Annotated in this window: 55 protein-coding genes and 1 pseudogene (2 of these 56 only partly in view); 22 read left to right on the top strand and 34 right to left on the bottom strand. The window is 67.9% G+C overall.

Annotation, left to right across the window (positions count from 1 at the left end; all coding sequences use genetic code 11):
- Positions 1-1,059, top strand: the 3' portion of a protein-coding gene (locus tag ABIC50_RS32340) for a peptide MFS transporter (RefSeq protein WP_011659810.1). The gene continues 465 nt to the left of window position 1, outside the view; 1,059 of the gene's 1,524 nt are visible here — the last part of the coding sequence; its start codon lies beyond the left edge, outside the window; it ends in the stop codon at positions 1,057-1,059.
- A gap of 120 nt (positions 1,060-1,179) precedes the next feature.
- Complete coding sequence (locus tag ABIC50_RS32335) at positions 1,180-1,386, top strand: hypothetical protein (RefSeq protein ID WP_006753628.1); 207 nt, start codon at positions 1,180-1,182, stop codon at positions 1,384-1,386.
- Positions 1,387-1,441: 55 nt separating this feature from the next.
- Here ABIC50_RS32335 and ABIC50_RS32330 read toward each other — a convergent pair whose 3' ends face one another.
- The 3 genes from ABIC50_RS32330 to ABIC50_RS32320 all read right to left on the bottom strand — a co-directional run bounded on the left by ABIC50_RS32330 (position 1,442) and on the right by ABIC50_RS32320 (position 4,162).
- Positions 1,442-2,566 (bottom strand): OpgC domain-containing protein, encoded by a 1,125-nt coding sequence (locus tag ABIC50_RS32330; RefSeq protein ID WP_354168819.1) that lies wholly within the window; start codon positions 2,564-2,566, stop codon positions 1,442-1,444.
- A gap of 387 nt (positions 2,567-2,953) precedes the next feature.
- Complete coding sequence (gene rarD / locus ABIC50_RS32325; RefSeq protein WP_354168817.1) at positions 2,954-3,853, bottom strand: EamA family transporter RarD; 900 nt, start codon at positions 3,851-3,853, stop codon at positions 2,954-2,956.
- 12 nt (positions 3,854-3,865) lie between these two features.
- Positions 3,866-4,162 carry an acylphosphatase gene (locus ABIC50_RS32320; protein ID WP_041491699.1) on the bottom strand — a complete coding sequence of 99 codons (297 nt, stop codon included), beginning with the start codon at positions 4,160-4,162 and terminating at the stop codon, positions 3,866-3,868.
- A gap of 210 nt (positions 4,163-4,372) precedes the next feature.
- Between ABIC50_RS32320 and hpnA the strand changes: the two genes are divergently transcribed.
- Positions 4,373-5,380 carry a hopanoid-associated sugar epimerase gene (hpnA, locus tag ABIC50_RS32315; RefSeq protein WP_165753999.1) on the top strand — a complete coding sequence of 336 codons (1,008 nt, stop codon included), beginning with the start codon at positions 4,373-4,375 and terminating at the stop codon, positions 5,378-5,380.
- A 108-nt stretch (positions 5,381-5,488) separates the two neighbouring features.
- A complete protein-coding gene (locus ABIC50_RS32310; RefSeq protein WP_354168815.1) occupies positions 5,489-6,874 on the top strand; it encodes a phage tail protein in 1,386 nt (461 codons plus the stop codon).
- A gap of 108 nt (positions 6,875-6,982) precedes the next feature.
- Here the strand turns inward: ABIC50_RS32310 and ABIC50_RS32305 are convergent, their stop codons facing one another.
- Positions 6,983-8,170: a glycosyltransferase gene (locus tag ABIC50_RS32305; RefSeq protein ID WP_175656776.1), complete on the bottom strand. Its 1,188-nt coding sequence runs from the start codon at positions 8,168-8,170 to the stop codon at positions 6,983-6,985.
- Positions 8,171-8,602: 432 nt separating this feature from the next.
- Here ABIC50_RS32305 and ispH point away from each other — a divergent pair, with 432 nt between their 5' ends.
- Complete coding sequence (gene ispH, locus ABIC50_RS32300) at positions 8,603-9,544, top strand: 4-hydroxy-3-methylbut-2-enyl diphosphate reductase (RefSeq protein WP_011659818.1); 942 nt, start codon at positions 8,603-8,605, stop codon at positions 9,542-9,544.
- 12 nt (positions 9,545-9,556) lie between these two features.
- Positions 9,557-10,717 (top strand): adenosyl-hopene transferase HpnH, encoded by a 1,161-nt coding sequence (gene hpnH / locus ABIC50_RS32295; protein WP_006750235.1) that lies wholly within the window; start codon positions 9,557-9,559, stop codon positions 10,715-10,717.
- A 157-nt stretch (positions 10,718-10,874) separates the two neighbouring features.
- Here hpnH and ABIC50_RS32290 read toward each other — a convergent pair whose 3' ends face one another.
- From ABIC50_RS32290 to ABIC50_RS32275, 4 genes are all read right to left on the bottom strand, one after another.
- Entirely contained in the window at positions 10,875-11,135 is a 261-nt protein-coding gene (locus ABIC50_RS32290; protein WP_006750234.1) for a hypothetical protein, read from the bottom strand.
- Positions 11,136-11,316: 181 nt separating this feature from the next.
- Positions 11,317-11,796 (bottom strand): hypothetical protein, encoded by a 480-nt coding sequence (locus ABIC50_RS32285; RefSeq protein WP_354168813.1) that lies wholly within the window; start codon positions 11,794-11,796, stop codon positions 11,317-11,319.
- Positions 11,793-12,005, bottom strand: a complete 213-nt coding sequence (locus tag ABIC50_RS32280; protein ID WP_175708417.1) for a hypothetical protein — start codon at positions 12,003-12,005, stop codon at positions 11,793-11,795. Before ABIC50_RS32280 ends, ABIC50_RS32285 begins: the two co-directional genes overlap by 4 nt.
- A gap of 14 nt (positions 12,006-12,019) precedes the next feature.
- Positions 12,020-12,394: a hypothetical protein gene (locus ABIC50_RS32275; protein ID WP_354168811.1), complete on the bottom strand. Its 375-nt coding sequence runs from the start codon at positions 12,392-12,394 to the stop codon at positions 12,020-12,022.
- Positions 12,395-12,887: 493 nt separating this feature from the next.
- Between ABIC50_RS32275 and ABIC50_RS32270 the strand changes: the two are divergent.
- Together ABIC50_RS32270 and ABIC50_RS32265 are read left to right on the top strand one after the other, a co-directional pair.
- Positions 12,888-13,232, top strand: a pseudogene (locus ABIC50_RS32270) (DOPA 4,5-dioxygenase family protein); the annotation flags it as partial.
- A 117-nt stretch (positions 13,233-13,349) separates the two neighbouring features.
- The gene (locus tag ABIC50_RS32265) at positions 13,350-13,781 is read left to right on the top strand and encodes a nuclear transport factor 2 family protein (RefSeq protein WP_354168847.1); all 432 of its coding nucleotides are present in this window, start codon (positions 13,350-13,352) and stop codon (positions 13,779-13,781) included.
- 21 nt (positions 13,782-13,802) lie between these two features.
- On the opposite strand, the gene trhA is transcribed toward ABIC50_RS32265, so the two are convergent.
- The 5 genes from trhA to ABIC50_RS32240 form a co-directional block, all read right to left on the bottom strand.
- The gene (trhA, locus tag ABIC50_RS32260; protein WP_006761278.1) at positions 13,803-14,423 is read right to left on the bottom strand and encodes a PAQR family membrane homeostasis protein TrhA; all 621 of its coding nucleotides are present in this window, start codon (positions 14,421-14,423) and stop codon (positions 13,803-13,805) included.
- Between the two features lie 214 nt (positions 14,424-14,637).
- The gene (locus ABIC50_RS32255; RefSeq protein WP_006761279.1) at positions 14,638-14,844 is read right to left on the bottom strand and encodes a YbdD/YjiX family protein; all 207 of its coding nucleotides are present in this window, start codon (positions 14,842-14,844) and stop codon (positions 14,638-14,640) included.
- A 12-nt stretch (positions 14,845-14,856) separates the two neighbouring features.
- On the bottom strand, positions 14,857-16,935 hold the full coding sequence (locus ABIC50_RS32250) for a carbon starvation CstA family protein (RefSeq protein ID WP_354168809.1): 2,079 nt from the start codon (positions 16,933-16,935) through the stop codon (positions 14,857-14,859).
- A 299-nt stretch (positions 16,936-17,234) separates the two neighbouring features.
- Positions 17,235-17,663 (bottom strand): PRC-barrel domain-containing protein, encoded by a 429-nt coding sequence (locus ABIC50_RS32245; protein ID WP_126226242.1) that lies wholly within the window; start codon positions 17,661-17,663, stop codon positions 17,235-17,237.
- Between the two features lie 432 nt (positions 17,664-18,095).
- On the bottom strand, positions 18,096-19,226 hold the full coding sequence (locus ABIC50_RS32240) for a 3-deoxy-7-phosphoheptulonate synthase (protein WP_012367089.1): 1,131 nt from the start codon (positions 19,224-19,226) through the stop codon (positions 18,096-18,098).
- 262 nt (positions 19,227-19,488) lie between these two features.
- Between ABIC50_RS32240 and ABIC50_RS32235 the strand changes: the two genes are divergently transcribed.
- Positions 19,489-20,043, top strand: coding sequence for a hypothetical protein (locus tag ABIC50_RS32235; protein WP_354168807.1), 555 nt, complete (start codon positions 19,489-19,491; stop codon positions 20,041-20,043).
- A gap of 28 nt (positions 20,044-20,071) precedes the next feature.
- A complete protein-coding gene (locus tag ABIC50_RS32230; protein WP_354168805.1) occupies positions 20,072-20,494 on the top strand; it encodes a hypothetical protein in 423 nt (140 codons plus the stop codon).
- An 84-nt stretch (positions 20,495-20,578) separates the two neighbouring features.
- Here ABIC50_RS32230 and ABIC50_RS32225 read toward each other — a convergent pair whose 3' ends face one another.
- Positions 20,579-21,289, bottom strand: a complete 711-nt coding sequence (locus ABIC50_RS32225; protein WP_354168803.1) for a YceH family protein — start codon at positions 21,287-21,289, stop codon at positions 20,579-20,581.
- A 429-nt stretch (positions 21,290-21,718) separates the two neighbouring features.
- Here ABIC50_RS32225 and ABIC50_RS32220 point away from each other — a divergent pair, with 429 nt between their 5' ends.
- The gene (locus ABIC50_RS32220; RefSeq protein ID WP_354168801.1) at positions 21,719-22,483 is read left to right on the top strand and encodes an SDR family oxidoreductase; all 765 of its coding nucleotides are present in this window, start codon (positions 21,719-21,721) and stop codon (positions 22,481-22,483) included.
- Between the two features lie 17 nt (positions 22,484-22,500).
- Here the strand turns inward: ABIC50_RS32220 and ABIC50_RS32215 are convergent, their stop codons facing one another.
- From ABIC50_RS32215 to ABIC50_RS32205, 3 genes are read right to left on the bottom strand one after another with little or no spacing between them, the layout of a single operon-like run.
- Positions 22,501-23,205: an MOSC domain-containing protein gene (locus ABIC50_RS32215; protein ID WP_354168799.1), complete on the bottom strand. Its 705-nt coding sequence runs from the start codon at positions 23,203-23,205 to the stop codon at positions 22,501-22,503.
- Positions 23,202-24,098, bottom strand: coding sequence for a dihydrodipicolinate synthase family protein (locus ABIC50_RS32210; protein WP_354168797.1), 897 nt, complete (start codon positions 24,096-24,098; stop codon positions 23,202-23,204). The genes ABIC50_RS32215 and ABIC50_RS32210 overlap by 4 nt, the downstream gene beginning before the upstream one ends.
- Positions 24,099-24,148: 50 nt before the next feature.
- Positions 24,149-24,931, bottom strand: a complete 783-nt coding sequence (locus ABIC50_RS32205; RefSeq protein WP_105832573.1) for an aldolase — start codon at positions 24,929-24,931, stop codon at positions 24,149-24,151.
- A 134-nt stretch (positions 24,932-25,065) separates the two neighbouring features.
- Here ABIC50_RS32205 and ABIC50_RS32200 point away from each other — a divergent pair, with 134 nt between their 5' ends.
- Both ABIC50_RS32200 and hutC read left to right on the top strand, forming a co-directional pair.
- Positions 25,066-25,608, top strand: a complete 543-nt coding sequence (locus tag ABIC50_RS32200; protein ID WP_006750216.1) for a helix-turn-helix domain-containing protein — start codon at positions 25,066-25,068, stop codon at positions 25,606-25,608.
- Between the two features lie 31 nt (positions 25,609-25,639).
- Positions 25,640-26,377 carry a histidine utilization transcriptional repressor HutC gene (gene hutC, locus ABIC50_RS32195; RefSeq protein WP_011659835.1) on the top strand — a complete coding sequence of 246 codons (738 nt, stop codon included), beginning with the start codon at positions 25,640-25,642 and terminating at the stop codon, positions 26,375-26,377.
- Positions 26,378-26,468: 91 nt separating this feature from the next.
- On the opposite strand, the gene ABIC50_RS32190 is transcribed toward hutC, so the two are convergent.
- Together ABIC50_RS32190 and ABIC50_RS32185 are read right to left on the bottom strand one after the other, a co-directional pair.
- Complete coding sequence (locus tag ABIC50_RS32190) at positions 26,469-27,317, bottom strand: phytanoyl-CoA dioxygenase family protein (protein WP_354168796.1); 849 nt, start codon at positions 27,315-27,317, stop codon at positions 26,469-26,471.
- 57 nt (positions 27,318-27,374) lie between these two features.
- Entirely contained in the window at positions 27,375-28,178 is an 804-nt protein-coding gene (locus ABIC50_RS32185; RefSeq protein WP_105832570.1) for an ABC transporter substrate-binding protein, read from the bottom strand.
- A 465-nt stretch (positions 28,179-28,643) separates the two neighbouring features.
- On the opposite strand from ABIC50_RS32185, the gene ABIC50_RS32180 reads away from it, so the two are divergent.
- From ABIC50_RS32180 to ABIC50_RS32170, 3 genes are all read left to right on the top strand, one after another.
- The gene (locus ABIC50_RS32180) at positions 28,644-29,123 is read left to right on the top strand and encodes a helix-turn-helix domain-containing protein (RefSeq protein ID WP_354168794.1); all 480 of its coding nucleotides are present in this window, start codon (positions 28,644-28,646) and stop codon (positions 29,121-29,123) included.
- The gene (locus ABIC50_RS32175; RefSeq protein ID WP_354168792.1) at positions 29,120-29,809 is read left to right on the top strand and encodes a nucleotidyl transferase AbiEii/AbiGii toxin family protein; all 690 of its coding nucleotides are present in this window, start codon (positions 29,120-29,122) and stop codon (positions 29,807-29,809) included. The genes ABIC50_RS32180 and ABIC50_RS32175 overlap by 4 nt, the downstream gene beginning before the upstream one ends.
- A gap of 117 nt (positions 29,810-29,926) precedes the next feature.
- Positions 29,927-30,793, top strand: coding sequence for a LysR family transcriptional regulator (locus ABIC50_RS32170; RefSeq protein ID WP_012367100.1), 867 nt, complete (start codon positions 29,927-29,929; stop codon positions 30,791-30,793).
- 66 nt (positions 30,794-30,859) lie between these two features.
- Here the strand turns inward: ABIC50_RS32170 and ABIC50_RS32165 are convergent, their stop codons facing one another.
- Together ABIC50_RS32165 and ABIC50_RS32160 are read right to left on the bottom strand one after the other, a co-directional pair.
- A complete protein-coding gene (locus tag ABIC50_RS32165; RefSeq protein ID WP_175733867.1) occupies positions 30,860-31,348 on the bottom strand; it encodes a nuclear transport factor 2 family protein in 489 nt (162 codons plus the stop codon).
- Positions 31,349-31,412: 64 nt separating this feature from the next.
- Positions 31,413-32,597 (bottom strand): amidohydrolase family protein, encoded by a 1,185-nt coding sequence (locus ABIC50_RS32160; protein ID WP_354168790.1) that lies wholly within the window; start codon positions 32,595-32,597, stop codon positions 31,413-31,415.
- A 267-nt stretch (positions 32,598-32,864) separates the two neighbouring features.
- Between ABIC50_RS32160 and ABIC50_RS32155 the strand changes: the two genes are divergently transcribed.
- From ABIC50_RS32155 to ABIC50_RS32145, 3 genes are all read left to right on the top strand, one after another.
- Complete coding sequence (locus ABIC50_RS32155; protein ID WP_354168788.1) at positions 32,865-33,101, top strand: hypothetical protein; 237 nt, start codon at positions 32,865-32,867, stop codon at positions 33,099-33,101.
- A 205-nt stretch (positions 33,102-33,306) separates the two neighbouring features.
- Complete coding sequence (locus tag ABIC50_RS32150; protein WP_354168787.1) at positions 33,307-33,933, top strand: outer membrane lipoprotein; 627 nt, start codon at positions 33,307-33,309, stop codon at positions 33,931-33,933.
- A 292-nt stretch (positions 33,934-34,225) separates the two neighbouring features.
- Positions 34,226-34,732: a GNAT family N-acetyltransferase gene (locus ABIC50_RS32145; protein WP_354168785.1), complete on the top strand. Its 507-nt coding sequence runs from the start codon at positions 34,226-34,228 to the stop codon at positions 34,730-34,732.
- 52 nt (positions 34,733-34,784) lie between these two features.
- Here the strand turns inward: ABIC50_RS32145 and ABIC50_RS32140 are convergent, their stop codons facing one another.
- Entirely contained in the window at positions 34,785-36,782 is a 1,998-nt protein-coding gene (locus ABIC50_RS32140) for a glycoside hydrolase family 28 protein (RefSeq protein WP_354168783.1), read from the bottom strand.
- Positions 36,783-37,046: 264 nt separating this feature from the next.
- The gene (locus ABIC50_RS32135) at positions 37,047-37,628 is read right to left on the bottom strand and encodes a hypothetical protein (protein WP_354168782.1); all 582 of its coding nucleotides are present in this window, start codon (positions 37,626-37,628) and stop codon (positions 37,047-37,049) included.
- A 469-nt stretch (positions 37,629-38,097) separates the two neighbouring features.
- Here ABIC50_RS32135 and ABIC50_RS32130 point away from each other — a divergent pair, with 469 nt between their 5' ends.
- On the top strand, positions 38,098-39,456 hold the full coding sequence (locus ABIC50_RS32130; protein WP_354168780.1) for an aspartate aminotransferase family protein: 1,359 nt from the start codon (positions 38,098-38,100) through the stop codon (positions 39,454-39,456).
- Between the two features lie 107 nt (positions 39,457-39,563).
- Here the strand turns inward: ABIC50_RS32130 and hydA are convergent, their stop codons facing one another.
- The 3 genes from hydA to ABIC50_RS32115 all read right to left on the bottom strand — a co-directional run bounded on the left by hydA (position 39,564) and on the right by ABIC50_RS32115 (position 43,089).
- On the bottom strand, positions 39,564-40,988 hold the full coding sequence (gene hydA / locus ABIC50_RS32125; protein WP_354168778.1) for a dihydropyrimidinase: 1,425 nt from the start codon (positions 40,986-40,988) through the stop codon (positions 39,564-39,566).
- A gap of 10 nt (positions 40,989-40,998) precedes the next feature.
- Entirely contained in the window at positions 40,999-41,727 is a 729-nt protein-coding gene (locus ABIC50_RS32120) for a maleate cis-trans isomerase family protein (RefSeq protein ID WP_126226260.1), read from the bottom strand.
- A gap of 63 nt (positions 41,728-41,790) precedes the next feature.
- Positions 41,791-43,089, bottom strand: a complete 1,299-nt coding sequence (locus ABIC50_RS32115; protein ID WP_166723259.1) for an MFS transporter — start codon at positions 43,087-43,089, stop codon at positions 41,791-41,793.
- 173 nt (positions 43,090-43,262) lie between these two features.
- Between ABIC50_RS32115 and ABIC50_RS32110 the strand changes: the two genes are divergently transcribed.
- The gene (locus ABIC50_RS32110) at positions 43,263-43,976 is read left to right on the top strand and encodes a GntR family transcriptional regulator (protein ID WP_354168777.1); all 714 of its coding nucleotides are present in this window, start codon (positions 43,263-43,265) and stop codon (positions 43,974-43,976) included.
- A gap of 66 nt (positions 43,977-44,042) precedes the next feature.
- On the opposite strand, the gene ABIC50_RS32105 is transcribed toward ABIC50_RS32110, so the two are convergent.
- The gene (locus ABIC50_RS32105) at positions 44,043-45,227 is read right to left on the bottom strand and encodes a M20 aminoacylase family protein (RefSeq protein ID WP_354168775.1); all 1,185 of its coding nucleotides are present in this window, start codon (positions 45,225-45,227) and stop codon (positions 44,043-44,045) included.
- Positions 45,228-45,265: 38 nt separating this feature from the next.
- Entirely contained in the window at positions 45,266-46,510 is a 1,245-nt protein-coding gene (locus ABIC50_RS32100; protein ID WP_354168773.1) for a diaminopropionate ammonia-lyase, read from the bottom strand.
- 181 nt (positions 46,511-46,691) lie between these two features.
- On the opposite strand from ABIC50_RS32100, the gene ABIC50_RS32095 reads away from it, so the two are divergent.
- Positions 46,692-47,168 (top strand): Lrp/AsnC family transcriptional regulator, encoded by a 477-nt coding sequence (locus ABIC50_RS32095; RefSeq protein ID WP_354168771.1) that lies wholly within the window; start codon positions 46,692-46,694, stop codon positions 47,166-47,168.
- A gap of 2 nt (positions 47,169-47,170) precedes the next feature.
- Here the strand turns inward: ABIC50_RS32095 and ABIC50_RS32090 are convergent, their stop codons facing one another.
- The 6 genes from ABIC50_RS32090 to ABIC50_RS32065 all read right to left on the bottom strand — a co-directional run.
- A complete protein-coding gene (locus tag ABIC50_RS32090; RefSeq protein WP_354168844.1) occupies positions 47,171-47,788 on the bottom strand; it encodes a 3'-5' exonuclease in 618 nt (205 codons plus the stop codon).
- A gap of 233 nt (positions 47,789-48,021) precedes the next feature.
- On the bottom strand, positions 48,022-49,743 hold the full coding sequence (locus ABIC50_RS32085; protein WP_354168769.1) for a tannase/feruloyl esterase family alpha/beta hydrolase: 1,722 nt from the start codon (positions 49,741-49,743) through the stop codon (positions 48,022-48,024).
- 28 nt (positions 49,744-49,771) lie between these two features.
- Entirely contained in the window at positions 49,772-50,920 is a 1,149-nt protein-coding gene (locus tag ABIC50_RS32080) for a porin (RefSeq protein WP_354168767.1), read from the bottom strand.
- A 63-nt stretch (positions 50,921-50,983) separates the two neighbouring features.
- Entirely contained in the window at positions 50,984-52,189 is a 1,206-nt protein-coding gene (mhpT, locus tag ABIC50_RS32075) for a 3-(3-hydroxy-phenyl)propionate transporter MhpT (protein WP_011659853.1), read from the bottom strand.
- Positions 52,190-52,409: 220 nt separating this feature from the next.
- The gene (locus ABIC50_RS32070) at positions 52,410-54,317 is read right to left on the bottom strand and encodes a feruloyl-CoA synthase (RefSeq protein ID WP_354168766.1); all 1,908 of its coding nucleotides are present in this window, start codon (positions 54,315-54,317) and stop codon (positions 52,410-52,412) included.
- Positions 54,314-55,311: the 3' portion of an aldehyde dehydrogenase gene (locus ABIC50_RS32065; RefSeq protein ID WP_354168764.1), read on the bottom strand. 451 nt of this gene lie beyond the right edge of the window; the window shows 998 of its 1,449 coding nt (coding positions 452-1,449); its start codon lies off the right edge, out of view — the gene reads right to left on this strand; it ends in the stop codon at positions 54,314-54,316. The genes ABIC50_RS32070 and ABIC50_RS32065 overlap by 4 nt, the downstream gene beginning before the upstream one ends.

The following is a 55,311-nucleotide window of genomic DNA, read 5'->3' as shown; positions in this document are numbered from 1 at the left end:
ATGCTCGCGACGCCGTGGATCAAGGATCACTGGGGCTGGCACACCGCGTTCGCGGTCTGCTGCGGCGGCATGCTGCTCGCGATCCTGAACTTCATGCTGATGCACCGCACGCTCGCGCACATCGGCTCGCAGCCCGACGACGAACCGATCCGCTGGAAGCGCCTCGGCGGCGTGGCGGCAGGCGGCGTCGCGCTCGCGCTGATCACGCTGTACGTGCTGCAGCACAAGCAGCTCGCGGTCGCGAGCGTGTGGACGGCCGCGTTCGCGATCCTGGCGATCTTCGCGTACATGATCGCGAAGTCGGAGCGTTCGGAGCGCGCGGGCCTGATCGCGGCGCTGGTGCTGATCGGCCAGGTGATCCTGTTCTTCATCTTCTACGTGCAGATGTCGACGTCGCTGACGCTGTTCGCGCTGCGCAACGTCGATCCGCGCTTCATCCTGTTCGGCACGACGCTGTTCACGTGGAGCGCCGCGCAGTTCCAGGCACTGAACCCGATCTGGATCATGATGCTGAGCCCGCTGCTCGTGTGGATCTACAACGCGTTCTCGAAGAGCGGCCGTGACCTGCCGGTCGCGGCGAAGTACGCATTCGGCTTCGGCGCGGTGGCGGCCGGCTACCTGGTGTTCACGATCAGCGGCCGCTACGCGGTCGATGGTCGCGTGTCGTCGTGGTTCATGGTGTGGGGCTACGGCCTCTACTCGCTCGGCGAACTGCTGGTGAGCGGCCTCGGCCTCGCGATGATCGCCCGCTACGTGCCGGCGCGCATGAGCGGCTTCATGATGGGCGCGTATTTCGTCGCGACGGGTGTGTCGCAGTATCTGGGCAGCGTCGTCGCGAACTTCGCGCAGATGCCGTCGCACGACCTGCCGGCCACCGAATCGCTGCCGCTCTATCTTTCGCTGTTCGAGAAGCTCGGCTGGCTCGCCGCGATCGGCATGCTGCTGGCGCTGCTGCTGCTGCCGATGATGAACCGCCTGTCGCGCCAGCATCAGCGCTGCGCGGACGAGCGCCGCGAGGAAGAAGCGGTGCAGGCGCAGGCGATGGCCTCGGCTCAGTAAGTACTATCCCTCGGCGTGCGGCATGCACGCCACATTCTCCCGCCAGCACGGCCAGCACGTCCTACACTGGTTGCAACGGCGCAACCGTTCCATCGCGGTGCGCACTGGCGGGAGAACATCATGAAAAGCAAAACGACTCGGCTCTTGAGGATACTGTCGGACATCCGGCACGCGCAGCGCTGCACCGCATTGCGCGCCGCCCGGGCCGCGGCCGAAGCCGACGCGGTGCTCGCGCAGGAGGACGATCCGAAGTCCGACGAACGCGACGACGCCGAATCCGACGACGCGACGGCGGTCCCCCGCTCCCGCATCGGCTCACCTCACTGAGCGCACCGACGCCGCGCGGCCCCTTGCGTGCCGCCTGCGCACGCTCCCGCGCCGCTCATGCGGCCGCGCCGCGCCAGCGCGCGAACCACGATCCCGATCCGGCCACGGCCATCATCAGCCCCACCGCGCACGCGTCGGCCGCGAGGCCCACGCCGATATGCCGCAGCTCGGCGCCGTTCGCGACCGGATGCAGCAGCGAATCGATGACGAGCGAGATCGCCGCGCCCGCGACGAAGCAGATCAGGCCGCGCCGGCCGACCGCGACGACGGGCTGCACGGCGTGCGCAATGCGCGCGATCCATCCGTAGCGCACGCAGTCGCCCATCAGCCACGCGAGCGCCGCGAAGCTCACGATGCGCGGCAGCGCGAGATCGCGCTTGAGCACGCCTTCCGGCACCGGCAGCCCCGAGAACAGCTTGTAGCTCGCGCAGCCGAGCACGATCGCACACGCGACGCCGGTCGCCGCGGCGCTCCAGCGCCCGAGCGCGACGTGCCGGTAGAACGGCTGGCTGCGCGCGAGCACGCCGCCGACGAACATCAGCTGCCACGCGAACGGGTTGAAGCTCCAGCGGAACGCATCGGTGTCCAGCAGTTCGGGGCCGAGCCAGCCGGCCGCGAGCCACGACGCCGCGCTGAACGCGACGAGCAGCCACGGGTGGCGGCGCGCGAACGGCACGACGACCGGCGACGCGAGCGCGAACAACACGTACATCGGCAGCACCGACGCGAGATACGGCTGGCGCTGGAACGTGAGCAGCTCGGCCGCGCCGGTGAGCGGCGACGCGAGCACCACGCTGACGTCGTCGAGCGCGAGGTTCGGCGCGTCGATCCCGTAATGGTCGAGCACGGCGGACACGACGAGCATCAGCGTCGACGTCGCGAGAAACGCGCGATAGATCTGCATCGCGCGGTGCACGAACCGCCGCTGCGCGGCGCGCGCGCCGTGCCGGTCGGCGATCGCGCCGTAGGCGCTCGCGGTCGCGAAGCCGCCGAGGAACACGAACACCTCGGCCGCGTCGCACAGCGCGAACGCGTGGAGCGTCACGCGCGACAGCACGCTCGCACTGATGTGATCGACGACGATCATCAGCAGCACGATCCCGCGGAAGAAATCGACTTCGATCAGGCGGCCGCCGCGCGCCGGCGCAGCCGCGGCGGCGGGCGGCATGCTCAGCGACATGGCCGCACCCGCGCGAGCACGGCGCGGGATGCGCCGGTGGAGGAGTCGAAAGGAAGAAGGCGCAGCCGATCAGCGGCGATACGCGTATGCTCGCATCGCGCCAGCCCGGCCGGTCCGGCACGGAGATGACCGTTCATGGAAAAGCCGCATACGAAGAGAAGACGGTCAGATCAGTCTAGTGGCCGATCGGGGGATACCCTAAGTAACAAAATGCAACGGAATCTTCTGTTCGATTACACGCGTGACAGCGACGAGTCGAAGCTGGCGACGCGGTCAGCGTGACGTCAGTGCGTCGCCAGTTCGACGCCAGCATCGCGGCATTCGACGCGACGAACCCGCAACGCGTAGCCCGTTTCCGCGCGGCCGTCGTGCCGCGAAAGACAACGCTCAGCGACGCGCGGGCAGGCGCCGCATCAGCATCGCGCTGTGCCATGCGGTCAGCGCGACGGCGACCCAGATCGGCGCGTACGTCGCTAGCTGCGCGACGCTCAGCGTCTCGCCGAGCAGCAGCAGCGACACCGCGACGAGCAGCACGGGCTCGACGTAGCCGAGGATGCCGAACAGCGCCATCGGCAGCATCCGGCTCGCCTTCAGGTAGCTCGCGAGCGCGAGCGTGCTGAGCACGCCGAGCCCGGGCAGCAGCGCGGCCCACAACAGCGGATGGCCGGCGACCGGCGTCGCGCTCGTCGACACCATCGCGAGCGCGAACGGACACAGCAGCACGATCTCGACCGCGAACGCGGCCAGCGAATCGGCGTTGATCCGGCGGCGCAGCACGAAATACGGCGGATAGCCGAGTGCGACGACGAGCGTCGGCCACGCGAACGCGCGCGTCGCCCACACCTCGTGCGCGACGCCGAGCGCCGCGAAGGCGACCGCCGCCCATTGCAGCGGATCGAGTCGTTCGTGATAGTAGAAGCGGCCGACGAGCACCATCGTCAGCGGCAGCAGGAAATAGCCGAGCGACACTTCGAGCATGCGCCCGTGCAGCGGCGCCCACAGGAACAGCCACAGCTGCAGGCCGAGCAGCGCCGCGCTCACCGGCAGCGCGATCAGCAGGCGCCAGTCGCGCACGCTGCGTCGGACCAGCTCGACGAGCGCGGGCCAGCGGCCGCGCAGCGCGATCAGCGCGAGCGCGCCCGGTGCGGTCCACACGATGCGCCACGCGAAGATGTCGAGCCCCGTAAGCGGCGCGAGCAGTTTCGCGTAAGCGGACATCAGCGCGAACAGCGTCGACGCGAGCACCGACAGCATGATGCCGCGCCCGGCCTCCGGATACCCCGTCATGTTGTTTTCGCCTTACTGCTGCTGGAAGCGATCGAAGCGCCTTTCGATCAGACGTTCCTCGAACGTGACCTCGGTCACGCGTGCGGCCGGCGGCCCGTGGCGCAGCCACGCGAGCATCCGGTCGATCTGCGCGCCGGGGCCCTGGATCATCGCCTCGACGCTGCCATCCTCGAGATTCGCGACCCAACCACGCAGCTTCAGCGCATGCGCCTCGCGCACCGTCGCGTGCCGGAAGCCGACGCCCTGCACGACGCCGCGCACCCGCACGTAGTAGGTCTCGATCCGTTCGTCCAGTTCATTACGGCTCATCGCGTCGCCCTCCTGTTGCATTCAAGCCCGGCATTGTAGTCGCGTCGGCCGCTTCCTACACGCGCCCGGCAGGCCGGCCATCTGCCGCCGCCCGGTGTGGCCGCGCAGTGCGGCCGCCCGCGCGGCGCTCGCGTCGCCGGGCGCGCCGACCACGTACAATCTCGCCGACGCACAACCGCCGCGCCGCCCGCGCGGCCCTGAAGGAAACGCATGACTGATACCACCCGCGATCTCGTTCTCGTCACCGGCGCGTCCGGTTTCGTCGGCTCGGCCGTCGCGCGCATCGCGCAGCAGAAAGGCTATGCGGTGCGCGTGCTGGTGCGCCCGACCAGCCCGCGCACGAACGTCGCGGATCTCGACGCCGAGATCGTCACCGGCGACATGCGCGACGAGGCTTCGATGCGCGCCGCGCTGCGCGGCGTGCGCTACCTGCTGCACGTCGCGGCCGACTATCGGCTGTGGGCGCCGGATCCGGACGAGATCGAGCGTGCGAACCTCGAAGGCGCGGTCGCGACGATGCGCGCGGCGCGTGCCGAAGGCGTCGAGCGGATCGTCTACACGAGCAGCGTCGCGACGCTGAAGGTCACGAGCGCCGGCGATCCGTCCGACGAAAACCGGCCGCTGACCGCCGAGCAGGCGATCGGCGTATACAAGCGCAGCAAGGTGCTGGCCGAGCGCGCGGTCGAGCGGATGATCGCCGACGAAGGGCTGCCGGCCGTGATCGTCAATCCGTCGACGCCGATCGGCCCGCGCGACGTGAAGCCGACGCCGACCGGCCGCATCATCGTCGAGGCCGCGCTCGGCAAGATTCCGGCGTTCGTCGATACCGGCCTGAACCTCGTGCATGTCGACGACGTCGCGCACGGCCACTTCCTCGCGCTCGAGCGCGGCCGGATCGGCGAGCGCTACATCCTCGGCGGCGAGAACCTGCCGCTGCAGCAGATGCTGGCCGACATCGCGCAGATGACGGGCCGCAAGGCGCCGACGATCGCGCTGCCGCGCTGGCCGCTCTACCCGCTCGCGCTCGGCGCGGAGGCCGTCGCGAAGTTCACGAAGAAGGAGCCGTTCGTGACCGTCGACGGGCTGCGGATGTCGAAGAACAAGATGTATTTCACGTCCGCGAAGGCCGAGCGCGAGCTTGGCTACCGCGCGCGTCCGTACCGCGAAGGGCTGCGCGACGCGCTCGACTGGTTCGGCTCGGCGGGCTACCTGAAATAGCACAACGCGGCGTGCTTCACGCCGCTTTGCGCACTTTGTTACACGTCGCTGACGGACCGGCACCGGCGCAGCGGTTAAAATCGCGGGTCTTACGCAGAGAAGACACGCATGAACCTGAACGATCAGATCGATTCGCTCAACGCGGGCGTCGATCAGCTGCTCCACGATCACCACGCCGCGCAGCAGGCGGCACGCAGCGCGGAAGCGTTCGCGCGCGCCGCCGCGGCGGAAGCCCAGGCCGCCGCCGAGCGTCACGCCGCGGCGGAGACCGAAGCGCTGGCCGCCGCGCAGCGCCACACGGCCGCCGCCGCCGACGCCACCGCCGCGCAGCAGCGCCACGCCGATGCCACCGCCGCGGCCGAAGCCGCCGCCCAACGCCACAACGAAGCCGCCGCGCAGGCCGAAGCCGCCGTCCAGCGACACACCGAAGCGACCGCGCTGACCGAAGCGCTCGCCCAGCGTCACGCGGATGCGGAAGCGGCGTCGCAGCGCCATGCGGCCGCGATCGCCGAAGCCGAGGCCGCCGCGCAACGTCATCACGCCGCCGCGACCGAAGCGGAAGCCGCCGCGCAGCGTCATGCCGCCGCTACCGCGGAGGCCGCGGCCGCCGCGAAACGCCACGCGGATGCGACCGCCGAAGCCGAGGCCGCGACGCAACGTCACGCGGCCGCGATCGCCGAGGCCGAAGCGCTCGCGCAGCGTCATCTGCAGGCGATCGCAGAAGCGGAAGCCGCCGCGCAGCGCCACGCCGATGCGACCGCCGAAGCGCAAGCCATCACGCAGCGCCATACCGAAGCCATCGCACAAGCCGACGCGGCCGCGCAACGCCACGCGCAGGCAACTGCCGAGGCCGAGGCCGTCACGCAACGCCACAGCGAAGCGATCGCCGAGCGTCACGCGAAGGCGATCGCCGACGCGGAAGCGCTCGTCGAAGCCGTCGTGAAGGACGCGGCGACGAACCCGGCGGCGTCCGACACCGCGATGGCCGTTGCAGCCGAAGTCGTCACGGCCGAAGTCGTCGAACCGATTGTCGAACCCGCTGCCGCGCCAGTTGCCGCCGATGAAGGCGCTGCGGCGCCGGCCGATGCGAGCACCGCCGTCGTCGCGACGAACGGCGCCGCCGGCGCGATCGAAGTCGCCCCTATCGAAGCCGCGGACACGCCCGCGGACAAGCCGACGCTGCACGTCGCTCGCCCGTCGCAGAACGAACTGACGCTGACCGTCAACGGCCAGTCGATCACGCTGCACCCGGAGCAGCTGGGCCAGCTGATCGAGGAACTCGCGCATGCGCGCGCGTCGATGCAGCCGGAACCGCCGCCCGGCATCCCGGCCGGCTGGCGCTTCGTGACGACGAAGAACCCGATGATGGCCGTGCAGAAGCAGTCGAACGGCGACCGCCTGCTGGTCGCGCGCCACACCGGCTACGGCTGGGTGCCGTTCACGTTCTCGCCGGACGTCGTGATCCAGATGTACATGATGCTGACGCAGCGGTAAGCGGGCGCAGCACCGCCGCAAAAGAAACAGCCCGATCGGTTCGCACCGATCGGGCTGTCCGCTTTCCAAAGTCCGGACGTCAGCCGGCACACGCCGGCATCATTCAGTTCAACGCTCCACCGGCGCCTGCACCCGTGCCTTCCACTGGCCGCCCTTGCCGCGCCAGTAGCGCCACGCGGACGCGAACGTCGCGCCGACGTAGAACAGCGCGACGAGCGGCAACGCGGGCGCCCACAGCGGCGAGCGCCGGTAGTAGCGCAGCATCGGCGCATACGCGGTGCACATCGACGCCCACGCGAGCCACGCCGGCCACGCGCGCGCGCCGTACGCCAGCGCGGCGACGGGCGGCACCAGGTAGATGATCGTCATCCCGAGCAGCGTGCCGGCGAGCAGCAGCGGCGAATAATGGAGCTGCGTGAACGCGGTGCGCGCGATCATGTTCCAGATGTCGCGCCAGCTGTCGTACGGACGCAGCGACACGCTACGCTCGGCCAGATCGAGCCGGATCGGATGCCGGCCGCTGCCGCGATGCTTGATCTGCGCGGCGAGGCTGCAGTCGTCGATCAGCGCGCCGCGGATCGATTCGATGCCGCCCGCCTCCTCGAGCGCGCTGCGCTTGACCAGCATGCAGCCGCCCGCGGCGCCGGCCGTCCGGTTGCGCGGATTGTTGATCCACGAGAACGGATAGAGCTTCGCGAAGAAGAACACGAACGCCGGAATCAGCGCCTTCTCCCAGAACGAATCGCAGCGCAGCCGCACCATCAGCGACACGAGATCGCGCTGCTCGGCCTGCGCGCGCGTGACGAGCTGGGCGACGGCGTCGGGCGGATGGCCGATGTCGGCATCCGTCAGCAGCAGGTAGTCGGCCGGCAGCCCGAGCGTGCGCACCGCCGCGATGCCCTGCGACTGCGCCCATACCTTGCCCGACCAGCCGGACGGCAGCGGCTTCGCGGCCAGCACCGTCAGGCGCTCGGCGCGGTTGATCGCGAGCGCGGCCGCACGGGCCGCGTCGGCGGTGCCGTCGTCGCTGTGGTCGTCGACGATGATCAAATGAAAATCACCCGGATAGTCCTGCTCGAGCAACGACGTCGCCGCCTCGGCGATCACGTCGACCTCGTTGCGCGCCGGCACGACCGCGACGACGGCCGGCCAGCCGGCCTCGGCCGCCGCGCCGCGTGCCTGCGGCGGCAGCGCCCGCGCGGGCCGCGCGCGCCAGAAACCGCCGCGCGCGACGAGCAGCACGATCCAGATCAGCAGCGACAGGCCGGACACCAGGAAGGTAATCGCCAGCATCATCGGCAAACCTCCTGCCGGACACCGGCGCGAGCAACCCGGCCGCCCGCGGCGCACGATCGGTCGAGCATATTGAGGGTCGGAGTCAAAACGCCCATGACCGCACGGGCGGCAGGGCAATACGCGTAAGAATCGACGGTCATCGAATGGCCTTGAAATGAGCGCGACGCCGGGCAGCCGAACCGGCTGCCCGCGAAAGCGCGCAGTTTACCGGGTTCCGCGCGCGCCAGCGCCGACGCGGCTCTGCTGTGGATGCAACACGCTAGATACAGCACCAGAGCACGGACGGCCCGATAGGGTTAAAATGCGCGATTAATTCGGGGTTCCGGGGCCTGGCCTGGCCGGTTCGTTCCTGCCTTCATAACATCAAGCCGGGGCGAGCGAGCCGTGCCAGCTCCTCGAACCCCGGCGTCTGTCGTCGGAGTTCGCTCATATATGCGAGTCATCCTTGCCCAGCCCCGCGGCTTCTGTGCGGGGGTTGTCCGCGCAATCGAGATCGTCGATCGCGCGCTGCAACAGCACGGCGCGCCGGTCTATGTGCGTCATGAGATCGTGCATAACCGGCATGTCGTCGAAAATCTGCGTAATAAAGGGGCACGATTCGTTGAGGAGCTCGACGAGGTGCCGCACGGCGCCGTGGCGATCTTCAGCGCGCACGGTGTCGCCCAGACGGTCGAACGCGACGCCGAAACGCGCGGGCTCGACGTGCTGGACGCCACCTGCCCGCTCGTCACGAAGGTGCACGTGCAGGGCCGCCAGTACGTCGCGGCGGGCCGTCGGCTGATCCTGATCGGCCACGCAGGCCATCCGGAAGTCGAAGGCACGATCGGCCAGATTCCGGCCGAGGTGATCCTCGTGCAGAGCGAGGCAGAAGTCGATACGCTGACGCTGCCGGTCGATACGCCGGTCGCGTACGTGACGCAGACCACACTGTCGGTCGACGACACGCGCGGCATCATCGAAGCGCTGCAGCGCCGGTTCACCGACATCGTCGGCCCGGACACGCGCGACATCTGCTACGCGACGCAGAACCGCCAGGCCGCCGTGCGCGAGCTGAGCGGCCAGGTCGACGTGCTGCTGGTCGTCGGTGCGACGAACAGCTCGAACTCGAACCGCCTGCGCGAGATCGGCACCGAAAGCGGCGTGCCGAGCTATCTCGTCGCCGACGGCTCGGAAGTGAAGCCCGAATGGTTCGCGGGCGTGCAGACGGTCGGCCTGACCGCCGGCGCGTCGGCACCCGAGGAAATGGTTGAGGATGTAATCGGCGCGCTGCGCGCGCTGGGGCCCGTCGATGTCACGACGATGGCGGGCCGTGAAGAAAAAGTCGAATTCAAGTTGCCGGCGAAGCTTACGCAAGCTGTCGCCCGCGAAGTTTAAGGAGGACATCTCTTGTCTATTCCGCTGCTCCAGCAAGTCCGCGTCGGCGCATACATCATGCGCCAACACCTGTCCGGCAACAAACGCTATCCGCTCGCGCTGATGCTCGAGCCGCTGTTCCGCTGCAACCTCGCGTGCAACGGCTGCGGCAAGATCGACTATCCGGACCCGATCCTGAACCAGCGCCTGTCCGTCGAGGAATGCCTGGGCGCCGTCGACGAGTGCGGCGCGCCCATCGTGTCGATCGCCGGCGGCGAGCCGCTGCTCCACAAGGAGATGCCGGAGATCGTCAAGGGCATCATGAAGCGCAAGAAATTCGTGTACCTGTGCACGAACGCGCTCCTGATGGAAAAGAAGATGGACGACTACGAGCCGAATCCGTACTTCGTCTGGTCGGTCCACCTCGACGGCGACAAGGAGATGCACGACCATTCCGTGTCGCAGGAAGGCGTGTACGACAAGGCGGTCGCGGCCATCAAGGAAGCGAAGCGCCGCGGCTTCCGCGTGAACATCAACTGCACGCTGTTCAACGATGCGATCCCCGAGCGCGTCGCGAAGTTCTTCGACACGCTGGGGCCGATCGGCGTCGACGGCATCACCGTGTCGCCGGGCTACGCCTACGAACGCGCGCCGGATCAGCAGCACTTCCTGAACCGCGACAAGACGAAGAACCTGTTCCGCGAGATCCTGAAGCGCGGCGAAGGCGGCAAGCGCTGGTCGTTCAGCCAGTCGTCGCTGTTCCTCGACTTCCTGGCCGGCAACCAGACGTACAAGTGCACGCCGTGGGGCAACCCCGCGCGCACCGTGTTCGGCTGGCAGAAGCCGTGCTATCTGGTCGGCGAAGGTTACGTGAAGACCTTCAAGGAACTGATGGAAGACACGAACTGGGACAACTACGGCGTCGGCAACTACGAGAAGTGCGCGGACTGCATGGTCCACTGCGGCTTCGAAGCCACCGCCGTGATGGACACGATCTCGCATCCGCTGAAAGCGCTGCGCGTGAGCAAGAAGGGCATCAAGACCGACGGCCCGTTCGCACCGGACATCTCGATCGCGAAGCAGCGTCCGGCCGAGTACGTGTTCTCGCGCCACGTCGAGATCAAGCTCGACGAAATCCAGCGCGCCGGCAAGGGCAAGCTGCAGAAGCCGGCGAAGTCGGCAACGGCGGCTTAAGCGCGTGTCGCCACGTGGAGGCTCGCGCCTCCGCGCAGGCAGGCGGCAAGAAAGCGCCACGGAGTTCGCTCCGTGGCGCTTTTGTTTTGTCGGGCCTCGTCAATAGGACGGCCGCACATCGGCGCACGCACCGGAATGCGCACGCCGCTCGCCCAGGCTAGTGTCGCGACTCCGCCGCCGCGATCAGCTGCCAGGCGGTCGGGCCGGGATCGAGCAGCGGATCGGACGGCGGATCGAGATCGTGCTGATGGGTTTCCTCGGACGGCAGCGTCTGCCACTTCGCAATGCCGATCTCGTCGCCGCACACGGTGCATCGATAGATGCCCGCGATCTTCACTTCGCTGCCCGGCGGCAGGTTCTCGCTGAATGCGCGGCCGATTCCGCACGTGAAATAGCCGCCGATCCTGTATAGCGCCATCGCTCCTCCTGACTGAAACGAATGCGTTCGCGCCGACACGCACGATCGTCGCAAACGCGAGGATGGATCGTCATCGACCGAACCCGTTCGGCTCCTGTCGTGACATTAGACGGCGAGAGTCAGCCCCCGTGAATGGGACTCGTACGAAACACGGCCCGGGCGTCGGTCGCGTGGCCGCCGCTCAATGCAGAACGGCCGGCTCCCGCATCTTCGCCGCCGCGTGCGCGACCAGCGCCGGCTGTTCGGCCGACGCAAACGTGCAGACGTGATTCCACAGCTCGGCGAGCCGATGTCGCGTGAGCGTCGCGACACACGCGTCGTTCGCGGCGAGCACGCGCTCGAGCACCGCGCATTCGTCGTCGTGCAGCGTCCATGCGCCGCTTTGCGCGGCGCGCGCCACGCTCGCGTCGAGCACGCGCTCCGCCTCGACGCAAAGGTCGATGCTCGCGTCGGGGGATACCACATCGTCGAGCGCGAGGAACACCAGATAGACGCTCGTGCGCAGCCGCATCAGCAATGCCTCGTTGCCGTGCTCGCCGCGTAGCGCGACGAGCGCCATGTGGCATTTCAGCGAAATGTCGCGCACATGCGCGGGCGGCAGCGGCAGCAGCCACTCGCGCGTCAACGGCGGGCGGCGACGGCCCTTCCGGACGGCCTTCATGATTCGTCCTCGCTTGCGGCAACGTCGTCCGCATCGAATGCCGGCCACGCGGTGCGGCACGCGACGCCACCGCGGCTTGCGTCGCGATTGCCGTTCGCGCGGCGCCGCGCGCCGTACACGTCGTCCCGCCGCCGCGTCGCGCACGCCGCCGGCAGACGGCGGATCAGCGACGCGCGCAACGCGGCGGGGAGTCGGTTCGCGCATGCCATGCTCGTCTCCCGCATCAGAACGTGTTCTCGCCCTTCAGGTAGTACGCGGTCTTCACGAAGAACGCCTTCACCGGATGGCCGGTCTGCGCGTCGCGCGCCGCACGCTGTTCCATCGCCGCCTTCTCTTCGTGCGAGCGGTCGGGCAACGGGTTGTGCACGCGCTCGAGCGCACGCTGCATCGCGAGCGGATAGTTCTGGTTGCCGGCTGCCGTCGCACGATAGCCGGCGCGCGTCATCTGCATCAGTTGCACGTCGGTCTCGGCGCGCGCCGCCTTCCAGCTCAACGGCGCGGCGTTCTGCCACTCGGTGTCGACGGACTGCGCGAAGCCCGCGACGGGCAGCACGGCAAGTGCGCCGGACAGAACAGCAAGGGAAACAAGGGATCGCATCATGGCCTCCAGATGGTTGTTTGCGCATCGATCTCGATGATCGATGCGGTGTAGTCATCGTATGCTGCAGGGCCGTGCGCTTGAATAGCCGATTCCGCAATTGATATTTTCGGCACCGGCAGCCGGGGCGCGATCCGCGCATTCGCGACTGCCGCCTGCGCGGAATTTCTTTATTTCATTCAACTACCTGATCGCGTTTTCGCAGACGATTCGAATCAGCTCGTGAATCGCCTTTGCAGTTTTCGAAATGACATATTTCCGCTGGGATTTCGGCCGAAGCTTGGCCCGGCAAGGCTTTCGGCGCGATGCACGATGCATCGACGCACGCGAGAAAAATCCTATCGAACGAGCCGGTTTCGCTGACGCGCGGCAAATCCTCCGCGCCGATTTACCGTTCTGAGACAAGACGTGTCCGACGAGTAAGCGCGATAATTACGCATCGGCCGTATGTCACGGCTCTCATGCCTTCCCCATTCTTCACTCGAGTTCCGCCATGTCCGACATCGACACCACCGCCATCGACAGTTGGCACGCACACGTCTACTTCGACGCCGCGAGTCGCGACGCGGCCTGGGCGTTTCGCCTCGTCGTCGAAGAACGGTTCGGCGCGATCATCGAGCTCGGCCGCTTTCACGAACGCCTCGTCGGCCCGCACCCGGCGTGGTCGTATCAGATCGCGTTCGACGCCACGCGGTTCGACACCATCGTGCCGTGGCTCGTGCTGAATCACGGCGCGCTCGACATCTTCCTGCATCCGAACACGAACGACGAACTGCGCGACCACCGCGACAGCGCGGTGTGGATCGGCCAATCGCATGAACTGAATCTCGGCGCGCTGGGGGCCGAGGGGCTGACGGCGGGCTCGCGCGACATCGACGTTTCGGTTCGCGCTGAAACGTCCGGCGGCGTTGCATCAATACAGTGGTTCCGTTATCCACGCTTGCCGGAACCCGTCATGACACACGCCGACACCGATGCGCAACGCATCCATCGAGACTGGCACGCCGCCGTCGTCGCACGCGACCTCGACGCGCTGATGTCGCTGTACGCGGACGACGCGATCCTCGAAACGCCGCTGATCGTCGTCACGCTGCCCGATCAGGGCACGGGCGTGCTGCACGGCAAGGCCGCGATCGGCGCGTTCTTCGCGGCGGGGCTGCGCAATCCGGGCAACAAGCTCGGACGCTGGCACCGCACGGGCACGTTCTTCTCGAAGGGGCGGCAACTCATATGGGAATATCCGCGCGAAACGCCGGAAGGCGATCAGGTCGATCTCGTCGAGGTGATGGATCTGCGCGACGGGCTGATCGCGCATCACCGCGTCTACTGGGGATGGGTCGGGTTCATCGCGCTGCGCGGCGCGGCACAAACGGCCGGACGCGAATGACGCCCACGGTGCCGCCCACGCTCACGCAACGTACATCGCGACACTGACGAACTGGCACAGGCTGCCGGCCAGCACGAACAGGTGCCAGATGCCGTGCCCGTGGCGGATGCGCTCGTCGTTGATGAAGAAGTAGATACCCGCGCTGTAGATGACGCCGCCGGCCACGAGCCAGGCGGTCCCCACCGGCGGCAACGCATGGATCAGCGGGCGGATCGCGACGAGCGCGAGCCAGCCCATCAGCACGTACAGCACCATCGACACGATGCGCGTGCGCCGTCCGAGCGTGAGCTCCTGCGCGATCCCGAATGCGGCGAGCCCCCAGCTCACGCCAAACAGCGACCAGCCCCACGGGCCGCGCAGCGTGACGAGCGCGAAGGGCGTGTAGCTGCCCGCGATCAGCAGATAAATGGCCGAATGGTCGCACTTCTGCAGGATCGCCTTGAGCCGCGGGTTGCGCACGCTGTGGTACAGCGTCGAGATCGCGTAGAGCAGGATCAGCATCGCGCCGTACACGCTGAAGCTCACGATCTTGTAGGGATCGCGATCGAGCGCGCCCATCGTCACCAGCGCGACCAGCCCTGCCACCGACAACACCGCGCCGACGAGATGGGAAATGCTGTTGAAACGCTCACCGACATGCACGACGGATTCTCCTGCGCGGATTCATCGGAAAAAGCAAAAGCCCTATGATACCGGCGCGCCGAGGGAGCCATGCTGAAGCCGGTCAAACGCCGCGGCGACGGCCGGCCCGCGCGCGTCGCCCGGCTCCCAAAAGAAAAAAGCGCAGCGAATGCCTTCGCGGCGCTTCCTGGTCCGTCACCGGACCGCCCTACCGGGCGGCTTCACCGGCCCGGGTTCAGCAACACTTCCCCGCCCCCGACCCGTACCGCGCATTCTGACGCTCGCGGAAGAATTCCTCGTACGTCATCGGCTCGCGGTCCGGATGGGTTTCGCGCATGTGCGCGACGTAGGTGTCGTAGTCGGGCAGGCCGACCATCAGCCGCAACGCCTGCCCGAGGTAACGCCCCGCGCTGCGCAGGTCGCCGCCGAGATCGCTGAACATCGCGGCCTCCCGTTATCGGCCGCTGCCGAGCGCCTGCGCGGCCGGCATCGGCTCGTACGGCGTCTCGCGCACGGTCGGCTTCGACTCGCGGCGCGCGCGCAGCACGGCGAGCAGGCCGTACACCGCGATCGCCAAGACGACGAAGATGAACAGGCCCGCCAGCGCCGCATCGATGTAGTCGTTGAAGATGATGCGCTGCATCTGCGCGATCGACTTCGCCGGCGCGAGCACCTTGCCTTCGTCCACCGCGGCCTGCAGCTTCGCGGCGTGCGCGAGGAAGCTGACCTTCGGATTCGAATCGAAAATCTTCTGCCAGCCGGCCGTCAGCGTGCAGATCAGCAGCCACGCGGTCGGCACGATCGTCACCCACGCGTAGCGCTCGCGCTTCATCTTGAACAGCACGACGGTGCCGAGCACCAGCGCGATCGCGGCGAGCATCTGGTTCGAGATGCCGAACAGCGGCCACAGCGTGTTGATGCCGCCGAGCGGATCGACCACGCCCTGGTACAGGAAGTAGCCCCACGCGGCCACGCACAGCGCGGTGGCGACCAGGTTCGCGGGCAGCGACTCGGTGCGCTTGAGCGCCGGATGGAACGTGCCGAGCAGATCCTGCAGCATGAAGCGGCCCGCGCGCGTGCCGGCGTCGACAGCCGTTAGGATGAACAGCGCCTCGAACAGGATCGCGAAGTGATACCAGAACGCCATCATCGCTTCGCCGCCGATCACCTGGTGCAGGATGTGCGCCATGCCGACGGCCAGCGTCGGTGCGCCGCCCGCGCGCGCGATGATCGTCGTCTCGCCGACGGCCTTCGCGGTCTGCGTCAGCATGTCGGGCGTCAGCACGAAGCCCCATTGCGTGACCGTGTTCGCGACGGCTTCCGGCGTCGAGCCGAGCACGGCCGCCGGCGCGTTCATCGCGAAGTAGATGCCCGGCTCGATCACGCACGCGGCGACCAGCGCCATGATCGCGACGAACGATTCCATCAGCATCGCGCCGTAACCGATGAAGCGCGCGTTGGATTCGTTGTCGATCAGCTTCGGCGTCGTGCCCGACGAGATCAGCGCGTGGAAACCCGACACCGCGCCGCACGCGATCGTGATGAACAGGAACGGGAACAGGTTGCCCGACCACACCGGGCCCGTGCCGTCGACGAACTTCGTCAGCGCGGGCATCTTCAGTTCCGGTGCGACGACCAGGATGCCGATCGCGAGGCCGAGGATCGTGCCGATCTTCAGGAACGTCGACAGGTAGTCGCGCGGCGCGAGCAGCAGCCATACCGGGAGCACCGATGCGACGAAGCCGTAGCCGATCAGGATCCACGTGAGCTGCGTGCCGTTGAACGTGAACCACGCGGCGAGCGTCGCCGAATCGTGCACGTGCTGGCCGAACGCGATCGATGCCATCAACAGCACGAAGCCGATGATCGACACTTCGCCGATGCGGCCCGGACGGATGTAGCGCGTGTAGATGCCCATGAACAGCGCGATCGGAATCGTCGCGGCGACGGTGAACGTGCCCCACGGCGAATTCGTCAGCGCCTTCACGACGATCAGCGCGAGCACCGCGAGGATGATCACCATGATCAGGAACGCGCCGAACAGCGCGATCACGCCGGGCACCGTGCCGAGCTCCATCTTGACGAGGTCGCCGAGCGAGCGGCCATCGCGGCGCGTCGAGATGAACAGCACGATGAAGTCCTGCACCGCGCCGGCGAACACGACGCCGGCCAGGATCCACAGCATGCCGGGCGTGTAGCCCATCTGCGCGGCGAGCACGGGGCCGACGAGCGGCCCGGCGCCGGCGATCGCGGCGAAGTGATGGCCGAACAGCACGTACTTGTTGGTCGGTACGTAGTCGAGGCCGTCGTTGTATTTGACCGCCGGCGTCATCCGCAGCCCGTCGAGCTGCATGACCTTGCTGGCGATGAAGCGGCTGTAGAAGCGATATGCGATCAGATACACGCAGACTGCGGCGATCACGATCCATAGCGCGCTGACACGTTCGCCGTGCCCAAGTGCGATCGTCCCGAACGCGAATGCGCCGAGCAGCGCGACCGCGATCCAGAGCAGGGTACTGGAAGCCCGATTCATGGCGTCTCCTGGTCTCCAATGTGTTTTTGAGTGGATGCGGCGAGGGGCCGAACCCGCGTGACGTCGATGCGTCGTGCCGCGTCTCGAGAAAGCCGTGGCAGTGGGCCGTAGTATTCCGCGCGATGGGGGCGGCTTACAAGCGCACAACTACGTATGCGGGGCTACGTAGAATTACGTAGGCAGAGGGGGATGAGGGTGCGCGGCGGTGCTGGATCGCCGCGCGGCGCGGCGTGGCGCGACAATCGGCCGGCCCGGCACATCGCGTGCCGGGCCGGGCCGCATGCATCAATGCTTGTCGATCAATGCTTGTCGTCGACCTTCTTGGGCTTCGGCGCCGACGGCACCTTCGCGTACTGGAACGCCGGCGTGGCCTTCAGCGCATCCTTCGTCGCGCCCGGCAGGTAGATGTTGCCGTTGCGCACGTCGAGCGACGCGATCGGCACCGCGACGTCATGCGCGGCCACGCCGAGGAAGCCGCCGGCCGACACGATCGCCGCCGACACCGAGCCGTCCGGCGCGACGATCAGGTCGCGCACCGTGCCGACTTTCTGGTTCGCGTCGTTGTACACGACTTTGCCCAGCACGCTCTTCTTCACGCTCCAGCCTTCGAGCAGCGCCTGCGATTGTTCGACGGTCACGCTGAGCGGCTGCGCGCCGGCGATCTGCGCGTGCGCGCTGACGCTCGATGCGAGGACGGTTGCTGCGATGAGGGTCTTGTAGAACTTCATGTAGTTTGCACTCCGGTTCGGTTGTTGTTGATTCCGGGAGCGAAGCGACGCGGGCGCAACGGCTGATCGGTGAGCACCCCGCGGATGGCCGCCCCGCGGATGGCCGCCCCGCGCTTCGTCGGTCGCGTGGCGGTCGGCCGCGCCGCCACTGCGTGTGTGCATGACGGACCGGCATGGCCGGGCCGCGGCGTGCAGCACGGCGTTCATGGTAGCGACATTCGCCGGATCGTGCGTCCAGCGTGCAACGCGGCAGGCAGACTGAGCCGGAGCCAGATCAATGACCGTGCAGATAGGTGGTGCGCGCGGCGCGGAAACAGCGACGCCGCGGCCTGTCGATCAGGAGAACATGGCAAACAGTCAACAGATCTTCACCGGTGCATCGAACCACGCGGCGGGGGCCACCCCGCCACCCTGCCCCGCTGCCACGCCGCGTCACGCGTTGCGCGAATACACCCGGCGGTGCCGCACCGCCTCGGCCAGCACGTCGAGCACCGGCTCGGTCTGCGACCAGCTGAGGCACGCATCGGTGATCGACACGCCGTACTGCAACGGCACGCCCGGCTTCAGGTCCTGACGCCCGGCCTCGAGATGGCTCTCCACCATCACGCCGACGATCCGGTGCTCGCCCTGCCCCAACTGTCGCGCGAGATCCTGCGCGACGTCGATCTGCCGCTCATGCGACTTGTTCGAGTTCGCATGCGAGCAATCGACCATCACCTGCTCGCGCAACCCGCTCTTGCGCAGCACCGCGCAGCTCGCCTCGACGTGCTCGGCGTCGTAGTTCGGCCCGTTCTTGCCGCCGCGCAGGATCACGTGCGCATCGTCGTTGCCGCGCGTCTCGAAGATCGCGGCCATCCCCATCTTCGTCATCCCCATGAACGCATGGCTCGCGCGCGCGGCGACGATCGCGTCCGACGCCACCTGCACGCCGCCGTCGGTGCCGTTCTTGAAGCCGATCGGGCAGCTCAGCCCCGACGCGAGCTGGCGATGGCTCTGGCTCTCGGTCGTGCGCGCGCCGATCGCGCCCCACGCGATCAGGTCGGCAATGTATTGCGGGCTCAGCAAATCGAGGAATTCGGTCGACGCCGGCAGGCCCAGCGCGTTGATGTCGAGCAGCAGCTGCCGCGCGGCGCGCAGCCCTTCGTTGATGCGGAAACTACCGTCCAGGCGCGGATCGTTGATGTACCCCTTCCAGCCGACCGTCGTGCGCGGCTTCTCGAAGTACACGCGCATCGTGATCAGCAGGTCGTCCTTCAGCGCATCGGCGGCGGCCTTCAGGCGACGTGCGTAGTCGAGCGCCTGGTCGTGGTCGTGGATCGAGCACGGGCCGACGACGAGCAGCAGCCGGTCGTCGCGGCCATGCAGGATGTCGCCGATCGCGCGGCGCGTGTCCTCGACGAGCGTCTGCGTGGCGGCGGGCACCGGCAGTTCGTCCTGCAGCAGCGCGGGGGAAATCAGCGGACGCACGGCGCCGATGCGGACGTCGTCGATGCGCGTGGTGTCCTGCGTCGCGTCGGCGCTGCCTACCTCGCGATCGTGGGAAGGATTGTCGAGGTTCTGCATGAGAATTCTCCGGGGGACGTCTGGAATGATTGGCAGCCTCGATTATGGCACTCGCGCAGGACGGCACGCCGCTCGCGCAGAACTTCCGCACGAGCGTGCGCAAGGCGACGCGAGCCGGCCGTTCGGCCGAGTGGTCGCATGCCATCGAAGTACCGTACGATCGTGGCTGTCCCCTGCCGATGCGTGCCCTCGTTCGACGCCGGCGGCACGACGCACCATCCGTCCGTGATTGATCGTTCGCAACCTGACCCGACCCGCCAAGATGACCGTATCCGAACTGCTCAGCGCCATCCGCCAGCCCTACGCCGACCTGCTCGCGCAAGCGGTGGCGCAACCGGTGGCCGTCGTCGAACCGGCCTACCGGAAAGCCGACGGCACGCTCGCCACCGAAGGCCCGCTCGCGCTGCCGTGCCGCGCCGATCTCGTTCACACCGCAGGCGAATCGGCCGGCCAGTCGGCGACGGTCGACTCGAATGCGCAACTGGATTTCGAACCGTTCGCGTTCGAACTCGACACGGCGGCCGTGTCGATCCAGCCATTCGTGTGGGACTGGGTGACAGTCGAAGCCGACGGTTTCGACGAAGCCGCGGCCACCGACGCGTTCAAGGCATGGTTCTTCGCGTGGTTTGACACCGACGACGCACGCGCGCCGGCCGAGGACGGCCTGCACGGCGTCGTTCACTATCTGTCGGAGCCGGCGCGCACGGAGCACGGATGGCAGGTCAACGCGGATCTCGGTTCGGCGCCGGGCGCGGCCGTCGAGGACCTGCTGTTCCGGCTCGTCGACGCTGGCGCCACGCGGATCAGCATCGGTTGAATCGCCTCACCCTCACTCACCTGCCAACATGAAAAAAGCATTCGCCGCGTTGCTACTGTGCATCGCATTGCCCGCGTCGGCCGAGGTCAGCACGGAAGTGCTGTGCTTCAGGACGACCGGCGACAAACCCGTGCGATTCGAGCTGCGCACGTATTACGACGACGTGGCCAAGTGGCAAGGCGGCGTCGTCCGGTATGCGAAATCGAAGTCGGTCATCCCGCTGCTGTTCAAGCACGAGGAGCACGAGGAACTCGCGGAAGGCCGCCCGTACCAGTACACGACCACCTGGTGGGAAATGGTCGACGGCAAGATCAACGGCGAATACGAAATGATGAGCCAGGGTGCGATCGTCTATTCGATGACGTACACCCATGCGCGTACCGGCAAGAAGACGGATTTCATGTGGGCGCAGGACGTCGATGCGTCCGCGAAGACGGGGTGCCGCTGGTGATCCGGATCGGGCGGTGTCGCGACGCTCGGCCGTCAACCGGCGCGCCCGCTTGCGCGCCGGCGCCGGGTTGATTCAAGCAGCCCGTCAGCCCGCGTCGCCCGGCGCGTCGACGTCGATCCCGAGTTCGGTCGCCATCCGCTGAACGAGCGCGTTCAGCCGCGCCACTTCATCCGCAAGCCGCTTCTGCTCGGCCTTCAGCGCCTCGAACTCGGACGGCGGAACGGAATCCGTGCCGCCACCGGCGTCCGCACCGACGAAGTCGGCGACGTTCACCTCGCCGCACATCAGGTGCATCCAGCGGTTCTCGCGCGCACCGGCCGCACGCGGCAGCCGGATCACGAGCGGCTGCGCACGCGCGGCGAGTTCGTCGAGGAACGCCTCGACCGACGAGATGTCCGCGAAGCCGTGCAGGCGCGCGCTGTTCAGGCGCAGTTCGGCGGCCGTCTGCGGGCCGCGCAGCAGCAGGATCGTGAGCAGCGCGATCGCCTGGCTCGGGATGCCGAGCACGCGATTCATGTTGTGCTCGAAACGCGGCACGCGGCTGCTGCTGCCCTCCATCACGAGGCTCAGGTGCTTCAGGCTGTCGAGCGCGGTCGTGACCTCGTCCTCGCTGACGTTCATCACCGGCGAGCGTGCGGTTTTCTGGTTGCAGCCTGCGGTCAGCGCATTCAGCGACAGCGGATAGGTGTCCGGCACCGTGTGCTGCTTCTCGACGAGCACCCCGAGAATGCGGGCCTCGAGAGGCGTGAGTTCGCGCAAGGCGCGTGGCGTGGGCATATCCGGCGTGGTGTTCATGGATGGCGTCGCAGCGTGCAGCAGGTGAAGGGAAACGTCGCGGCCCCGTCCGGCGTCGCGAACGGGCGAGCCATATGATAGCTCGCGACGTGGGGCCCGGCGCCACTTGCGGCCGCGCCGCGCGCACTTGCCGCAGACGGCTTTCGTCCAACGTATCGAGCGGGCGGCAGCGGCGGCGCGCGACGATGCGTGCATTCGGCGCCGCGCATTCACGCTGCGTGGCCGCGGCGGGCGTCGCCGCGCGTTTGCGCGTCATGCACGCCGGCGCTACGATACGCGTTCAGCCGGAGAGGCGGCGCCGCACGCGGCCGCCTTCGAACGCCACGCCGGCACCGTGCATCGCCCGTCCCGCACGCCGGGTTGCCGCGCATGCGCGTCACTCGCCACTCGTCAACACGGTTCAACCGTTCACTCGACTCGTTCCCCACCATGACCGCATCCTCTTCAGCGCCGAACGTGCGCGCCATCGTCACCGGACACACGCGCGGCCTCGGCGCGTCGCTCGCGGAACAGCTGCTGCAGGAAGGCATCGCCGTGCTCGGCGTGTCGCGCAGCCGTCATCCGTCGCTCGCCGCGCAGGCCGGCGACCGGTTCGCCGAAATCGAACTCGACCTGTCGGATACGTCGGCCGTCGCGACGTGGCTGGCCGGCGACACGCTGCGCAGCTTCGTCGACGGCGCGTCGATCGTGCTGCTCTTCAACAACGCAGGCATCGTCGATCCGATCGGGCCGCTCGACGCGCAGGACCCGGCGCTCGTCGCCCGCGCGGTCGGACTGAATGTCGCGGCGCCGCTGATGCTGTCGGCCGCGCTCGTGCAGGCGGTATCGGCGCCGACCGAATGCCGGATCCTGCACGTGTCGAGCGGCGCCGCGCGCAACGCATATGCAGGCTGGAGCGTCTATTGCGCGACCAAGGCCGCGCTCGATCATCACGCACGCGCCGTCGCGCTCGACGCGAACCGCGCGCTGCGGATCTGCAGCGTCGCGCCGGGCGTCGTCGATACGGGGATGCAGGCGACGATCCGCTCGACCAGCGAAGAGAATTTCCCGATGCGCGAGAAATTCGATGAGTTGAAGGCGAGCGGCGCGCTGTCGACGCCCGAGGCCGCCGCGCGGCACCTGATCGGCCATGCGCTGAGCGACGCGTTCGGCGCCGAGCCGACGGCCGACGTGCGAAGCCTGCCGGCCGGCTAAACCACACACGCGGCGCGTCAGCCTTCGAGCCGCTTCGTCCAGTCTTCCACCTGCCGCTCCGTCCGGCGCTTGTCGAGCATCTTGCGCCAGCCGGGGGGCAACACCGGAACGCCGCACAGCGCATCGAGCGCGGCCATGTCGAGCGTGCGCCGGTACAGCACATCGAGCACCGTCGACAGCGGCCATTGCGGATACCGGCGCTCGTGCAGCGCCAGCATATCGCCCGGCGCCACCCAACCTTCGTGCAGCACACGGTAGTACCAGCCGGTCCGGCCGCTTTGCTGCACGAGCGCCGCCATGCGCGGATGGTCGAAACGCGCATTGAGCTTCCAGCACGGCTGCCGCGACTGCGACACCTGCAGCACGGCGCCGCCCAGGGTGAACACGTCGCCGAGACACACGTCGTGCTCGGTCACGCCGTGCGTCGACAGGTTCTCGCCAAAAGCGCCCGGCCGCCCGAGCACGTCACGCGCCCCGATCTGCTCGGACCACCACGGATAGTGATCGTACGCATAGTGATGGACCGCCTTGTCGGGCCCGCCGTGATGCCGCACGTCGGCCTGCCCGTCGCCCGTGAAGCCGAGCGTGCCGAGCCACAGACGCGCGTCGACCGGCTGCTTGTCGATCGCACTCAGGTGCGGCGTGCCGGCCAGCGGCCGGCTCGTGCCGACCAGCACCGTGGCGATGGCGACCGCGATCGCCGGCCGCGCGTCGCCGCTCATGCCGGCACACCGTCCGGGAGTGCCGCGAGCAGCCGTTCGAGCTCGCGCGTGCGCACGTCGCCGAGCGGCAGCAACGGCCGCCTCGGCTCGCCCGCGTCGAAGCCGCGCAGCCGCAACCCGGCCTTCACGGTCACCGGCAGGCCCCCGTCGACGATGAACCGCAGCAGCGGCAACTGCGCGTGAAAAACCGTCCTGGCGCGCGCCAGGTCGCCCGCGCGCATCGCGTCGACCAGCGCAATCGGCAACGCGGCGTTCAGGTTCGGCGCGGCCGTGCACCATCCGGCCGCGCCCGCGGCCAGCGCGGCAAGCGCCATCGGATTGCTGCCGTTGTAGAACGGGATCGTCCCGTCGCTCAACTGCGCGAGCCGGTGCATCCGCCCGATGTCGCCGGTGCTCTCCTTGACCATCGTCACGTTGCCGACGGTCCTGCAGATCGTCGCGATCAGGTCGGGCGACATGTCGACGCCGCTCGTCGCGGGGTTGTTGTACAGCATGATCGGGATGCCGATGGCGTCGCCGATCGCGCGGTAATGCGCGACGATCTCGTCGTTGCCGAGCTTCCAGTACGACACGGGCAGCACCATCACGGCATCGGCGCCGGCCTGTTCGGCGATGCGCGCGCGGCGTACCGCACCGGCCGTCGTGAGATCGGAGATGCCGACGACGGTCGGCACGCGCCGGCGCACCGCGCGAATCGACGCGGTGGCGACCGCCTCCCATTCGGCGTCGGACAGGTACGCGCTCTCGCCGGTACTGCCCAGCGGCGCGATCGCGTGGACGCCATCGGCGATCAGGCGCTCGATCAGCGCATCGAGCGCCGGCAGGTCGATGGCGCCGTCGGCAGAGAACGGCGTAACCGGATAGGCGATGATGCCTTGCAGCAGGATGGACACGATATGGATTCCTCAGTGATGGATGGACGCGACGAACGCAATGCGCGTGTTCATGCAATACAGTCCGGATGCGTGCGCAATGCGCGACGCGCGTAGTAGTCGAACGTCACCGCATCGCGCTTCGGCTTCGAAATCCAGTCGTGCGCTTCCCGCGCGAGCGCCGGCGGCACCGGCTTGATCTCGCCGGCCGACATCGCCAGCAGTTGCAGCTTCGCGGCCCGCTCGATCAGCAGCGCGAGGATGCAGGCTTCCTCGATCGTCCTGCCCACCACGAGCTGGCCGTGATGCGACAGCAGGATGGCGCGCTTATCGCCGAGCGCCTTCGAAATGATCTCGCCTTCCTCGTTGCCGACCGGCACGCCGGGCCAGTCCTTCAGGAATGCGCAATCGTCGTACAGCGGGCAGGTGTCCATGTGCGACACGACGAGCGGCTGCTCGAGCATCGACAGCGCCGCGACATGCGCCGGGTGCGTATGGATGATGCAGTTCACGTCCGGGCGCTCGCGATAGATCCACGTATGGAACCGGTTGGCCGGGTTCGGAATGCCTTCGCCGTCGACGACGTCGAGATCCTCGTTCACGCGCAGCAGGTTCGCGGCCGAGATCTCGTCGAAGCCAAGCCCCAGCCGCTGCGTGTAGTACGTGCCGGCGTCGCCCGCGCGACAGGTGATCTGCCCGGCCAGGCCCGAATCGTGACCGGCGTCGAACAGGATCCGGCACGTGAGCGCGAGCTTTTGCCGCGCGGACCAGCCGCTGTCGCCCACCTCGTTCTCGAGACGCCGCTCCGCCAGCGCGACCAGCGCCTCCTTCGTCAAATTCAGCGTTTCCGCCATGTTCACCTCCTGAATGGATCGGATCTGCCGCGCCGTCCGCGGCCGTGTCCGTGGACACGCAAGACACACGATACACCACAGGACACTTTGTGTCATGCGTTACAATCGATTTTTCGAAGGACACTTGGCGCCCCATGACGATTCGCCTGAAGCTGCTCAGAAAACAGAAGGGCTGGACGCTCGATGTGCTGGCCGACGAGACCGGCCTGACCAAGAGCTACCTGTCGAAAGTCGAGCGCGGCCTGAGCGTGCCGTCGATCGCGGTCGCGCTGAAGCTGTCGAAGGCGCTGAACATCGACGTCGAGCAACTGTTCTCGGAAAGCCACAACCGCGAGCTGATCACGGTCACGCGCGCCGGCGAGCGCACGGCGATGGGCGCGGCGGCCGACAGCCACGCGCACCGCTTCGAAAGCATCGCGGCCGGCGTCGCGCCGAAGAAGATGCTGCCGTTCGTCGTGCATCCGCCGCACGAATTCGTCGCGTCGACGTTCCGCGAGCACGAGGGCGAGGAATTCCTGTTCGTGCACAAGGGGCGCGTCGAAATCGAATTCCCGAACGAGACGGTGCAACTCAAGACCGGCGATTCAGTCTATTTCAACGCACTCATCCCGCACCGCACGCGCAGCCTCGGCGCCGCGCAGGCGGAGATCCTGGTCATCGTCAGTCACGACGACTAGCCTCGTCACTTCTTCGCGCAAGGATCTTCCGATGGTCACGAAGGCCACCGCACCGTTCCAGCAGATCAAGACGCTCGTTCGCCAGAAAGTCGACGCGAGCGAGTGGCGCCCGGGCGACCGCATTCCGTCCGAACTCGATCTCGCCGCGCAATTCGGCGTCGCGCGCATGACGGTCAACCGCGCGCTGCGCGAGCTGACCGAGGAAGGCGTGCTCAAGCGCATCGCGGGCGTCGGCACTTTCGTCGCCGAAGTGAAGCCGCAGTCGAACCTGCTGATGATCGCGCACATCCGCGACGAGATCCGCGCGCGCGGACACGAATATCGCTGCCGCGTGCTCAGCCAGTCGCGCGAGCCCGCGTCGTTCGACGTCGCGGCCGCGTTCGGGCTGGCGGTCAACACGCCGGTCTTTCACGTGGTGTGCGTGCACGAGGAAAACGGCCGCCCGATCCAGCTCGAGGATCGCTACGTGAATCCGGCCGCCGCGCCCGAATTCATCGATCAAGATTTCCAGGCCGAGCCGCCGTCCGAATACCTGTTCAACAACGTGTCGCACTACGAACTGGAGATCGAGCACGTCGTCGACGCGGCGCTGCCGACGAGCGAACAGGCGCGGCTGCTCGACATGCGCGCCGACGAGCCGTGTCTCACCCTCACGCGCCGCACCTGGACGAACGGGCTGCCCGTCACGTTCGTGCACTTCCTGCATCCGGGCAACCGCTACCGGCTCGGCTCGCGCTTCAAGCCGGGCGCCGGACGGCACCAGACCTGAATCGGCTTCGGCACCCGAAAACGACCACACGCGGCGACCGCTTCATCGCGAAACGGCCGCCGCGCGCGTGACGGCGCTCGATATTCGCCGCTCAGATTGCTCCGACCTGCCCCGCGCCGCGCGTCCACACGACCGGAAACAGCGGATGCTCGAGCGGCGCGCCGTCCGGCAGTTCGTCGGCCAGCCCGGGGAAATCGGGCGACGTCTTCCAGCGGCGCGGCGCGTGACGGATGTCGTCGCCGACGAAGCGGATCGAGAACGCGCGCCGGCGGTTCTGCGTACCGCCCGACGCATGCAGCGTCAGCATCCGGAAGCACACCATGTCGCCGGGCTCGAGCGCCCAGTGGCGAATCGGGAATGCCGAGCGGTCGGCCTCGATGTCGGGCAGGTCGGCGAGGCTGCCTTCGGGGAACCACTTCGCCTCCTTGTCCATGAACGTGCGCGGCATCAGCCACGGCCCCTGATGCGAACCCGCGACGAATTCCAGCGTCGATTCCAGCGGCACCGGGTCGACCGGAATCCACATGCTGACGTTGTCGTCGCCTTCGATGTTGTAGTACGGCTGATCCTGGTGCCACGGCGTGCGCTGCCGCGTGCCGGGCTCCTTCACGAGCAGATGGTCGTGATGCAGGCGAACAGTCTCCGTGCCCATCAGCGCGGCGGCCACCGACGGCGCGGGCGATCGCACGATGAAGTCGCGGTATGCATCGTTGTGCTGCCAGTTGCAGAAGTCCTCGAAGAACCAGCCCGGATCGTCGGGTCGGCTCGCGACCTTCGCACGCTCGCTCGGCTGCGCGAGGTTCGCGTCGATGCCGGCGCGCAGCGCGGCCACTTCGTCGGGCGAGAAGATGCCCTTGATGCATACCGCGCCTTCGTCGCGGAAGGCGGCGATCAGTTCGGGCGTCACGGCTTTTACGACGCGGTCCTGGATACTCGTCATGGCTTGCCTGTCGATTGAATGAAGCACGGGATCATGGGGGGCATGGCGCGCATGCGGTCACGGCGCGGCGGTCAACTGCTGCTTCGCGCCGTAGATGTCGAAGTCGAAGTATTTCGCGGCGATCTTCTGGTACGTGCCGTTCGCGCGGATCGCGGCGATCGCGTCGTTCAGCCGCTTCTTCATGTCGGCGTCGCCCTTGCGCACGCCCATCGCGACGCCGTAGCCGGTGATGCGCACGTCGGTCACGTCGGGGCCCGCGAACGCGTAGCCCTTGCCGCGCGGCGTCTTCAGGAACGAATAGCCGGCCTGCGTCTTGTCCTGGAAGGTCGCGTCGAGACGGCCATTCACCAGATCCTGATACACCTGGTCCTGATTTTGGTACGACACGATCGTCACGCCCTTGGTCGCCCATTCGGCCTTCGCGTACGCCTCCTGCGTGGTGCCCTGGTCGATCCCGACGCGCTTACCGGCGAGCGACGCCGCGGTCGGCAGCAGCTTCGAGCCGGCCGGCGCGACGAGCGCGCCCGGCGACGCGTAGAGCTTGTTCGAGAAGTCGATCTGCTTGAGCCGCTCGTCGGTGGCCGTCATCGCGGACATGATCACGTCGAACTTGCGCGCGCGCAGCGCCGGAATCATCCCGTCGAAGCCCTGCTCGACCCACACGCACTTCGCGCGCAGCTGCTCGCAGATCGCATCGCGCAGGTCGATGTCGAAACCGGCGAGCGAGCCGTCGGGCTGCTTCGCCTCGAACGGCGGATAGGTGGGATCGATGCCCCAGCGGATCGTTGCCGTGTCCTGCGCGAACGAGACGAGCGGCGCGAACGCCAGCGCGGAAACGACGAGCTTTGCAGTGCGGTTCATGGTGTGTCCTTGTGGTCTCGACGTGGCGGGCAAGCGCCGGGCGTCCGTTGGGGAGCGTCGTTGCCGGGAGGGGCCGGCGCGGTACGCGAAAGACTGGGACTTCCTTCGATGAAACTGCGATGCAGTCTAGACCGCTCAATTTTTGAGCGCAAGCGGGGGAGCGAGTTAGAGGCGGCTGAAGGGTGAGATGGGGACGAAGGGCTGGATTGAGCGGCCAGAATTGGCGCGATTTTCCCGGATTTTCGAGTGTTTACCCGGCGTGATGTTTGGTTGCCACAGAACGAGTTTTCGCGGATACGTGCCGGAGGCGAATGTCTATACAGCGTGGTCTATCGAGACTTTTTTACCCGTGCCGCCCGTGCATCCTATACCGCAAAACCAACCATAAGTGGTGGCGAGCGTCGTCGAGATGTAAGATATACCTTACATCCATGCGCGTAATGAACCTGCGTCCGGAGGGTCAACATGCAACTCTATGAAATCGGTCAGGCCGTTGCAAAACGGAGGGCCGAACTCGACCTCACACAGGCCCAGCTTGCGAAACTTGCCGGATTGTCTCGCCTCACGGTGAACCAGCTTGAAACCGGCAAGATCAAGGATCTTGGCGTGAACAAGCTGATCCCGCTGCTCGGCGTGCTCGGCATCGAACTCCAGGCACAGCCGAGACCGGCCCAAAGCGGTCTCTACAAGGCGGTTGTGAGCTCAAACGTCAGCTATAGAGGCGAATTGACCGAGCGACTGCTGGCCGACGCGTTGACCACGGGCCAGATTCCCGCGGGATACGAATCGCAGATCTCCGTGATCCTCGACGAGGTGCCGTTGCCGGTGGTGGTGAAGGCCGCCGAAGAAGCTGCCGCACGCTCCGGCACGCCGCTTCGCGCCATCTGGAAGAACCTTGCCGCATGGTCGAAGGATCTTCGTCTGTACCGGGAGGTATGGGCATGATTGCACCAGCCGCTTTGCCCGACGGCCCGTGGCAAGGCCTTTTCCGTCACGCGCTGACGCTCATCGACGAGATACGGAAGCACGGCACGTCCCGTCCGTTCTGGACCTTCGGCGGCGGCACCGTCCTCATGCTGCGTCACGGACATCGTGTCAGCAAGGACATCGACATCTTCGTACCCGACCCGCAGTATCTCGGGTACGTGAACCCGCGCATCAGCGACGCCGCATCCGACATCACGAGCGAATACGAGGAACACGCCGGCTTCGTGAAACTGCTGTTGCCCGACGGCGAGATCGACTTCGTGGTCTCCCGAAACCTGATGTCCCCCGGTTATGACGAATGGACGCTGATGGACCACGTCGTCAAGGTCGAGACTTCAGCGGAAATCGTGGCCAAGAAAATGTGGCATCGCGGAGATCGGCCCACCGCGCGGGACCTGTTCGATCTCTGTCTGGTCATCGAGCGGGAACCGGAGAGCTTGATGGAGGCAAGCGCATTTCTCGTTCGTCATCGCGATACCTTCCTGAGTCTGCTCGACGAGCGCCGTGCATTCGTGCAGTCGCGTTTCGACGATATCCGGACACTCGGCTATACGCCGTCGTTCGACTACTGCGTGAATCTGGCCAGCGAGTTCCTCCGACAGCTTCCCGCCACCAGTACCGCCCGCAAATCGCCCCCGCGCTGACCCTGCCTCCAGCAGCCCCATGTCCGGCGAACCCACGATTGCCCACGCTCTCCGGCCATGCTAAAAGTCCTCGCACGCATTTGGAAATGAAATGCTCGAATCCAGAAAAGTGCAGAAATGAATCGACCTTTGTTCGACCTCGACCTGTTGCGCGCACTCGTGATGGTCGCCGATTGCGGCAGCTTCACGACCGCGTCCGCGCGCCTGCATTCGACGCAGTCGACGGTTAGCCAGAAGGTGCGGCGGCTCGAGGAGATCGCCGGGCATCGCCTGCTCGACCGCGGCACGCGCGACGTGCGGCCGACCGACGCCGGCGTGACGGTGCTCAGCTACGCGCGCCGCATGATTGCGCTGAACGACGAGATGCTGGAAGCGCTGTCGGGCGCGACCGTCGCGCTCACGATCCGGCTCGGCGTGCCCGACGATTTCGCGGCGGGCCGCACGACCCATGCGCTCGCCGCGTTCAAGCGCGATCATCCGCAGGTGAAACTCGAAGTGACGTGCGGACTGAGCCGCGACATCTGCGCGGCCTACGATCGCGGCGAACTCGATCTCGTGCTGATCAAGCAGCGGCGCGACAGCCGCGAGGCGGTGGTGCGCTGGCCGGAGAAGCTGCGCTGGATCGACAGCGCGCGGCATCCGACGATCGAACTCGACCCGGTGCCGCTCGTCGTGTTTCCGCCGCGCGGACTCTATCGCGACGACATGATCAAGGCGATCGAGGAGCGCGGCCGCCGCTGGCGGATCAGCTTCACGACGTCGAGCCTGAGCGGCATCCAGGCGGCCGTCGCGGACGGGCTCGGCATCAGCGTGCTGCCCGCGCGCGCGGTCACCGACGACCACGTGGTGCTGACCGACGAGCACGGCGGCTTCGCGCCGATCGAGAACATGGACATCGCGATCCTGCATCGGCCGACGGCCGATCCGATGGTCAGCGAACTGACGAAGGCGCTCGCGGCGATGCTGGAACACGAGCCGGAATAAGCGCGGCCGTCGCGATACGGAGCGGCTGCGACGGAGCACCGGCGTAACCGGGGAAGCCCGCGCTCGTCAGAACATCGTGTTCCCGTTCGCCGCATGCTCCGGCACCGGCTGGTTCACGTCCCAGTGCTCGACGAGCTTGCCGTGCTCCAGCCGGAAGATGTCCATGATCGCGCTGCCGCGCGTGCCGGGCTCGCGCACCGCATGCACGTGCAGGATCACGTAGTCGCCGTCGACGAACGCGCGCTTGATCTCGCTGTGCGACTGCGGATATTTGTCGCGCAGGAACGCGACGAACTTGCGGAAACCGTCGCGGCCGTCGGCCGCGTTCGGGTTGTGCTGCACGTACTGGTCGCCGACATACGCGAGCGCGGCATCGGCATCCTTCTCGTTCAGGCCTTTCTCGTAGAACGCCAGCACCGTGCGGCGATTCGCTTCCTGCTGCGCTTGATCCGGTCCGGCCGCCGCCGCATGCGCGGCCGTCACCGCGAACGTCGCCGCGGCCATCCAGCGCGTCCATCGCGCGGCCCGTGCCGCCATCGTGCGTGTGCGTCGCATCGTCGTCTCCCGCGGGATCAGGCTGAAAGAGCCCGATCATACCCGGCGCGATGCGGCACCGCGCTCAGACCAGCACGCCGTCGCGCGCGACGATCCGCCCCGACGACACGACGAGCCGGCGCGTCGGCCGCGCGACGACGGCCTCGGCGAACGTCAGCGCATCGACGAGCACGACGTCCGCACGCTTGCCCGCCTCCAGCCCGTAATCGGCGAAGCCGCAACCGCGCGCCGCGCTGTGCGTTACGCAATCGAGTGCGACTTCGAGCGCGTCGTCGCGGCGGAAATCGTTGCGCATGCCGATCAGCATCGCGCGTTCCAGCATGTCGGGTGAACCGTACGGCGTCCACGTATCGCGCACGCCGTCGTTGCCGCCGATGACGGTCACGCCGGCCGCGCGGCAGGCGACGACCGACGGCACCGGCACCGCGGCCGGCGCGGTCGTGACGATCGCGACGCCGAGTTCGGCCATCCGCGCGAGCAGCGCGTCGCGCTCGCGGTCGGCAACGTCGCCGAGGCAGAAGCCGTGGCTGATCGTGACCTTGCCCTGCATGCCGAGCGCGGCCGTGCGCTGCAGGATCAGGTCGAGCGAGTACGCGCCCATCGACCCGCGCTCGTGCAGGTGCAGGTCGAGCCCGCGGCCGTGGCGCTCGGCGATGCCGAACAGCACGTCCACCGCTTCGACCGGATCGCCTTCGATCGCGCACGGGTCGAGGCCGCCGAGCAGGTCGGCGCCCGCGCCGAGCGCGTCGGACAGCAGCGCGGCGGTGCCGGGCCGCTTGAGCACGCCCGACTGCGGAAACGCGACGATCTGGATGTCCACCTGGCCGCGCAGCGTGTCGCGCGTCGCGAGCACGCCGTGTAGATGCCGCAGCCCGGCGTCGGTGTCGACGTCGACATGCGTACGGATGCGCGTCGTGCCGGCCGCGAGGAATGCGCGCGCCAGCGCGAGCGACGCGGCGCCCGCATCGTGACCGCTCGTCGCGCGGTAGTGGCGCTCGTTCTCGATGCGGTCGACGAGGCGCGGCCCCACCGCGTTGCGATACCACGGCATGCCCCAGTGGGTCTTGTCGAGATGCGTGTGGCCTTCGACGAGGCCGGGCAGCGCGAGCGCGTGCGCGCCGTCCTCGATCGCGCAGCCCGCGGGCGCGTCGAGCGACGGGCCGACGCGCGCGATGCGCTCGCCTTCGATCAGGATGTCGAGCGCTTCGTCGGCGTGCGTGCGGACGTTGCGGATCAGCAGGTTCGTCATGTCGGTTCCGGTGTGGTCGGTCGGTGCAGGACCGTCACGATGCACGCAGCATGACGGCAGTCAGTCGTTATCGCGTGAAACGCAGCGCCGGCGCGGACAGGGGAAGCAACCGCAGTCTGCGCGGCGCGAACGGTCGCAGGGAATGCGGTCACGATATCGGACGGGGCCGCCATAGACCAATTAAATGTCGCGATGCCGCGCATTCGATTTCGCGATGCGCGGCGCGCATATCTTGCTGGCCGGGCGCGACGATGGGGCGGGATCGCGGTGGAAGCGGTGGAAGCGGTGGAAGCGGTCGAAGCGGTCGAAGCGGTCGAAGCGGTCGAAGCGGCGGAAGCGGCGGAAGCGGCGGAAGCGGCGGAAGCGGCGGAAGCGGCGGAAGCGGCGGAAGCGGCGGAAGCGGCGGAAGCGGCGGAAGCGGTGAAAATTGTCGCAGCGGTCGAAGCGGTCGAAGCGATGCAAACAGAAGAAAAGCCGACCGTCGCACATCGCGCCACGTCATAGGAATAGCGGCGCCCGGAGGCCGCGTCGCGCCGTCCCGGGCGCCCACTTCAACGCCGCGCCGTGCCGTCGAGTTGCCCGGCAACAGACTTTACACGTTGTTACCCGGCCGCACCGGACGCGCATCCACCCATTACTTATACTCACGGCGAGTTCGCCACCCGTCCCGGAATTCGTCGGCGAACACGTTGCCGATGCAGGAATCATCATGATGCACATGCCTTCCACCAAGACCGTTCTGTTCGCCTCGCTCGTCGCCGTGGCGGCGCTTCCGCTGACCGCCTGCGTCGCACCCGGCTACTACGGTGCGCAACCCGGCTATCCGCAGCAGCAATATGCGACGCCCGGCTACGCACAGCCCGCGTATTCGCAGCCCGGCTACGTACAGCCGCAGCAGCCGGCTTATCCGAACCAAGCGCCGCAGTACGACCAATACGGCAACCCGCAGCCTTACGGCGGCCAGTACGGCAACGGCTACGGTGCGCAATACGGCACGCAATACGGCACGGTCGCGAACATCCAGCCGGTCAGCGGCTCGGTCGGCACGTCGGGCGTGGCCGGCACCGTCGTCGGTGCGCTGGTCGGTGGCGTGCTGGGCAACCAGTTCGGCCGCGGCCACGGCCGCGAGGCGGCGACCGTGATCGGCGCGCTGGGCGGCGCCGTCGCCGGCAACCAGATCGGCCAGCAGATGGGCGCGGCCCAACCGCCGAGCAGCTACCGGATCGACGTGCGGATCAGCGACGGCTCGACGCGCTCGTTCGACGTGCAGTCGCCCGGCGACCTGCGCCCGGGCGATCGCGTGCAGATCAACGGCAATCAGCTGTCGCGTTATTGATCCAGACCGCATGCGCCTGACCTGATCGGGCGCATCGCGCGCATCAGGCGCATTGCGCAGATTGCGCGCATCGCCTTACTCGACGCCGCGCGCCGCCGCGGCGCTACGACGCGCGCACTTCCCTTCATCTCCTTCCTTCTGTCAGCGCAGCACGCTTGCCGCGCAGACACGTCACCGTCAGCTCCCGCACATCGCCAATACTCGCGCGAGCCACCCGTTTGCGCTTAGCATTGTCGATGCCCTGCCGCGCATCGCGCAGCAGATTCCGACACCCCAACAAGAACCGCATCCGATGATCACGATCCGCCTGCTCGACGCCGCCGATGCGGCGCAGTTCCAGTCCGTGCGCCTGCGCGCAATCGACACGTCGCCGACCTCGTTCCTGCCGACCCGCGACGAAGAAGCCGGCATCACGGTCGACGAATTCGCGACGCGCATCACGCCGAGCGGCGTGCAGGCCGTGTTCGGCGCATTCGACGGCGCAACGCTCGTCGGCATCACGGGCGTGCGTCGCGATCCACGGGTGAAGGTCGCGCACAAGGCGCTGATCTGGGGCGTGTTCGTCGATCCCGCGTATCGCGGGCGCGGCATCGCGCAATCGCTGCTCGACAGTGCGACCGCGCATGCGGCGCAAGCGTGGCAATGCAGCCAACTGATGCTGTGCGTCAACGAGGTCAACGGCACCGCCGAACGCCTGTACGCGTCGCAAGGGTTCGTCCGCTTCGGCACGGAACCGCGCGCGCTGTTCATCGACGGCCGCTTCTACGACGAGCACCATATGGTCAAGACGCTGGCGTAACGCGGCCGCGTGCCTCGTCCGGCCGCACGCGAACGCGTGCTCGCGCGTTCCCTCACCGCGTATCGGTGACCGTCATGTTGACGGCCTGCCCAGCGATCGTCACGTTCGTCAGCGTCATCGCGCTCACGTTGAACGCGTAGATCGGCCCCGGCGACGTGACGGTCGGCGTGCCCGACGCGACCGGCGTGCCGAAGTCGCAGTTGCTGATCGTCACGCCCGAGATCGGCTGCACGGCCGGCGTCGGCGGCGTGCCGTTGTAGTCGAACGCGACCGGCCCCTGCGCGACGATCGCCTGGAAGCACGACGCGGTCACGCCGTTCAGCGTCACGTTGCTCGCCTTCACGTCGGAGATCGTCACGTTCTGCACGACCGGCGGCCGCGTGCGCACGGCGTCGTTCGCGGGCTGGTAATCGCAGTCGAACGTGACGATGCCGCCCTGCGCGGCCGACGGATTGCCAGCCGACGGCGTCGCCACGCCGAGCGGCACGCTCGCGTTGACCGGGCTGCCCGCGAGCAGCGCGCCGCCGTAGCCGCCGCCCTTCAGCGTCACGCCGTTCGGCAGCGTGACGCCCTTCACGTGGAAGTCCTTCACGTAGCCGCCCCGGTTCATGTTCGTCTTCACGCGAATCGCGATGTTCAGCGGGTTGGTCTGCCAGTTCGCGTTCAGCATCGACAGGTTGGTCGCGTAGATCTGCTCGACGCCGCCGCCCATCTCGCTGCCGAGCGTGATGCCGCCGTGCCCGCTGTTCATCGTGCAGTCGCGGATCAGGTGCCGCTTCGCGGGGCCGTATTCCGTGTCGCGGTCCTTGCCCGACTTGATCGCGATGCAGTCGTCGCCGGTGTTGAACGTGCAGCCTTCGCACAGCACGTCGGTGCACGCGTCCGGATCGAAGCCGTCGTTGTTCGGCCCGATGCTGTTCGTCGTCACGCCGCGCATCACGACGTTGCGGCTCGCGGTCGGATGGTGCTGCCAGAACGGCGTGTTCTGCGTCTGGTAGTGCTCCATCAGCACGTTGGTGCAGCCGATGAATTCGACCATGCACGGCCGCAGGTAGTGACCGAGGCCGAAGATGCGCTTCTCGACCGGCACGCCGGCCTCGGACAGCGCGGGCAGGTAGTTCTGATCCTGCTGCCACGGCGTGACGGGCGACGTGAGCAGCGCATAGAGCGCGTCGGGGATCGCGGGCGCGACGATCCGCAGGTCGACGTTGTTCGGATTCGCATAGTTCTGGGCCGGCACCGTCGGGCCCGCACCGTATGCACCCGACGAACCCTTGTAGGTCCACCAGCACACGCTGCTGCTGCCCGAGCCGGAGAACGGCGTCATCGCTTGGCCGTTCAGCACCGACGTCGGCCCTTCGCCGGTCAGCGCGATGTTCGTCGCGTTGCGCGCATAGACGGGGGCGCCGTAGTTCAGGCAATCGTTCGCCTGCCAGCGGCTGTAGTACAGGCGGCCGTTCGCGCCGCAGTCGACCGGGCCGTCCTTCGCGTAGTCGGCCGGGTGCGGGCTGAAGTAGATCGTGCAGTTCGCGCTCAGGTGGAAATTCAGGTTGCTCTGCAGCACGATCGGCCCCGCGCAGTACCAGTTGCCGGGCGGCACGACCACGCGGCCGCCGCCTGCGCGCACGCACGCGTCGATCGCCGCGAGAAACGCCGGACGCGAGTCGAACGCGCCGGGCGCGGTCGTCAGTTCGGAACCGGGGCTGACCGGAGATTTCGCCGCCGGGTACGGCGACGGCTGCGCGACGGTCGCGCACGCGCGTGCGCCGTAGTGCGTGACGTCGAAGTCGTGCCGGCGGAACGCGAGGCGCGACACATGCGCCAGCGATGCCGCGATGCGCGCCGCCGCACCGTGCTCGCCCCAGATCAGGTCGACCGCCGCATTGGGCGACGTGCCTGCCGCCGCAAACGCGCGGGTGGCCGCGAGTGGTCCACTGACCACGGCGCCGCCGGCGAGCGCGCCGGTCCAGCCGATGAAGTCGCGACGCGATACCCGCCGCGGCGCGGGCGATCGGACAGACGAAGACGAACGGCGACGGTTTGCGGCCATGAGCACTCCTTCAATGGTTGGGGGATCGATGCGCCGGACGGCAGATCTCTATTCATACGTCGTCGTACTACATCGCGCAGTCTAGACGCGATCGGAGCCGCGGATGAATCTGTCGTTTACCCTGTTTGATCGGCGCCTCCTTGCGAACGTGAGCGCATACTCACATTTCTAGTAGGCTACGCAAGAGATATGTCGTCGTATATTTATGCGCACAAACTTGCAGTGAAAATGCCCCGCCCGACGAGGTCAAGCGGGGCGACTGCGCTACTTGCCAGCTGCTGAAACGGTCCCCTCTGCCGGCTCGCGCCCCGCCGACGCGGCCGGTTCGAACACCAGCACGAGATTGCCCGGCTCACGCGCGCCGGCCGGTGCCGCGGTTGCTCGCACCAGGGGCGCGGGGGCGCTGACCTGCAAGTCATGCGTTTCATCGTAGCCGTCGAAACCGTCGCGTCCGCGCTTCACCAGCGTGATCGTACGGCCCGCACTGGACACCATGTCCGGGTTGCCGGCATTGCTCGTCAATGCGACCTTTGCGCTGCCAGGACCGTCTGCGCCGTTCAACGCACCCGGCGACTGCAACAGCACGACGTGGACATCGGGACTCGTCGTCCGTACGCGGATCGGCAGCGTCGCGCCGAAATTCCGCTGCGCGCGGTCCATCGCGGTCAGCTCGACCACGTCGTTCCATGCCGAATCGTCCGGTTTCGACACGAACAGGCTGTCGCCGATGTGCGCGGTCAGCTTGATCGTCTTGACGACCGCTTGCGGCGACGTCGGTCCTGCATCGGCGATGCCGGTCAGTGCACCGCACGCGACAAGCGCCGCGAGTTGTAGGTGGATCTTCATTGTGTCGTTCCGCCTTCTGGATGGTTGAAACCCGATGGCCGAAACAACCGGCCCGTTTGGCGCGCCCGATTCCGCCATTGCGTGAAAATCCGCTATTCACTTATCCCGAAATTAACCCGCGATGCCCCGGTGAATTCGGTGCGCGCAGCCGCATGCGCATGCGGTCGGATCGTCCGCATGCGATCGCGACCGTGCGCCGGATGCCCTGCCCATTCAGCGACGACGGCATCCCGCGCACGGCTCGCGCCGCGGCATACCATCACGATAGGTCGCGAAACGCCGCACCAGAATCGATGAATACCTGCACGCTTTACCGGCTTTCCATTTACCTGTGCAATCTCGAAATCAACCAGAAAATACGCCGCGAGCCTGTCGCTTTCGCGCGCGGTGGCCTCGGTGATTCCGCCTCTGGTCAGCCCCCCGCCGCCCGCGCTATCGTTTCTCCACCTTCACAGCCCAGGAGCCGCCTTTGCGTACCCGACACGGAGTCGACCTCATCTGCGCCCGCGCGCTGTTCGATCGCGAGCGCCGTGCATTCACCAAAGCCATGCCGATCTCCCGCGCGTTGTCCGCGGAAGCCGCCGAGCATCTGCTGTTCGGCGTGCCGTTGCACTGGATGCAGGACTGGTCGACCCCGTTCTCGCTCGTCGTGAAGGAGGCGCGCGGCGCGACCTTCACCGACGTCGACGGTCATCGCTACGCGGACTTCTGCCTCGGCGACACCGGCGCGATGTTCGGCCATGCGCCCGAGCCGGTCGCGCGCGCGCTCGCCGACCAGGCGACCCGCGGCTACACGACGATGCTGCCGAGCGAGGACGCCGCGTGGGTGTCGCGCGAACTCGCGCGCCGCTTCCGGCTGCCGGTCTGGCAGTTCGCGCTGAGCGCGAGCGACGCGAACCGCTTCGTGCTGCGCTGGGCGCGCGCGGCCACCGGCCGCAACACGATCGTCGTGTTCAACGGCTGCTATCACGGGACCGTCGACGACGTGTTCGTCGATCTCGTCGACGGCCGCCCGACGCAGCGCGACAGCCTGCTCGGACAGTCCTACGACCTGCTCGCGAACACGCGCGTCGTCGAGTTCAACGATCTCGACGCGCTCGAAGCAGCGCTGAAGGCGGGCGACGTCGCATGCGTGCTCGCGGAGCCCGCGATGACGAACATCGGGATGGTGCTGCCGGAGCCGGGCTTCTGGGACGCGGCGCGCGCGCTGACGCGCCGCTACGGCACGCTGCTCGTGATCGACGAAACGCACACGATCAGCAGCGGCCCGGGCGGCTACGCGGCCGCGCACGGCCTGGAGGCAGACGCGCTGGTGGTCGGCAAGCCGATCGCCGGCGGCGTGCCGTGCGCGGTGTACGGTTTCAGCGCCGAATTCGCGGAACGCGCGAAAGCGGCGAAGCTGAACGCGCCGCCCGGCCATTCCGGGATCGGTACGACGCTCACCGCGAACATGCTCGCGATGCGAGCGATGCGCGCGACGCTCGCCGAAGTCGCGACCGACGCCGCGTATGCGCACATGTTCGAACTGGCCGCGCGACTCGCCACCGGGCTCGAACAGGCGATCGCGAAACACGGGCTGCCGTGGTGCGTGACACGCATCGGCGCGCGCACCGAGTTCCAGTTCACGCCCACGCCGCCGCGCAACGGCACGATCGCCGGCGAACAGCTCGACAGCGAGCTCGAGCACATCGTGCATCTGTATCTGCTGAACCGCGGCGTGCTGATCACGCCGTTCCACAACATGATGCTCGTGTGTCCGCAGACGACGGCCGACGACGTCGACACGCTCATCGCGCAGTTCGACGCGTGTCTGGGCGAGCTGGCGTGATGTGACGAGCGGCGCGTCGGGCTCGCCGGCATGCGCGAGCCCGACGCCAGCGCGCCCGTTCGTCGCACAGCGCCCGCGTGGGAAACGTCACATCACCTGCCGTGACATCAGTCGAGACACGGTTTGCCGGCCGGCACGAATTGCCCGCGCCCCGGCTCCGCCGCGAGCAGCCGGCCGTCCTCGACGAGCAGCTCGCCACGCGACAGGCAATGACGCGGCCAGCCCGTCACCTCGATCCCTTCATACGGCGTGTAGTCGACCGCATGATGGAGCGACGCATTCGCGATCCGCACGCGCTTGTCCGGATCCCATACGACGATATCCGCATCGGCGCCCACCGCGATCGTCCCCTTGCGCGGATACAGCCCGTACAGCTTCGCAGGCCGCAGCGACGTCAGCTCGACGAACTGGTGCAGCGATAGCCGCCCCTGGCGCACGCCGTCGAACAGCAGCGGCAAGCGCGTCTCGAGCCCCGGAATACCGTTCGGAATATGGTCGAACGATACGGCATGGCCGCCCGGATGCTTGCCGCACGGATCGTCGTAGTTGAACGGCGCATGGTCCGAGGAAAACACCGAGAACACGCCCTGCTTCAGCGCCTTCCACACGGCCTGCTGGTTCGCCGGGTCGCGCGGCGGCGGACTGCACACGCACTTTGCGCCTTCGTAGCCGTCGTGACCGCCGTGACCGCCGTGCCCGAGATCGTCGGCCGTCAGATACAGGTACTGCGGGCAGGTTTCGGCCAGGATCGGCAACCCGCGCGACTGCCCCCAGCGGATCTGCTCGATCGCTTCCGCACCCGACACGTGCACGATCAGGATCGGCACGTCGACGAGTTCCGCGAACGCGATCGCGCGATGCGTCGCCTCGCGCTCGACCACGGCCGGCCGCGCATGCGCATGGAAATGCGGCGCGACGTGGCCGTCGCCGAGCAGCCGCTCGGTCAGCCAGCCGATGCAGTCCGAGTTCTCCGCATGCACCATCACGAGCGCGCCGTGCTCGCGCGCGACCGACAGCACGTCGAGCATCTGCCGGTCGTTCAGCTTCAGGTCGTCGTAGGTCATGTACACCTTGAACGACGTATAGCCGTTCGCGATCAGCCGCGGCAGCTCCTCGGCCAGCACATGCGGCGTCGGATCGGCGACGATCAGGTGAAAGCCGTAGTCGATCAGCGCGCGCCCTTGCGCGCGCCGGTGATAGTCGTCGACGGCCGCCTGCAGCGACTGCCCCTTCGCCTGCGCGGCGAACGGAACCACGGTGGTGGTGCCGCCGCACAGCGCGGAGCGCGTGCCGGTCAGGAAGTCGTCGGCCATCTTCAGCCCATCGGGCATCGGCTGGTCGAGATGGCAGTGCGCATCGACACCGCCCGGCATCACGAGCAGCCCGCTCGCATCGAGCTCGCGCGGCGCGCGCGGCAGCCCGTGGCCGAGCATGGCCACGCGCCCCGCGCGGATGCCGATGTCGCACGAGAACCGGTCCGCCGCCGTCACGACGTCCGCGTGACGGATTACGAAATCGAGATCGTTCGACATGACGCGCGCCTCAGATCACGTCGCTGAAGAGACGCCCCCAGCCCTTCACTTGCCGCGTGTCGTAGTCGGCGAGCTGCAGCGACTTCCACACGACGGTCGAGATCGTGTCGTAGATCGGGATGCCCGTCTCTTCCTCGAGCGCGGGCACCAGGTGCGCGGCGTTCAGGTTCGTGCAGAAGATCGAGATCGCGCGCGGGCCGGCCTTCGCGACTTCGCGCACCATCGCGCCGATCTGGTCGCCCGTCACTTCGGAGAACGAGAAATTGACCTTCAGGTTCAGGTGACGCTCGGCAATGCAGTCGAGGCCCGAGCGGCGGTAGTTGTCGACGATCTTCGTCTGCACGTCGTCGAGATACGGCGTGACGAGGCCGAACTCGTGCGCGCGGGTCTTCTTCAGGATCTCGTTGAGCGCGAGCACCGAGGTCGTGGCCGGAATGCCGGTCGCTGCGGTGATGCGCTCGCACAGCCGCTCGTCGGCCTCGAAGCCGAGCCAGCCGGACGACGTGCCGTTCCACGCGATCACGTCGACCTTCGCATCGGCGAGCAGCATCGCGGCCTGGATGATCTTGTCGTCGTCGAACTGGCCGAGCGCCTGGCCCGTCAGCGAGATCTCGGTGACCGGAAAGCGTGCGAAGTGCGCGGACACGCCCGGCAGCCCGGCGACCATCGCGCTCGTCAGCGGCTCGAGCGACGTGTTGGAGGAAGGCGTGAGCATGCCGAGCAGGGTACGTTTCTTCATGATGAGGTTCTCTCTACCAGTGAATGCAATCAATGCGGTGAAAAGGGTCGGTCAAGGGGTCGGTCAGACCGGGAGCTTGTTTTCGTAGTCGATCGCGCTGGAGCACACGAGCAGGCCGACGCCGGCCGCCGCGAACACCATCAGCGCAAGGAAGTAGGAACCGGTGAACTGCACGATCGCGCCGACGAGGATCGGCACGGTGACGCCGCCGAGGTTGCCGCCGAGGTTCATGAGGCCGCCGAGGAAGCCGATCTTGTTGCGCGTGCCGAGCGACGACGGGATGCACCAGTACAGGCCGCACCAGCGCAGGAAGAACAGCGTCGACGACAGCAGCGCGACGCACACCACCGGGCTCTTCACATAGGCGACGGAAAAGATCGACACCGTCGCGATCACCGCGGCGATGCCGAACAGCGTGCGCATCACGACGTTCGGGCGGCCGCCCGCGGCTTTCCACTTGTCGGCGATCCAGCCGCCGAGCAGCTCGCCGATGAAGCCGCAGAAAAAGATGATGAAAGTCGAGCCGCCCATCTGCTTGATGTCGAAGCCGTGCACCTTGTGCAGGTAGTTCGGCATCCACGTGAGCAGCCCGTAGAACACGCTGTTGAAGCACATCCAGCCGAAGAACATGCACCACACCGAGCGGTACTTGAAGAAGTCGCGCGAGCGGCCCGACGCACCGGCCGGCTCGGCCGCGAGATCGCTCGCGTGCGACGCCTCGATGTAGTCGGCTTCGAGGTCGTTGACGCCCGGATGCTCGCGCGGCGTATTACGGATGTAGTACCACGCGAGGAAACCGGCGAGCACCGTGCCGACGCCGGCCACCGCGAACGCGAGCCGCCACGAACCGAGCAGCGCGATCAGGCCGGCAATCAACACCGCGCCCAGGGCCGCGCCGAGCGGCGCGCCGCCGTCGAGCAGCGTGGCGCCGCGGCCGCGCTCGGTCTGCGTCATCCAGATCGCGTTGAGCTTGCCGCCGGCCGGGTAGATCGGCGCTTCGGACGCGCCGAGGCCGAGGCGCGTGAGCAGGAGCGACGGTGCGTTGGTGCACAGCGCGGCGATCGCCTGGAAGAAGCCCCAGAACACGGTCGCCATCGCGATCACGATGCGCGGCTTGAACCGGTCGGCCAGCATCCCGCCCGGGATCTGCATCACCGCATAGGTCCAGAAAAACGAACTGAGGATCAGACCCTCCATCGCCGGCCCGATGTGGAACTCCTGCGAGATGTAAGGCATGGCGACGGACAGCGACGCGCGATCGACGTAGTTGATCGCGATGAGGCTCAGCATGACGACGAATATCTTCCAGCGGACGGCGGACTTGCCGACCGTCATGGCAGCGACACCGGAGGTTGAAGACATGGACGGGCTCCAGGGATGAACGAGGAATGATCAGGACGTCGCGCAACGTTGAGCCAAGTATAGGATTAGAAATTTATAATTACAGTCATCGTAAACGATTGGTTTCATTGAATTTGTTTTGTCAATACGATGGTGCAGGGTAAGCCCCGATATCGTGATAAGCTCGCACCATCATGAGCCAGACACCCCGCAATCCCCTCCTTCTGCGCACCCGCGGCATGGCCGCGGAGATCGCCGCGCGCCTGCGCGTGATGATCGACGAGGGCGAATTGCCGCCCGGCGCGCGCATCGACGAAAAGGAACTGAGCCTCGCGTTCGACGTGTCGAAGACGCCGCTGCGCGAGGCGCTGAAGGTGCTCGTCGCGGAAGGCGCCGTCACGCATCGCCAGTACATCGGCTATCGCGTCGCGTCGATCGACGTCGACGATCTCGTCTCGACGTTCGAGCTGCTGCACGGGCTCGAGGCGATGGCGGGAGAGTTGCTGCGCAAGCGCATCGGCGCGTCCGCGCTCGCCGCGCTGCAGGCGAAGCACCGGCGCATGGTCGAGTGCCACGAGGCCGGCAAGCGGGTCGAATATTTCCGGCTGAACCAGCAGATCCACCAGATGATCATCGACGCGGCAGGCAACCCGGTGCTGTCGGGCATCTATGCGTCGCTGATGTCGAAGGTGCACCGCGCGCGCGGCGCCGCGAACGCCGACACGCTGCGCTGGGCCGAATCGCTGCACGAGCACGAGGAAATCATGGCCGCGCTCGCCGATCCCGACCATGCGGTGCTGCCGCAGGTGCTGCGCAGCCATTCGGAGAACACCGCGCGCGAAGTGCTGGCGATCCTCGATCGCACCGGCACCGCCGACGCGCCCGGCAAGCGTGCGGCCCGCGCGTAGCCGCCTGCCGAACGAACGTACGAACGCACGACCGAACCGGCCGCGTGACGGCCCGCCGGCGGAGCGCTACGCGGCCTTCAACGCGCGCCGCGCCACTTCCGCGAAATAGCGCGCGCCGACCGACAAAATCTCATCGTTGAAATCGTACGTCGCGTTGTGCAGCGGCACGCCGCCGTGCCCGGCCGCCTCTCCGTTGCCGATGAACACGAAGTTGCCCGGCACCACCTGCAAGAACGCGCCGAAGTCTTCCGAGATCATCATCGGCTGCACGTTTGCGTTCACCGCGTCGGCGCCCGCGACCTGCGCGGCGGCCTGCACGGCCGTGTCGACCCATTCCGGAGAATTCACCGTCGGCGCGAACTCGTGCGTGTACTCGAACGTGCAGGTCGCGCCGTGCGTGCGGCAGATTCCGTCGCTGATCTCGCGCATCCGCGTTTCCAGCAGCGCCTGCACGTCGCGCGAATAGCTGCGCGTGTCGCCCTTGATCGTCACCGTCGACGGAATCACGTTGCGCAGCCCGTCGGTGATGAACTCCGTGCACGAGATCACGGCCGGCTGGCCCGGATCGAGATTGCGCGACACGATCGTCTGCAGCGCGAGCACGATCTGCGCGCCGATCACGATCGGATCGATGCCCATGTGCGGGCGCGCCGCATGCGTGCCGCGCCCGTCGATCCGGATCACGAAGTTGTCCTCGCTCGCCATGATGCCGCCCGCGCGCGTCGAGAACGTGCCGGCGCGCATGCCCGGCATGTTGTGCGCACCGAAGATCGCGTCCACCGGAAAGCGCTCGAACAGGCCGTCGGCCATCATCGCCTTCGCGCCGCGCCCATGCTCCTCGGCCGGCTGGAAAATGAAGCGCACCGTGCCGTCGAAGCCCCGGCGCTCGGCCAGCAGCCGCGCGGCGCCGAGCACCATCGACATGTGGCCGTCGTGCCCGCACGCGTGCATCTTGCCCGGCGTGCGCGACGCATGTGCGCGGCCCGGCGCGTGCTCGGCGATGTTCAGCGCGTCCATGTCCGCGCGGATGCCGATCGCGCGCGTGCCGGTGCCGACCGTCAGGTTCGCGACGACGCCCGTGCCGCCGATCCCGCGATGCACGTCGAGCCCGAGCGTCGTCAGGATCCGTGCGACGTAATCCGACGTGTTCACTTCCTCGAAACCCGTCTCCGGGTGCTGGTGCAGATGCCGGCGCCAGGTCTTCAGCTGCCCCTGCAGCGTGCTTTCTTCCGTTGCGTCGATTGCGTCCATCGTGCTTGCCTCGTCGATCGTCATATCGTCCGGTTCATTCAGGCCATCGCGGCCGCGTGGTTCAGCCAGTCGCGCTGGCGCGCGAGCACCGCGTCGGCCGTGTCGCCGACACACTGCCGGTAGACGGACGGCGCGGTTGCGCCTTCCGTGTTGATCGCCAGCACGCGCGAATGCGCATCGAGCCCCGCCTGATGCGCCAGCGCCGGATCGCCCATCAGCACGGTCAGCCCCGCGATGCCCGCCGCGCCCGACTCGCCGGACACGAACGGCACGTCGCGCGCACTGCCGGCAGCCAGCGCACGCATCGCCCGCACTGCGTCGCCGTCGTCGATCAGCATGAAGTGGTCGATGCTCGGCTCGAGGAAATCCCACGCGAGCGGCGACGCCTCGCCGCACGCGAGCCCGGCCATCACCGAGTCGACGCTGCCGGTCGCCTTCGTCGCGCGCCCGGCGAGCGCGCTCTGGTACAGGCAATCGGCCTGGCGCGGCTCGACGACGATGAAATGCGGGCGCCGCGCGCCGGCGTGCTCCCAAAGATAGCTCGCGATGCCGGCCGCGAGACCGCCGACGCCGCCCTGCAGGAACACGTGCGTGAACGGCCGGCCGCCACCGTCGTGATCGTCCGCCGGCTGCTGCGCGAGCGCTTCGGCCGCGATCACGCCGTAGCCCTGCATCACGTCGCGCGGAATCGCCTCGTAGCCGTCGTAAGACGTATCCGACACGACGTGCCAGCCGTTCTCGTGCGCAAGCTGCGCGGCGTGCACGACCGATTCGTCGTAGTTGCCGGCGATCCGCACGATCCGCGCGCCGTGCGCGGCGATCGCGTGCTCGCGCTCCGCGTCGACGTGCGCATGCAGCACGATCACGCAGCGGCAACCGATCGCGCGCGCGGCGGCGGCCAGCGCGCGGCCGTGATTGCCGTCGGTCGCGCTGATCACCGTGAGGTCGGTGAGCGACGCCGCGTAGCGGCCCGTGACGAGCCCCCGCGGATCGAGTTCCTCGCGGTGGCGCAGCCGCTTCACCAGCCGCATCAGCGCGATCGGCGCGCCGAGCGCCTTGAAGCTGCCGAGCGGCGAGCGGCACGCCTCGTCCTTCACGCTGACGCTCGCGACGCCGAGCCGCGCGGCGAGATCCGGCAGCGTGCGCAACGGCGTGCGCGCGGCGCCGACGAGCTGCCAGTGCGACAGCCACGCGCCGCTCTCGTCGGCCGCCGCGATGTTCATGACACGGCGCAGCGTATCGGGATAGTCGGTGCGCGACGCGCGGGGGTTGGCGATCAGCATGGCGGGAAGGGCTCCGGAAAAGGGCCGCGCGGGCGGCCCGTCGGTGGGTGCGGTGCGGGCGCATACGGGTTGCGCTCGCCGTCGGTCCGAAAAATAATATTGCGCGGGCCCATCAAAAAAATCGCCAAATCGACGGGCTGCACGCAAAAATTTCTCATTCTTTCGAGGTTGCCGCGCCACCATGCCCACCCCACTCGATGCGTTCGATCGCAAGCTGCTGATGGAAGTCCAGCGCGACGCGCACACGCCGCAGAACGAACTCGGCGCCCGCGTGAACCTGTCGACCGCCGCCGTGAACCGCCGCCTGCGACGGCTCGCGGACGACGGCGTGATCGAGCGCTATACGGCGATCGTCGCGCCGGACAAGGTCGATCATCCGCTGACGATCGTCGTGAACGTGGAGGTCGAGAGCGAGCAGATCGACCTGCTCGACGCGATGAAGCGGACCTTCGAGCGCTGCCCGCAGATCCAGCAGTGCTACTACGTGACCGGGGAATGGGATTTCGTGCTGATCCTGGCCGTGCGCAACATGGATCAGTACAGCGCGCTCACGCGCGAGCTGTTCTTCGCGAACAACAACGTGAAGCGGTTCAAGACGCTGGTGAGCATGAGCCGCGTGAAGGTCGGGCTCGAGGTGCCGGTGGACCTCGACGCGTGACGTCAGCGCCCGTCGGCGGCCAATGACCCGAAAAACGTCGCGACCTTGGCCTTGCTCGTCGTCTGCAAGCGCGACATGAGCCCGTGATCGATGTGCCGCAGGCCGTAAGTCGCGCCGATGTCGCGCTGCAACCGGCACCACAGATGGCTCGCGATCTCCGCGTCGACCATCGCACGGTGAGCGCGGCCCGTCTGCGGCAAGCGCAGCATGTCCGCCAGGCTCGACAGCCGATGACTGCGCGCGTGCGGATAGATGCGCCGCGCGACGAGCATCGTGCACGCAAACGCATGCTCGGCCGCCATGCCGAGCATCCTGAGCTCGGCCTGCCAGAACCGCTTGTCGAAGCCGGCGTTGTGTGCGACCACCGGATGGTTTCCGACGAACGCGGCGGCTTCCTTCATGACCGTCGACACTGGCGGCGCCGACGCAATCATCTCGTTCGTGATCCCGGTGAGCGCGACGACGTCGGACGGAATGCGGCGTCCCGCGTTCATCAGGCTCTGGTAACGGTCGACGATCTCGCCGTCGCGCAGCAGGATCACGGCGATCTCGGTCGCCCTGTCGCCGAGGTTCGGAGAAAGCCCGGTGGTTTCGAAGTCCAGTACCGCTACGGTTTGCATGGTTGAATCGGAGGAAAGATACCTGGCAAGGAACGTCGGTCGGCACGCGTCGCACCGACAAGAAAGCGCCATAGTATCCCGGGCGCGGCCTGCGGCGGCAAACGCCCTCGTCACGCGCGGCTCACCGCCCGCTCTTTTTTCCCTGCGCACCGGCGCGCTCGCCATTGCCGCCGCGGAACCACCGCGGATGTGCCGATCCACGCACCCATCGGCACATCCGCACACCCGCTACGTCAGCGACAACTGAAGCTCGCCGCCGAATTCACGTCGCCCGAACCGTTGTAGCGCGCGACCTGCGGATACGGGCACAGCGGACGCGTGCGTCCAGCCCCCCACGAAGTCGGCACGTCCGTATTCGGCACCGCGTTCGTCGCATCGCGCGCGGTGGCAACGATCGCGGCGGGCGCCTGCCCCTGCTCGACCCACGCCACGAGCGGCGTCAGCATATCGAACTGGTCGGCCGCCGGCCCGCCCGCGCAGTGGTTCATCCCCGGCACCGGATAGAAGCGCGCGAAGCTCGACGCATCGCCGCCGTTTGCCTGGGCGACCTGCGCATACCAGTCGCGCGTGTCGTTGAACGAGAACACCGGATCGCCGGTGCCGTGATAGACGAGCAACTTCGCGCCGCGCGACTTCAGCGCGGACAGGTTGGTCTCGTCGGGCGGCGTCATGAACGACCACGACGATTGCGTGTACACGCCGTTCGTCGCGAAGATCGCCGGCGCGTCGTTGTCCATGTCGAAGCCGAGCGCGAAGCCGGCGAGGTTCGCGAGCGTCGCGGCGGTTTTCGGCGGCGTCATGAACGTGAACGCCATCGCGGCCGGGTCGAGCGTGACCGAATTCGACTGCTTCCAGCCCGCCCAGCCGGCAGCGGCCACACCCGGATCGTACGGAAAGCTCGCGTAAAGCGCCGTGCCCGCGCTGTTGCGCGCCCCTGCGAACACGTTCTCGAGCGCGCTCTTCTGCGCGGTCGTCAGGCAGGCTCCGGTGCGCGTGCCGTTCGCGCAGGTCGGGATGTCCGTCTCGACGCTGAAGTGCGCCTGACAGGCGGCGACGTCCTGCACCATGCCGTCCGTCGCGCCGTCGAGCGCATCGCACTTGTCGAGAATCTTCGCGCCGACGAACTGGCGCTCCGCGTCGTTGAAGCCGCTGCGGATGTCGGGCAGCCCGTTCGAGCCGGTCGCCGACGCGATCTTCGCGAACTGCTGCGCGCCGTACATCTCGCCGATCGCCGCCTTCGGCAGGTGAAAGCCCGGGTCGCCGGCGATGATCCCGTCGTAGTCGCCCGGGTTGCGCACGGCCGTGACCATCGCGTGACGGCCGCCGTTCGAGCAGCCGCCGAAATAGCTGCGGTCGGGCGTCTTCCCGTACGCGAGCCGGATCACCTGCTTGGCCATCGGCGTGAGCGCATCGACGGCGCCGTAGCCGTAGTCGAGCCGCGCCTGCGGATCGAGGCCGAACAACGGGTTCTGCGCGGCGCTGTGCCCGGAATCCGAGCTGATTACGGCGAAACCCTGGTTCAGCGCGTCGGTCAGCGGCCCGCCGCCGCCGATCTCGCCGGTCGCGGTAACGACGTTGCCGTCGAGGCCGCCGTTCGCCTGGTAGAAGAAGCGACCGTTCCACGCCTTCGGCAAGCGCATCTGGAAGCCGATCGCGTAGGTCTTGCCGTCCACCGCGCTCACGCGCTCGTTCATCTTCCCGGCGATCACGCAGTGCTCGGCGATCGGCTTGCCGGCCACCGTCAGCGCGCCGGCGGCCGCGGTCGTCACCGATGTGAACGACGTGTTCGCATACGCGAGCTTCGCGGCGAGCGCGTCGCAGGTCTGCGTCATCGCGGCCGGCGTCGCGGCGCTCAGATGCGTCGGCGCGGAGCTGACCGAATCGTCGCCGCCGCAACCGGCGAGCATGGCCGCCGACAGCGGCGCGATACAGAGGAATGCAGATTTTCTCTTCACGATATCTCCCGTTCGTCAGGCTGCCGAATCAGAACATGTGCCGGACGCCGACCATCGCGCCGAGCTGCCCCATCCCCTGGCCGGGCGTCGTGCCGGCCCCGCCGCCGCTGACCGCGTAGCGCGCATGCGCGCTGTTCCACAGATACGACGATTGCGCGTAGACGGCCGTGCGCTTGGTCAGCAGATAGGTCGCGCGCAGCGTGGCCATCGTCGCGCGCGTGTCGTGCGCGCTGTTGATGATCCGGTAGCCTTCGCCGTCGACGACGAAGTCGGGCTTGATCGCATACGACGCACCGAGGAAGAACAGGTCCGAATGCGCGCCGGCCGCGGCCGGCGAACCGGTCGACACGCGCCGCCCGATCCAGCCCGCGCCGATGCGCGCGCCCGCCGCCTGCGCGTAGGCGCTCACGTGCGTGCGTGCATCCTTGCCGCCGCTGCTGGTGAAGGCAACCGGCGCGACGCCGTCGAAGAAGTTCGCGGCGGCGCCCGTGCCGCCGCGCTGCTCCTCGTACGACGCCGCCGCCCCGAAATACGCGCTGTCGTACTTGAGCATCACCGACCAGTTGCGGCATTGCACCGCGTCGCCCGGCACCTGCCCCGCGCACGTGCCCTGCCCCGGCGAGTTGCCGGTGCCCGCGCCGTCGCGGCCGAACGAATACGCGGCGCCGAGCGTCACGCCGCGATACGTGCCGACGTAGGTCACCGCGTTGTCGGCGCGGCCGTTCGGCACGTACGCGTCGAGCGAGCCGAGCCCGTAGATGTCGGGGCCGATGATGTCCGCGCCCTGCAGCGCGAGATACGTCATCGTGTACTGGCGGCCGAACGCGAGCGTGCCGAAGCCGCTCTTCAGCCCGACGAACGCCTGCCGCCCGAACAGCCGCCCGCCCTGCCCGAGATCGCCGCCGCGCACGTTGAACCCGCTTTCGAGCGTGAATACCGCCTGGTAGCCGCCGCCGAGATCCTCGGTGCCGCGCAGGCCCCAGCGAGACGGCAGCTCGCCCGTCACGCCCGGCATGCGCACCACGTGATCGCCGGCCGCGTTCGCGTGCGACACGAACTCGACGCCCGTGTCGATGATGCCGTACAGCGTCACGCTCGACTGCGCGTGCGCGCCCGGCGCGGCCAGTGCGCAGCAGGCGCCGGCGGCCAGCAGGCCGTTCCTGGTTTTCGTGTTCATTGCGTTTGTCTCCAGACCTTGAGTAGGCGCGCTCTGACGGCGCGCATCGAAAAACCGTGAAAGTCAGTCGCCGGCTTGCGGGCGGCGAATCAGCACCAGCGCGGCGACGGCCGCGACGAGCGTGACGGGGATGCTCGCGCCGATCACGACCGGCGCGCTGCGGCCGGCGGCCAGCAGCGTCGCGGCCGCGAGCGGCCCGACGACGGAACCGAGCCGCCCGACCGCCACCGCCGCGCCGACGCCCGTGCCGCGCATCGCGGTCGGGTAATAGATCGCCGCGAGCGCATACAGCACCGACTGCCCGCCGACCACGAACATCCCGGCGGCAAACGCGGCCGCCGCGAGCGACGCGAAGCCGGGCGCGGCCGAGAGCGCGGCCAGCGACAGCACGATCCCGACATACATGCCGCCGACCACGCGCGACGCGCGCATCCGGTCGAGCGCCGCGCCGATGCCGAGCGCGCCGAGCCCCGCGCCGACGTTGAACGCGATCTGCACGAGGCCGACATGTGCACGGTCGAGCCCGCGCGCGGCCATCAGCGACGGCAGCCAGTTCAGCAGGAAGTAGAGGACGATCAGCGTGCAGAAGTAGCTGATCCACAGCGCGAACGTCGACGTCGTGCGGCCGTCGCCGAACAGCGTGTGCGCGACGCTGGTGCGCGCGGCCGGCGTGCCGGCGACGTCGAGATACGCGCGCGATTCCGGCAGGCACCACGCGAGCAGCGGCACGAGCAGCAGCGGCCCGGCGCCGCCGACGTAGAAGATGTGCCGCCATTCGGTGTCGCCGGCGAGCAGCACGCCGATCAGCGACGCGATCACGCCGCCGAACGGAATGCCGCAGTACATCGTCGCCACCGCGCTGCTGCGCAAGCGCGGCTCGACCGCTTCGGACGACAGCGCGATCAGGTTCGGCATCGCGCCGCCGAGGCCGATGCCGGTGAGCACGCGCACGACGACGAGCATCCAGAAGCTCGACACCTGCGCGGTCGCGATCGACAGCAGCCCGAACAGCACGGCTGACGCGATCAGCACGCGCTTGCGGCCGATCCGATCGGCGAGCCGCCCACCGAGCATCGCGCCCGGCAGCAGCCCGAACGTGCCCGCGCTGAACGCGATGCCCATCTGCGACACGGTCAGCCCGAATTCATGCGCCATGCGCGGCGCGGCGACACCGACCGACTGCAGGTCGAGCCCTTCGAGGAGGGCGACCGCGAAACACAGCGCGAGCGTGGTCGCGACCGTGGATTTTTCGGCAACGTAAGTGTTCATCCTGTCTCCAATCCCATGTCTTGTAGTCGGTCGGCCCTGCAACGGCCGCCGCGCGCCGCCGCTGGCCAGTGGCGGATCGGCGCGCGAGGTGTCGTCCTAACGGCTGCCTTTATCAGGCAGCCTGATTCGCTGGCCGCAAGAATGCCTGCCGGTGTCGTGACCGGCCGGTCGTTATGCCTGCTTGGTCCTGCTTGCTCCTGCTAATGCCTGCTCGTGCTGCCTACGCGTAAATCACGTCGGGATCGCGCCGCGCCGGGTCGTACAGCGCGTCGATCGTCGCCGCGCGATGCTGCTGCACGGCCGCCTGGTTCAGCGACCCCTTGTCGGTCACTTCGCCGAGATCGAGCGACGGCGGCGTGTCGATCAGCCGGATGCGCGCGACGAACGTCGAGCCGCCGCTGGCATGCCGGTTCAGCGCGGCAAGCCACGTCGTGAACGCCGCGCGTACGGCCGGTGCGCGCAGCACGTCGGACACCGGCGCGTCGGCGGCGAGCCCCGCCAGCGCGCGGCACGCGTCGACGCGCGGAAACACGAGCAGCCCGATGTCGTCGCGGTTGATTCCGGTGACGACCACGTCCTGCACGTACGGCGCGCCGCTCGACACCGCGTTCGCGCGCAACGGCCCGACGCTGACGAAGGTGCCGCTGCTCAGCTTGAAGTCCTCGGTCAGCCGCCCGTCGAACTGCAACCCGAGTTCCGGCCGCTGCGGATCGGCGAAGACGCCCGCGTCGCCGCTGCGGTAATACCCTTCGTCGTCGAACACGTCGCGTGGATCGACGTCCGCGTGCCAGTAGCCGCGCATCACGTTCGGCCCCTTGAAACGCAGCTCGAGCTTGCCGCCGCACGGCACCAGCTTCGCGTCGCAGCCGGGCGCGGGCAGCCCGATATAGCCGGCGCGCATCAGCGGCCCCGTCGTGAACAGGCACGACGGCGACGCCTCCGTCATCCCGAGGCCGGCCATGATCCGGATGCGCTCGCCGCAATGCGCGTAGGTCACGCGGTCGAGCCGGTCCCACGCGGCCTGCGACAGCCCCGCGCCGCCGAAGAAATACAGCTTCACGCGCGAGAAGAACGTGTCGCGCAGCGCGGCATCACGTTCGAGCGCGACGGTCAGCTCTTCCCAGCCCTTCGGCACGTTGAAGTAGATCGTCGGCGCGATCTCGCGCAGGTTGCGCACGGTTTCGTCGAAGCGGCCCGGCATCGGGCGGCCGTCGTCGATGTACAGCGTGCCGCCGTTGTACAGCGCGATGCCAAGGTTGTGACTGCCGCCGAACGTGTGATTCCACGGCAGCCAGTCGACCAGCACCGGCGGTTCGCGCGTGAGCTCGGGCATCGTCTGGCGCAGCATCTGCTGGTTGCTGCACAGCATTCGGTGCGTGGTCGGCACCGCCTTCGGCTGCTTCGTCGAACCGGACGTGAACAGGATCTTCGCGAGATGATCGGGGCCGACCGCCGCATGGATCGCGTCGATCGTGCGCGGGACCGTCGCGAGCAAGCGCGAGAGCGGCACCGCGCGGCCCTTTCCGTGCGCGCCGGCATCGTCGTCGCGTGCGACGAGCAGCGCCGCATCGGCCGGCAACGTGGCGTCGAGCGCACGCGTGAACGGCGCGCGTTCGGCGACGAAGACGGCGCCCGGGCGCAGCACGCCGAGCGTGTGGCGCAGCTTGCCGTAGTCGGTCGACACGAGCGAATACGCGGGCGAGATCGGCGCGTACGGCACGCCGGCCAGCATCGCCGCGAACATCAGTTGCAGATGCTCGAGATCGTTGCCGGACAGCACCGCAAGCGGACGCTCGGCCGACAGCCCGAGATCGACGAGGCCCTGGCCGAGCGCGCGAGCGCGTTCGAGCATCTGCGCGTAGGTGATCTCGATCCAGCGGCCATCGGCGCCGCGCCGCGCGGCCAGCACGCGGTCGGGGTGCGCTTGCGCGCCGCGCACCAGGCAGTCGGTCAGGCGCGTCGGGTAGTCGCCGAGCGGTTCGCGCGAACGCAGGTACCACGTGCCGTCGTCCGAGCGGCGAATCTCGGCCGCGCCGACGGCGACGGCCGCCGCGCGATAGCGCACGCCGCCCGTGTCGCTCACCTGCCCACTTACGGGCGTCGCTACATTCATCGTCGGCTCGCTCATATCGGGTAGTGACGCGGCGTGGTCTGCACGGTGATCCAGCGCAGCTCGGTGAATTCGGCGATCGACGCGCGGCTGCCGAAGCGGCCGTAACCGCTCGCCTTGGTGCCGCCGAACGGCATCTGCGCCTCGTCGTGCACGGTCGGCCCGTTGATGTGGCAGATCCCCGACTCGATCCGTCGCGCGAGCGTCATCGCCCGGGCGATATCGCGGCTGAACACGCTCGCCGACAGTCCGAACTCGCTGTCGTTCGCGAGCGCGACCGCTTCGTCGTCGCTGTCCGCGCGCAGGATCGCGACCACCGGCGCGAACGATTCCTCGCGATAGAGCCGCATGTCGCGCGTGACGCCGTCGACGATCGCCGGCTGCATCGTCGCGCCGTCGATCCGGCAGCCGAGCGGCAAGCGCGCGCCGTGCGCACGGGCATCCTCGACGAGCGACGCCGCGCGCGCGGCGGCCGCCGCGTCGACCATCGTGCCGAGCGGATGGCCGGCCAGCGGATCGCCGGCGACCAGCGTGCGCGCCTTCTCGGCGAGCCGTTCGACGAGTGCATCGGCGATCGGCCGCGCGGCGATCACGCGCTCCGTCGACATGCAGATTTGCCCTTGGTTGAAGAACGCGCCGAATGCGATCGCGTCGACGGCTGCGTCGACATCCGCATCGTCGAGCACGAGCACCGGCGCCTTGCCGCCGAGTTCGAGCAGCACGGGTTTCAGGTGCGCGGCCGCGTGGCGCGCGATGATGCGCCCGACGTGCGTCGACCCGGTGAAGTTGATCCGCTTCACGTGCGGATGCGCGATCAGTCGCTCGACGAGTTCGGGCGCATCGGCCGCCGCGTGCGTGATCACGTTGACGACGCCCGCGCCGAGCCCGGCGTCGTCCAGCACCGCGCCGATCAGCGCATGCACGCCCGGGCACGCTTCGGACGCCTTCAGCACGACCGTGTTGCCGCACGCAAGCGGCATCGCGAGTGCGCGCGTGCCGAGGATCACCGGCG

This window comes from Burkholderia sp. 567, assembly GCF_040545115.1.
Classification (GTDB): Bacteria; Pseudomonadota; Gammaproteobacteria; order Burkholderiales; family Burkholderiaceae; genus Burkholderia; species Burkholderia ambifaria.
Note: the sequence above shows the minus strand (reverse complement) of the source record. Positions and strands in the feature narration are given on the sequence as shown.

What these genes read in the sequence shown, in the direction of transcription:
- ABIC50_RS32335 (WP_006753628.1), top strand. Translation starts at nt 1,180, where the DNA reads ATGAAAAGCAAAACGACTCGGCTCTTGAGGATACTGTCGGACATCCGG.
- ABIC50_RS32330 (WP_354168819.1), bottom strand. Translation starts at nt 2,566, where the DNA reads ATGTCGCTGAGCATGCCGCCCGCCGCCGCGGCTGCGCCGGCGCGCGGC.
- rarD (WP_354168817.1), bottom strand. Translation starts at nt 3,853, where the DNA reads ATGACGGGGTATCCGGAGGCCGGGCGCGGCATCATGCTGTCGGTGCTC.
- ABIC50_RS32320 (WP_041491699.1), bottom strand. Translation starts at nt 4,162, where the DNA reads ATGAGCCGTAATGAACTGGACGAACGGATCGAGACCTACTACGTGCGG.
- hpnA (WP_165753999.1), top strand. Translation starts at nt 4,373, where the DNA reads ATGACTGATACCACCCGCGATCTCGTTCTCGTCACCGGCGCGTCCGGT.
- ABIC50_RS32310 (WP_354168815.1), top strand. Translation starts at nt 5,489, where the DNA reads ATGAACCTGAACGATCAGATCGATTCGCTCAACGCGGGCGTCGATCAG.
- ABIC50_RS32305 (WP_175656776.1), bottom strand. Translation starts at nt 8,170, where the DNA reads ATGATGCTGGCGATTACCTTCCTGGTGTCCGGCCTGTCGCTGCTGATC.
- ispH (WP_011659818.1), top strand. Translation starts at nt 8,603, where the DNA reads ATGCGAGTCATCCTTGCCCAGCCCCGCGGCTTCTGTGCGGGGGTTGTC.
- ABIC50_RS32290 (WP_006750234.1), bottom strand. Translation starts at nt 11,135, where the DNA reads ATGGCGCTATACAGGATCGGCGGCTATTTCACGTGCGGAATCGGCCGC.
- ABIC50_RS32285 (WP_354168813.1), bottom strand. Translation starts at nt 11,796, where the DNA reads ATGAAGGCCGTCCGGAAGGGCCGTCGCCGCCCGCCGTTGACGCGCGAG.
- ABIC50_RS32280 (WP_175708417.1), bottom strand. Translation starts at nt 12,005, where the DNA reads ATGGCATGCGCGAACCGACTCCCCGCCGCGTTGCGCGCGTCGCTGATC.
- ABIC50_RS32275 (WP_354168811.1), bottom strand. Translation starts at nt 12,394, where the DNA reads ATGCGATCCCTTGTTTCCCTTGCTGTTCTGTCCGGCGCACTTGCCGTG.
- ABIC50_RS32265 (WP_354168847.1), top strand. Translation starts at nt 13,350, where the DNA reads ATGACACACGCCGACACCGATGCGCAACGCATCCATCGAGACTGGCAC.
- ABIC50_RS32255 (WP_006761279.1), bottom strand. Translation starts at nt 14,844, where the DNA reads ATGTTCAGCGATCTCGGCGGCGACCTGCGCAGCGCGGGGCGTTACCTC.
- ABIC50_RS32250 (WP_354168809.1), bottom strand. Translation starts at nt 16,935, where the DNA reads ATGAATCGGGCTTCCAGTACCCTGCTCTGGATCGCGGTCGCGCTGCTC.
- ABIC50_RS32245 (WP_126226242.1), bottom strand. Translation starts at nt 17,663, where the DNA reads ATGAAGTTCTACAAGACCCTCATCGCAGCAACCGTCCTCGCATCGAGC.
- ABIC50_RS32240 (WP_012367089.1), bottom strand. Translation starts at nt 19,226, where the DNA reads ATGCAGAACCTCGACAATCCTTCCCACGATCGCGAGGTAGGCAGCGCC.
- ABIC50_RS32235 (WP_354168807.1), top strand. Translation starts at nt 19,489, where the DNA reads ATGACCGTATCCGAACTGCTCAGCGCCATCCGCCAGCCCTACGCCGAC.
- ABIC50_RS32230 (WP_354168805.1), top strand. Translation starts at nt 20,072, where the DNA reads ATGAAAAAAGCATTCGCCGCGTTGCTACTGTGCATCGCATTGCCCGCG.
- ABIC50_RS32225 (WP_354168803.1), bottom strand. Translation starts at nt 21,289, where the DNA reads ATGAACACCACGCCGGATATGCCCACGCCACGCGCCTTGCGCGAACTC.
- ABIC50_RS32220 (WP_354168801.1), top strand. Translation starts at nt 21,719, where the DNA reads ATGACCGCATCCTCTTCAGCGCCGAACGTGCGCGCCATCGTCACCGGA.
- ABIC50_RS32215 (WP_354168799.1), bottom strand. Translation starts at nt 23,205, where the DNA reads ATGAGCGGCGACGCGCGGCCGGCGATCGCGGTCGCCATCGCCACGGTG.
- ABIC50_RS32205 (WP_105832573.1), bottom strand. Translation starts at nt 24,931, where the DNA reads ATGGCGGAAACGCTGAATTTGACGAAGGAGGCGCTGGTCGCGCTGGCG.
- ABIC50_RS32200 (WP_006750216.1), top strand. Translation starts at nt 25,066, where the DNA reads ATGACGATTCGCCTGAAGCTGCTCAGAAAACAGAAGGGCTGGACGCTC.
- hutC (WP_011659835.1), top strand. Translation starts at nt 25,640, where the DNA reads ATGGTCACGAAGGCCACCGCACCGTTCCAGCAGATCAAGACGCTCGTT.
- ABIC50_RS32190 (WP_354168796.1), bottom strand. Translation starts at nt 27,317, where the DNA reads ATGACGAGTATCCAGGACCGCGTCGTAAAAGCCGTGACGCCCGAACTG.
- ABIC50_RS32185 (WP_105832570.1), bottom strand. Translation starts at nt 28,178, where the DNA reads ATGAACCGCACTGCAAAGCTCGTCGTTTCCGCGCTGGCGTTCGCGCCG.
- ABIC50_RS32180 (WP_354168794.1), top strand. Translation starts at nt 28,644, where the DNA reads ATGCAACTCTATGAAATCGGTCAGGCCGTTGCAAAACGGAGGGCCGAA.
- ABIC50_RS32175 (WP_354168792.1), top strand. Translation starts at nt 29,120, where the DNA reads ATGATTGCACCAGCCGCTTTGCCCGACGGCCCGTGGCAAGGCCTTTTC.
- ABIC50_RS32170 (WP_012367100.1), top strand. Translation starts at nt 29,927, where the DNA reads ATGAATCGACCTTTGTTCGACCTCGACCTGTTGCGCGCACTCGTGATG.
- ABIC50_RS32165 (WP_175733867.1), bottom strand. Translation starts at nt 31,348, where the DNA reads ATGCGACGCACACGCACGATGGCGGCACGGGCCGCGCGATGGACGCGC.
- ABIC50_RS32160 (WP_354168790.1), bottom strand. Translation starts at nt 32,597, where the DNA reads ATGACGAACCTGCTGATCCGCAACGTCCGCACGCACGCCGACGAAGCG.
- ABIC50_RS32150 (WP_354168787.1), top strand. Translation starts at nt 33,307, where the DNA reads ATGATGCACATGCCTTCCACCAAGACCGTTCTGTTCGCCTCGCTCGTC.
- ABIC50_RS32145 (WP_354168785.1), top strand. Translation starts at nt 34,226, where the DNA reads ATGATCACGATCCGCCTGCTCGACGCCGCCGATGCGGCGCAGTTCCAG.
- ABIC50_RS32140 (WP_354168783.1), bottom strand. Translation starts at nt 36,782, where the DNA reads ATGGCCGCAAACCGTCGCCGTTCGTCTTCGTCTGTCCGATCGCCCGCG.
- ABIC50_RS32135 (WP_354168782.1), bottom strand. Translation starts at nt 37,628, where the DNA reads ATGAAGATCCACCTACAACTCGCGGCGCTTGTCGCGTGCGGTGCACTG.
- hydA (WP_354168778.1), bottom strand. Translation starts at nt 40,988, where the DNA reads ATGTCGAACGATCTCGATTTCGTAATCCGTCACGCGGACGTCGTGACG.
- ABIC50_RS32120 (WP_126226260.1), bottom strand. Translation starts at nt 41,727, where the DNA reads ATGAAGAAACGTACCCTGCTCGGCATGCTCACGCCTTCCTCCAACACG.
- ABIC50_RS32115 (WP_166723259.1), bottom strand. Translation starts at nt 43,089, where the DNA reads ATGTCTTCAACCTCCGGTGTCGCTGCCATGACGGTCGGCAAGTCCGCC.
- ABIC50_RS32110 (WP_354168777.1), top strand. Translation starts at nt 43,263, where the DNA reads ATGAGCCAGACACCCCGCAATCCCCTCCTTCTGCGCACCCGCGGCATG.
- ABIC50_RS32105 (WP_354168775.1), bottom strand. Translation starts at nt 45,227, where the DNA reads ATGGACGCAATCGACGCAACGGAAGAAAGCACGCTGCAGGGGCAGCTG.
- ABIC50_RS32100 (WP_354168773.1), bottom strand. Translation starts at nt 46,510, where the DNA reads ATGCTGATCGCCAACCCCCGCGCGTCGCGCACCGACTATCCCGATACG.
- ABIC50_RS32095 (WP_354168771.1), top strand. Translation starts at nt 46,692, where the DNA reads ATGCCCACCCCACTCGATGCGTTCGATCGCAAGCTGCTGATGGAAGTC.
- ABIC50_RS32090 (WP_354168844.1), bottom strand. Translation starts at nt 47,788, where the DNA reads ATGCAAACCGTAGCGGTACTGGACTTCGAAACCACCGGGCTTTCTCCG.
- ABIC50_RS32080 (WP_354168767.1), bottom strand. Translation starts at nt 50,920, where the DNA reads ATGAACACGAAAACCAGGAACGGCCTGCTGGCCGCCGGCGCCTGCTGC.
- mhpT (WP_011659853.1), bottom strand. Translation starts at nt 52,189, where the DNA reads ATGAACACTTACGTTGCCGAAAAATCCACGGTCGCGACCACGCTCGCG.
- ABIC50_RS32070 (WP_354168766.1), bottom strand. Translation starts at nt 54,317, where the DNA reads ATGAGCGAGCCGACGATGAATGTAGCGACGCCCGTAAGTGGGCAGGTG.